A 56,743-nucleotide genomic window follows, 5' to 3' on the forward strand; every position below is an offset into this window, starting at 1 on the left:
CGTCCTTGAACGCCTCGATGTAATGGGCGGCCTTAAGGAAAAACTGTATAATTACTTCAATCAGAATTATCAGAACATGTTCAACCGTTACATGGTAACGAGTGAAGATGAAATGGTAAAGAAGATCCGTAATTATATTGACAAGGAAGAAACCAAGGTCCTTGCCCGGTATACTCCTAAGGAAATTGCGGACCTCCTGGATCAGGTCGGCGGCGCCGATAAGTTCAACACCGGCGAAATCGAAAAATCCATGGTCAATATGTACGGCCACCTGCAGGGACACATCCAGCGGGGCGTCAACGACCTGGAAAACCTGACCAACAGCCTGCTCCGGCAGAAAACCGATACCGGTGCCTTTATCCGCGGCGAAAACGCCTATTCTATTGTTAAATGTTCATTCAAAGACAACCTCAACAAACCCAAGACGGTTACCGATGTTAAGCTTTCTGTGAACATTCTCGATTCCGAACTGATCAGCCCTATTTTCCATTACCAGTCCACCGTTGAATTCCTTATCAAGGATCTCCTTTCCAAATACATCATCGATTCCCTGGACAAGGAAATCGAGAAGATGAAGGATGAACGCATCGACCAGGGGCTGGAAGAGCTGTCGGACAGCGAGATCATCTTCAAGAAGATGAACAAGATTGAGGATTACACCGACGACAAGATCGATGATCCCAAATCCAAGCGCTACGGCATCATCGCCAAAAACCTTATGGAACGGATCGCCGACCTCCGGGCGGAAATTGATCCCGAAACCTTTGATCAGCTGAACATCCGGGAAAATCTTAAAAAGATTATCGATATGGAAAATATCCGCAACCGGGGATTCAACACTGCCATCAACTCCATCACCTCCATCCTGGATACCTCCAAAATGGGGTACCAGTATATCGAAAACCTTAAAAACGCCCGGGAACTCATCATCCGGGAATATGAGGAAACCGATACCGCCCATCTTCCGGACGAACGGTATTCAATCAAAATGCGGTATTACGACAATGCCCAGCTGATTGAGGAACGGAAAGCCTACGATGTGCAGATGAAGAGCTTTGAAACCGAAGTAGGGCACCTCTGGGACATCCTGGAAGTCATCTACGAGGATGATAAGCCCATGTTCGGCGTAACCGATTACAAAGACCTCGCGGCGAAGAAGAAAAAACGGATCCGCAAGCTTATCAAGGAAAAATCCGGCGAACCCATGTACGAGGATATTGCCAAGGTATGGGACGAGATTTCCTTCGTGAAAGCCGCCGAAACCGAAGTTGAACGGATGAACCGGACCTATCTCTACGAAAAAGACCGGCTCCGCCAGCGCATCATCCTGATGCGGAACAAGATGAAGGGTATGTACGATTACCGGTACCCCATCGAACGCCGTGTTATGGAAGACCGGTTAAGCAACCTGGAACGGGATTACTACAAGTTTGACTACATGATCAATCCCTACCACATTCAGCCCGGACTGCTTCTGGATGTGGACATCACCTCCATCAAGCGGAAAAAGGCTACCCTGGACGCGATGGCCAACGTACTCAATGAGTTCCTCCACGGCGTTTCCAAGGGATTCCAGGATGCGGCGTTCGCGTCCTTCAGCCGGCGCCGGTCCACGGTCCGCCAGGACATCAACCAGTCCTTCTCGGAAATGCCCGCGGAAGGCGAAGGGGAGGCCGGCGGTGCCGGACAGGCGTATCTCGATATGCTGAACACCGACAGCTCCGCCAGCATCAGCGCTCCGGCGCTGGCAGCCCCGGCTAAGAAAGGCCGCGCCAAAGGCGGAATGGTAGACGCCAAACCCGCTAAAAAAAGCGCCGCCAAGAAATCCGGAAGCAGCCGCCGGGGGGGCAGCGCTCTTAAGGAAATCTAATACATAATCGGTTTGTAACCGAAACGCCCCCGATTTCGGGGGCGTTTTTTCTAGGAGGCCAAAATAATATGACTAAGGACATGACCAATCTTGAAGTGCTTTCCACCCGGGCGGGATTCAACTCTGCAGTGCGGCATATAAAAAAGACAATCAGCATAATTGAGTCCGTGGGGGTCAATAAGAACCTTGCGGATCTGCTGTTTGAGCTCGGGGATGAGGAAGTCAGCGGCGACCGCATAGCACTCCTGCTGCGGATACTCCTGGTGGATAAACTCGGGTATAAAGCGTTTTCAACTAACCTTTCATCGGTGATTGAAGATCCTACCGCTTTGTCCCAGGAATTCGTCAAATGGAAAGCCGTGGATCTGGTCGTTGCCTATCAGCATCCTGATATGGGCCTTCTTGTGGCAAACCCCAAGATGCCCGAGGAGCTGGCTTCCTTCGGGGCTCTCAGAAAACGGGAGCTCCTGGTTATCTACGCCGGAAAAGCGAACAAGCCCGCTGATGAACTGTGCCAGAAAGCGGCCGAAACGGCGGCGCAGCTGTTCGAAGGGCAGAAACCGAAAATTTCACCGGCCCTGTATAAAGGCAATTTTACGGTAAAAAGTCTGAAAAAGACCCCGGAACCCAAAACAGCAGCTCCCAGGGTAAAAAAAGCGCCCGTCCGGGCGCCGAAACGTCCCGTCCGCAGCGGCAGGTCCGCCGTTCAGGCGGCTAAAATTAAGGAAACTGTCCGGGTGGCGGCACCCGCGGTAACGTCCGCGGCCCCCGCACCGGTTGCGAAAGGACCGGTCAGGATGACTCCCATGTACTCAGTGGTAGTCCAGAATGAACTGTTCCATAACGGAAATGTCGAAGCCTGGAAGAAAATAGTAGCCAGTTACAAAGCAAAATACCCTCAATTGGAAGTATACATCTATTATGACGGAGAACGCATCCTCGATATAAATTCACTCTTTAAATGGGGAAAGGTCAAACACGGCAGTTCTATTCAGTTCGCCGTGGCGGGCACGGATATAAAGGATGTGGCAAAACTGCAGCGTTATCTTATCCAGGGAGCGAGCCATCAATTTGAAGCATTCCTCCATGGCCCTGTTAATAACGTATTGAAACTATTCTGATTCATAAGGAAAGGTACTGCTATGGATAAAAATATTCATTTTTTCAGTCAGATAGATGTGATTCCCAAAAAAATAGACCCCGAATTGCTCGGTATCCGGGGCCGTCAGGCAAATGAATTTGCCGAACTGGGATTTCCTATCCTCCCGGGCTTTATCATTGATTCACAGCTTGCCGCTGATCTCGATGAAACGGATATAAAAAAAGATATCAAGCAGATGCTGGATAAATGCGCCGGTATCGTGGGAAAATCCTACGGGGACCCTGAAAACCCCATGCTCGTCAAAATAGTTATTTCTTCTAATCTGGCGGTTTCGAATTATCCAACTCTGCACAACTTCGGCCTTGTGAAACCGACTATCCCGGGTTTCGCCAAATGGGTCGGAAAAACCTTCGCCGCCAATGAGGTGCTCTTTCTGGTGCGGGGGATGCTCAAAATAGAAGAGCAGATCATGGAATTCAAGGGCCTTACCGCGGAACGAAAGAAAATTCTCGACCAGCTCAAGGCCCTTGGAAAGGAAATCAGTTCCGACCGCCCGTCAAAGGACGCGGAGGCAATCATGGACCGGTACGCTCCGTTCCTTCCCTCGGGGTACTTTGATTCCGCCGACGGCCAGCTTATGCTGACCTTAAAGGAAATCTCAAAGCTTCTCAGTATGGATGACCAGAACGACCGTGATACGGCTCTGATGATTCAGCCCATGGTGTACGGCAACTACGGCAAAGATTCCTGCTCGGGCAATTTCTTCAGCCGCAATGTCGTGACCGGCGAGAAAAAACTACAGGGTGAATTCTACCGGGAGAAATTCAACGAAATCGGCGCCACCGGCCAGGGTATAGAGAAAATCGGACCGAACCATCTCAAGGAACTCCAGCGTATCGCCTGGACCCTGGAGGACAGATTCAAGGAAATACGGCAGGTCCGGTTCACCGTGGAAAACGGAAAACTGTGGCTCATAGAGCAGCGCCTGGTGGACCAGAAATCGACCCAGGCCGATATCCGGCTGCTTCTGGATCTGGCAAAACGTAAAATCGTTGACAACGCCTACGTTGTTAAGGCAATCGAGCCCCTCAGGCTCAATGAGATACTCCATCCGATTATCGATACCCCCAGTATCAAGGGGCTAAAAAACTGGAGCGGCGGCATTGCCGGAGCTCCCGGCGCCGCCATCGGACGGGCGTATTTTACCACCGACGGACTTCTGGAAGCCCGGAAGCTGGCCATGCAGAAAGGGGAGGACGACCGGTTTATCCTGGTTATGCCTTCAACCTTTGCGGAGGATGTTAAGGCTATCGAGGTTTCCACGGGGGTTCTGTCCTGCGAAGGGGGCTTCTCCGCCCACGCCTCGGTGGTTGCACGGCAGTACGGCAAGGTTTCCCTGGTTGCCCCGGCCATGTCGATCAAAGGCAAAAAGGCTACCCTGGGAAACATCAGTTTTTCGGAAGGGGATTATATCACCATAAACGTTCCCTATTACGGGGAGTCCACGGTCTATCTCGGAACCGCAAAGCTGATCGAGCCCAATCCCAGTGAATCGGGACTCCTGGAGTTCATCGGGATAACCAAATCCTTTATCAAGGAATTCCATGTCCGGGCAAACGCGGAAAGCCCCAAGGACGCTCTCCTGGCCCTGTCCTTCGGCGCCGAAGGCATCGGGCTCTGCCGCACCGAGCATATGTTCTTCGGAGCGGAACGGATCAATGTGTTCCGGGAGATGATCCTGTCGAATTCTCCCCAGGAGCGCAAAAAAGCCCTGGATAAGCTCCGGCCCATGCAGCGGAACGACTTCTACGGCATTTTTAAGGCCATGGCCGGCAAAGAGGTTACCATCCGGCTTATGGACGCGCCTCTGCACGAATTCCTTCCCCATAATAACGATGAGCTTACCGCGTTTATCAAATATCTTGAAAAAAGCAAGAAAACGAAGGTTGCCAAGGCGGATATCGTCGCCGCGATTGATTCTCTGGAAGAATTCAATCCGATGCTCGGGCACCGGGGCTGCCGGATCGCCGTATCCTACCCGGAAATTTACGCCATGCAGGTCCAGGCTATTTTTGAGGCGGTCTACAAGCTTAAGAGTGAGAAGGTGGACGTCCGCCCGGAAATCATGGTTCCCATCGTAATGAACTCCTCGGAGCTCAAACTTATCGCCTACGGCAAGAAAATCGAAGGTACGTCGTATACCGGTATTGTGGATGTGGAGGAGAAACTCCGGGCCGAAAAGAAGGCCAAGGCTGTCCCGTATCAGATCGGTACCATGATTGAGCTTCCCGCGGCTGCCCTCGGCGCCGGGGATATTGCCAAATACGGCCAGTTTTTCAGCTTCGGGACCAACGACCTTACCCAGACGACCCTGGGAATCTCCCGGGATGATTTTACCGGGTTTATGCCGGATTATACCCTCTTTGATCTCATCATCGGAAACCCCTTCAGTACCCTTGACCCCCGGGTAAAGGAACTGATTGCCCTGGCGGTTGAACGGGGCCGGCTTACCAGGCCGGATCTCGTCTGCGGTCTCTGCGGTGAGCACGGGGCAAACCCCGGCAATGTCCGGTTCTGTATGGACGCGGGGCTCAATTACGTTTCCTGTTCATCCTATTCAGTTCCCATAGCGCTCCTGGCGGTTGCCCAGGCGGAGCTGGAAAAAGCCGAAGCCGGAAAGTAAACGGCAAACAATAATTCAAAGCCCCGGTCAGCAGGCCGGGGCTTTTTGCTGCCCCTGCGGCTGTTCCGCCGGGATAAAAAAAGACCGGCGTACAAGCCGGTCTCCGTATGCGTTTATCCCGCGCGTGTATCAGCCGGAAACAAAATCCCCTTTAAAATCCATGGTTTTTTTAACCGTGTCTACCAGGTGTTTCGCGCATTTCGTGGCATCCGCCTGGGGTATACCGGCTTCCTTGTTGAAGGTTTTTTCAAAGAACATGGTAAGTGTTTCGAAGAGATCCGGCAGGTGGTAAAACACCAGGGCGAAGTTGATCCCCGTGGGCTTTAAAATCGTAAACGAGGAGAATGATTCTATCGGGTTTTTCGCCATCATCACCCGGGTCTGGTTTTTCGCGGTGACGATATCCAGTTCGCTGAACCGGAGCGGGATCTGGTCCTCGGTGTTTCTGACATAAGGCTCCATGCTCTTGTAGTTATAGGACATGGGTTCCACCAGGACATGAATTTTCTTCCCGTTGGACTGGAAGGTGAGTCCCTCTTCGGTGGGATAAATTGATTTTACCCCTGAATATGATACGATTTCGTATTTGGAATAGGCGGTATTTTCCGCAAAAAATGATGAAACGATGTATCCCTGGTCTTTTGGTAATTTATCCTGGGTATATGCTTCGAACAAATCCATTGCTTTAACGGCCATTTTTTTCCCCCACAGCTTTGTTTATATTGAAATTACTCAGTACTGTCCCTATTATAGACTTTTTATCTTATTTCTCAACCTCTTTTTTACTTTTTTACCGAGTTTTTTCGTCTTTTCGCTTCATATTCATATTGGGCGGCATCTCCGGCGGTACCGTGCTGCCGGGCAATCGCGGCCATCCACTGGTAGGGCCGGGGATCACCGGTATCCCGGCCGGCGGATTCCCGGAGCATATCAAAGGCAGCCTCAATTTTTTTATCCCGGAAGTAGAGCATGCCTAGGGCAAGGGGAATATCCGGGGATTTTTTGAAAAGGGGCATGGCTTTTTCCAGCACCAGAGACGCGTAGTACACAGAACCCGCCCGTTCGAGACATCCGGTAAATTCCAGAAGCAGCCCGGTATCCTTGGGGCGTTCCTTGAGCAGCCCTTTGAGCAGCACCGACGCGTCCCGGAAACGCCCGCTTTTTCTGTACGCATAGGCTAGAACCCGCCGCAGGGTCGGATTGGCAGGCTCCCGGGCCAGGAGTGTTTCCAGTTCCGCCGCCGCTTCCGGGAACTCGCAGACATGGATAAGGAACAGCGCGTATTCCCGGCGGATGGTCCTATTGTCGGGCCATAGAGCAAGGTAGCGCACATAGCTTTTTTTAAGGTTTCCCCGGTCCTTCCGGCTGCCCTCCAGGACGAGGGCTTCGAAAGCCGCGATCTCACCCAAATACGACCGCTGGTGGCTTGTTTCGGTTTCCCGGGTTTTTCTGAACCAGCCCGCGGCTTCATCGATAAAACCCACTTTGAGGTACTGTTCACCCAGGGTGTACATGAGATCGGTATCAGGCCCGAATGCCCGGACACCGTCCTGTAATAGGGTTAGAACCGTGGTGAGATCCTCACTGTTTTTCGATTCATAGAGGATAGAATATTTGGTGATGAGATCCTCGTCGCCGTCCAGACGGACCGCCGCCTGAATGGCCTTCCCAAGGGTTTTACTGTCCCCGGCTTCCCATGATACAGCCATCTGGGCGTAGCGCAGGGACAGGTTTTCCGGAGCCAGTTCCAGGGCCCGGCTGAGATGGTTCTGGGCGGCCTGGAATTCCCCGAGACTGCGGAGCGCTTCGGCGTATATTCCGTGGATCTCCGGGTCCGGTCCGCGGTATTTTATCCACTCACGGCAGGCATCGGCGGCCTTTCTCCACTGGCGGTCCTGCATAAGCGACGTGATGATATACTGGTCGATGAGTTCGCTGTTCCACGGAAGATCGGGAAGGTCGCCGTCCAGGGAACGGATGCGTTCTATTTCTTCCAGAGCGTCGCCGCTGCGGTCCATGGCCATAAGAACCGAAGCCCGGTACCATCGGAGCCGCGGATCCCGGGGTGCGTATTCAACGGCGACGGAAAAATGTTCCAAGGCTTCTTCGGGCATATCCATGTCGCGGTAGGCCCTGCCGAGTTCGATCCGGAGCAGGGGGATATCGACACCGTTGTCCAGAACAAAGGTAAGCATCTGCGCGCCCAGCCCGGGATTGCCCGACCGTATCAGCCTGATGCCCCGTATGAACAGGGCGTTGAGATAGGCCCGGTAAATCCGTTTGTTATCGGGATCCGTCAGGACCGCGGCTTCCAGGCTTTCCACTGCCTGCAATGAATGTTTTGATTTAAGGTAGGCCACCCCGAGGATGGCCATTATCTGAGGGTCTTTCGGTTTTTTGGAGAGTGCTTTCTGAAGCAGCGGAACAGCCTTGCCGGGCATTCCCAAACTTATGTAGGTTCTCCCCGCGAAGAAATATCCGAGATAGGACCGGGGAACTAACCGTATATAGTCCCGGAAGGTGACCGCCGCCCTGGAATATTCTCCCAGGGCATGCAGTGAACGGCCTAAAAAGAGATAGACCTCAGGGGGTGCGTCGGTTTCTGAGATCAGTTGTTCCAGAATAGCCGCCGCCGCGGTATAGTCGCGGCGGACCCCAGCCTGGACCGCTTCCCTGAGCCGTTCCGCACCTCCGGATGCAGCCACGGTCTATTTTGCCCGGGCCAGGGTTACCGCGGAGGTAACAACGATATCCTCCACCGATGCTCCCCGGGAAAGGTCGCTGATTGGTTTCGCAAAACCCTGGAGGAACGGTCCGAAGGCTTCGGCGCTGCCCAGGCGCTGCACCAGCTTGTACCCGATATTGCCGGCGCCGAGATCAGGGAATACCAGGGTGTTTACCAGACCTCTGATGGGGCTGTTGGGGGCTTTTTTGTCGGTAACCGAAGGAACCAGAGCCGCGTCGGCCTGGAGTTCTCCGTCAACCTTGAGAGAGGGTTCTCTGGCTTTTACCGCCGCCAGGGCTTCCTGTACTTTTACCACATCCGGATGGTCTCCTCCGGACCCCTTGGTAGAGAATGAAAGCATGGCCACCGCGGGTTCGGCGTTGAGAAATTCCCGGCAGGACTGCGCCGCCGACAGGGCGATTTCGGCGAGCTGGTCCGCGGTGGGATCGGGCACCACGGCGCAGTCCGAAAAAATCAGCGCTCCGTCAACACCCCATTTTTTATCCTGGGTCTGCATGACAAAACAGGATGATGCCGTCTTTGAGCCCGGGGTGGTCCCGATAATGGCAAGCCCCGCCCGGAGTACATCGGCGGTGGTGCTTTCCGCGCCGGCAACCATGCCGTCGGCGTCGCCGAGACGGACCATCATGGCTCCGAACCGGAGCGGAGCGGTCATGTCGATTTTTGCCTGCTCCGGGGTCATGCCCTTGTGTTTCCGCAGCTCGTAATACTCCTGGGCGTATTTTCCAAGATCCCCCGATGATTCCGGATCGATCAGCTCAATTCCATCCAGCACAACCCCTTCCTGGGAAGCGATGGTTTGGATTTCCGATTCTTTTCCGATAAGGGTCACCGAGGAAGCCAGTTTTTCGTCCACCAGAATCCGGGCGGCCTTTACGGTCCTCGGTTCGGTTCCTTCCGGGAGAACCAGCATTTTCTGCATCGACCGGGCCTTGTCCATCATGTCCTTTACGAAATCCATGTTGTACTCCTTGTCCATGTACCCGGCTGTTACCCCGGATACTGTAAATTTGTTCTTTATTATGCAAATAAAGAATACCCTGTTCTCGGATTAGACGCAAGCTGGGGTACCAGGGCATCTGCGTCAGTAAACCCGGCACCATGCTTCTGTGCCGCTGCTCTGTATACTGCAGGTTCCCTGGCTTTTCGGGGTGCCGGGTGGTGAGACACTGTTCGAGTAAGGTATAGACCTATTACGGGATGTTCCGCTGACCGGGGGACCCGAAGTGGGGGTAGCGGAAAAACTGCGAAGCAGGTTTGAAGCGAGGGGGAGCAGCCCTCCAGCCCGGGGCAGCGCCGAGCCGGTTGAGCCGGAAAGCATCCGGGCCGTGATGGTAACGCCGGGTGGCATAGCGCAATGGGTTTGAGCGACTTTCGAGGCCGAAGGCCGCTGAGGAGCCAAACCCATTGCGCTATGACAGGCCCCGCGGCACCGGTATTCACCGGGTGCTTTCCGGCTTGAGAGACTCGGTGCTCCCCCACCTTGACGCGGACTTGCCGGGGCGGGTACCCTTATGGGGAAGCAGTTTCTGGCCTGCGTTTTTATGGAAAATACCTGCAATGCCGATAATTGATATATTGATTCCGGAGGAATGAGATGACCGATGTAAACAATGATATGCTGGAAGATGAGGATTTTGACACAATTCTCTCTTCTGATATAGATTTTTCCGGAACCTTGAGTTTTGATAAACCCTTCCTTATCAGGGGGCGGGTTTCCGGGGAAATCCGGGCCACAGGGCTGCTGGTGATCGATGAGGAAGCCGTGGTGGATGCTGATATTCATGCGTCAAAAGTGATAATCCGGGGGGCTGTTACGGGAAACGTAACCGCCGCGGATAAGGTCGAGATTGCCATCACGGGAAAACTCGTCGGCAATGTAACGGCGCCGGAGGTATTTATGGAAACGGGCTGTATCTTTAACGGCCAGTGCAATATGACCAGACGGGCGGTTTCGGAATAATTATGAAAATCCGGCGGAGTTGGTTTTTACTGTGCCTCCTTGCCGCGGCGCCCGTGGTATACGCCCAGGTACGGCCCGACGCGCTCCAGGAATACCGGAGCGGGAATTTCCAGAGGGCCGTCGCGATCTGCACCGACGAAATCCGGGAAAACCCGAATAACCTTGATTCCCACGTGGTTATGTGCTGGAGCCTTATCCGGCTGGGCCGCTATGAGGAAGCCGAACGGTACGGCCGGGCCGGCAGAATTATCAGCCGGTACGATCCCCGGATAATCGAAATCCTGGGGGAGGCCAATTACTTCCAGGGGCGCAACAGCGAAGCGCTCCAGCTGTTTCAGGAATACATCAACCTTTCTCCGGAGGGCGGAAGGATCGATACGGTATATTATTATATGGGTGAAATATACATACGCCTCGGCCGTTTCCGCCATGCCGATATATCCCTGTCCACGGCGGTCCATTACCTGCCGGGACAGGCGGATTGGTGGACCAGGCTTGCCTACGCCCGGGAAAACGCCGGGGAACTCGATTCGGCGGTTGCGGCGTATGAACGGGCCTTGTCCCTCAATTCCCAGCTTTCCGATGCCCGCCGCGGACTCGAGCGGACCCGCAGAGCCCTGGCTTCACGCTGAATCCGCGATGATTTCCGTATCCTTTTTTACCCTGGGATGTAAGCTCAACCAGCTTGAAAGCGAATCCATCGCCGCGGCCTGCACCGAGGCCGGCTGTACGCTGCTGCCCTGGGGCTCAGGCGCCCACATCAACATAATCAATACCTGTACGGTCACTTCCAAGGCTGAACAAAAGGCCCGCCGCGTAATCCGGAAAATTCTTAAGGAAAATCCCGCTTCCCGGGTTATCGTAACCGGGTGCTACGCCCAGTTGGATGGAGCGTCGATCAGGAGCCTTGCGGATGAACGGCTTCTGGTAATTCCCGGCGGGCGTAAAAGTATTCTCCTCGATTTGCCGGCATACATCCGGGACTGGGGCAATTCACCGGATAAGCTCTCCCTGATACTAAATGACTGGCTGGCATCTTCCCTGGAACCGCCCCGGGAGGACGCCTTCCGCTTTAACGCTGAGGATTTTTCGTTCCATTCAAGGGCTTCCCTCAAAATACAGGATGGGTGCAGCAATGCCTGCGCCTACTGCCGGGTGCGGCTTGCCCGGGGCGGCAGTATTTCCCTGGACGCCGGAGAAGCGCTCCGGCGGCTCAGGATTCTGGAGGAACGGGGATACGCTGAAGCGGTGTTGACCGGGATAAATATTAACCAGTACCGCAGCGGCGGCCTGCTCCTGCCGGGGCTCATTGAGTACCTGATCGGCAATACGGAACGGATTGCCCTGCGGATTTCCTCCACCGAAATCAACGGGGTAACCCCGGATTTTATCCGGGCCATAGCGCACCCGAGGGTGCAGCCCCATTTCCACCTCTCGGTACAGTCGGGGAACGGCGATGTTCTCCGGCGGATGCGCCGGTCCTACGGCCCGGAAGATATCCGGCGGACCGCGGAACAGATCCGGGCCGTCAAGGATGATCCCTTTATCGCCTGCGATATTATCTGCGGTTTCCCCGGGGAAGGGGAGGCTGAATTCAGGGATACCTATGAACTCTGCGAAGAGCTCGATTTTTCCTGGATCCACGCGTTTCCCTATTCCCCGAGGCCCGGTACCGAAGCGTACGAATTTACCGATTCCGTGCCGGAAAAGACCGCTTCGGAACGAGTTTCCCGGCTCATTGCCCTGGGGTCAAAGGGCCGGAAGGACTATATCCGCCGTTCAGCGGGAAGGGTGACGGGGGCAATCATTGAAAAGGGGGCGTCCCCCGGACCCAATCAGTGTTCAGGCATAACCGATAATTACCTGCGGGTGCTTTTGGCGACAGATGAATCGCCGCCTCCCGGAGGAACCCGGGTATTATGCCGGATCGCCGGGCCCTGGAAGGGGGCTGCCGGCGGTGCGGGGGACCGTATCGACGCCCGGGCTGTTCTGCTGCCCTGATTTCCCGGCGGAATTGACGATTGTCATATACGTGGTATACTGTTGGCTCAGAGGTAACCCATGGGCCGTTGCGCAAAGATCGTGCTTTTTTCAATCGGATCATTTTTTTGCTGCATTTCCCTTTTTGGCCTTGATATCGCGCCCTTTACTATGCCCAGCGCACGGTACGCCGCCATGGGCGGCCAGCACGCCGCGCTGGCGGATGACTTTTACGGGTTATTTCTCAATCCCGCGTCTTTTGTGGGAATTGAAAAGCAGTTCAGCGCCGCGGAAATCAGTGTTTCCGTTTACGGCCCGGTTTTTGAGCTCATTGATCTGGCGCTTCAGTCTCCGGATGATCTTGATATTTCGGGAGTTACGGGATCCAACGGATTTGCCGCGGGACTCGACATCGGCGGCCCTATCGCACTGGGCTGGGTCGGTAAGGGAATCGGGGCGGCGCTTTTCAACCGAACCACGGCGGACGCTACGGTGACGGGCGCGAAAATACGGCCGGTGGTATCAGAGGAAATACTTCTCGTCGCAGGGTATTCATTCAGGGTTGTTGACCGGAATTCCCACGTACTTGACCTCGGCTTTTTAGGGAAAGGCTTTTTCCGCGCCACCTTAAACATGGAGACTTCGATATTCGCGGCGGAATCATTGCTGGAGGACCCCTTTGCCTCGCCGTTCAGTACAACCTTGGGTTTTGGGTTTGATCTGGGAATCCGGTATGTGTTCCGTGAACGTTTCGGAGCGTCCCTGGTGTGCCACGATGTGTACTCTCCGGCGTTTATAAGCACCTACAGCTCTTTCGATGATTTTATTGACGGCGGCAGCCCAACGGAATCCGGAGAATACGGCACGGTCAAACGGATGCTGAATATCGGATTTTCCTACAAAGTGACTTCGGAAACAATGAACCGGTATGTTTCAAATCTGACTTTGCTCCTGGATTACCGGGATATTACCGACCTTTTCTCGGATTTGAGCCGCAACCCGATTCTGAACATTGGGATAGGGGCGGAAATGACGGTCCTGGAAATCCTGAGCCTCCGTTTGGGCGTAACCGATGCTCTGCCTTCGGTGGGTTTTGGGCTGGATCTGAGTTTTATGGAGCTCGATTTCGCTATTAGAGGAAGGGAATTCGGCAAGGAACCGGGGAGCAAACCGGTGTATGCCCTGGATTTTGGCCTGCTTTTCAGATATTAAAAGTCAAAAACTATTGACGTAAAACCCGAATTTCCGGTATTGTGTAGTCAACCCGGGCCGCTAGCTCAGTAGGTAGAGCAACGCCCTTTTAAGGCGTGGGTCGATGGTTCGAATCCATCGCGGCTCAGAAAAAACGATCTTTTATCCCTTTATGGGATAAGACATTATGAAGATGTGTAGGTAAACACCACCACAACAAAAGGCGTGTTTTCCTCCTGTGTACTAATAAGTGTACCAAAGGAGAGGAAATGCGCCTTTATTATTTCCGCCTATCCATCCGGAGCAGCAACACTTCCTTCAGAAATCCATGTCCGGAAACAGCCGGATTCTTATGATGAATATGAGTATTGCCCTCTGTCTTTCCATGACACGTCCCATACCGCTGACCGTCATATATCCCGGATTCAATTTGTGATACTGTATCATTTACGGGGAGGAAATATGGGGCTTAATTCGCATTTTAATATTATCCTACCGGAGGGAAAGCGGGAATTGGTGACCACATATCTGCGTGCCCATTCGGACGATAGACCTATCCAGTTCGGCGATGAGATCGGAATCAACTTTCCAGCGGATTGGGAGACCCTCCGGTACCAGCAGGGGTATTACCGCTTTGGCGTACTTGAGGAGATGTTCGATAAAAAGACCTATATACGGAACAACCGGGATATAAAGATAGGCGGTATCCGTTACCAGGTAGAGCCCGCCGGGGACGGGATGGATCATTTTCGGTTCACCGCCGTAACCGGCAGCATGAGCCTGGTGTTCCGGGATTCCCCTTCGGTCAAGCGGTTTTTTCAGGACATAAGCCATGAACTGGGAGCTGTATATACCTGGCTGTACGCGGAAAATAATTATATCATTGTTCTGTACATGCGGGGCAGAGCTTATCACCATATTATTTCCCAGGACGAGAAGGTCAGTCTGGAAGAACGGATAGAAATAGAACAAACGGGGGCGCGCTACATTGAACACCTCTGGGGATGAATATACACCGCCGGACCTCAGATACGGGTACGGGTACGTTGTGTATATGAAAGAAGCCGGTATTCCCGGTATGATCGACTTTCTTAAATCCCGTTCCTACCGTGAAACGGATTTCTCAAGCCTGGATGGGTATGTTCCCCTGTATCTCCGTTTTGATATCGATGAATGTATATGGCGGGAAATCATTACCCCTTATACACGAGAAAAAACGCCGGAAGAGCGTATCCGGGAAAAAATACAGCCGGACTTCCAGGTGTACCTGGAAGGGATCTATCTGCATATTGGGCCGCAAAATCAAAGCAACGGCTTAATCCCCGTTAAATTCGATTTGGCACGGAAAATTTCCGTTCTCGCGTCTTCGTATTCATTCCGTACCTTCTTTACCGAACTTGCAGAGGCTGCGGCGGCGGATATGGTTTTTATCAATACCTATGAAACAATAATCATTTATTACAAAGGGTTTTACCTGAATACGAAGATGGATGTCTTTACCAACAGCACCCCGGAGTATCTGGATAAGCAGGTTGTGGAGAATCTGTTTTTTGATATCGCCAAGTGCGTAAAGGATCTCCTGTAGTTATGTCCGCTATTTTTTCCGCGTAGTTCAACGCTTCAGCGCCGGTAAAGGTCATGGCGAAATCTTAGGGCTTCATCGCTGTACCGGATTTCCCCGCCCGCGATACGGATTTTCGGCAGTCTGATGACTTTGAATCCGGTATTGTCTCCCGGCGTTGTACTATCAGGATGTGAGTTTTCAATGGCTGATCTTCCGGGACTTTTCCTACATCGTTTTATAGAACGTGCTGGTTTCGTACAGTTCCTCGTGGGTGACGGTTCCGGCGATGGTTTTATTGAACAGATGAGCCGGGATTTACAAAAGACATTTCCTGATATGAAAGGCTTTTCACATAGCAATTTAAAGTACATCCGCCAGTGGTATTTATTCTGGTCAAAGCACATAATTGGTCAGCAGGTTGCTGACCAATTACCAATTGCGCTACAACTTGTAGCGCAAATTCCCTGGGGACATAATATGGTTATTACCAGCAAGATTAAAGACCATAAGGAAGCCCTGTTTTATGTTCAAAAGATAATTGAGAATAACTGGTCCAGAGCCGTCATTGTTCATCATATTGAAGGACAGCTTTTTCAGCGGGAAGGGAAGGCTGCAACGAACTTTAAAACCAGTCTGCCTGAGCCGCAGTCTGATTTAACCCTCCAGACAATTAAAGATCCCTACAATTTTGACTTTCTCAACCTTCGGGAAAAGCATGATGAAAAGGAACTTGAATCCGCCCTTCTTGAACACGTTACCCGCTTTTTATTGAAACTGGGCGCGGGTTTTTCGTTTATAGGTCATCAGCAGAAGATTTCCGTTGAAGGTGATGATTCGCAAGGCGGAAGTCTTTCCGCCATTTAATCCATTCCTAACAGAACCAGCCGCAAAGCGGCTGATTTTTACATTGACCTGCTCTTTTACCATACCAAGCTCCATTGTTATGTTGTGGTTGAATTAAAAGCGACATCATTCAAGCCGGAATATGCCGGAAAGCTCAATTTCTATATAGCCGTTGTTGACTCCTTGATGAAGACTGAGGCGGACAATCCTACCCTTGGGATTCTTATCTGTAAGTCAAAGAAAAAGACTGTGGTTGAATATTCACTCAAAGGTATCAATACGCCAATAGGGGTGAGCGAATACTCTATCACTCAGCACTTGCCGGATGAGTTTAAATCATCGTTACCGACTATCGAGGAAATAGAAGCGGAATTGGATAATCGGAAGTGAATCCTATGAATCCTTCCTTTCCTATGGGGTGGTTCAATAGGGATTTCAATCTATGAATAATTTGTAGAAGGGAATATCCAGAGCTTCCGCAAGTTTAATAAGAGTTTCGATTTTAGGATTATCAATAGACTTCGGGCTGCTCTGGTTCTCAAGATAAAACAGATGGCTTTTGGAAATGTCTGCTTTATTGGCAAGAGCTTCATAGCTCAAGCCAAGTTCATTTTCCCTGCGGCTTATTTTATCAATCGCTTTTTTCGTTAACTTATGCATAATTCTCTCTTGACTCTACTATACAGTGTTTTCGCTTCGCTTTTCATCAGGACTGTATTTCTCCAGACGCCAAAACGATCTTTCCCTATTTTTTCGCGGAACCCGACCATACGAAACCCGCATTTTTCACGCAGCCTGATACTGGCCGGATTGTTCTGCATTATCCCGGATTGTAATGTCCATATACCGTTTTTCTCAGACCAGTCTATTAAGGCTGTCAATAACAAAGCACCAGCGCCTTTTCCGTGAAACTGATTGCCGATATATACACTAACTTCCGCTACTCCTGCATATACACACCGGCTTGAAACCGGAGATAAAGCGGCCCATCCGATAATCTCTCCATCATTGAGGGCCGCAAACCGGCCCCCGGAAATATGCTCTTTGTCCCAGTCAGCATAAGAAGGGGAGTCTATTTGAAATGTTGCAAGGTTTGTCTCAATCCCTTCTTTGTAGATGGCGCTTACCTGAGACCAATCATCTTCCCGCATTTCCCTGATGTGTACTGTCATTTTAGGTTCCTTTTGGCATATTTATATATTGACAACTATCTATTTTAAAGGATATATTGAAATATATCGATGAGTATAAATATGAGGTATAGGGATGTCAATATTCTCCTGGTTAAATGAACAGCTGCTTAAAATGCAATGGCTCTATGATTTAGTCCGGCTCCTGGTTGAGAAAGTCTTTGGTTTAAGCATAGAAAGCCCGCTTGGCGGCAGTATCCATTTTTTTATCTATGATGTGATAAAAATATTCATACTGCTTTCCGTGCTGATATTCGGTATATCGTATATCCAGAGCTTTTTCCCGCCGGAACGCACAAAAAAAATCATGGGCCGGTTTAAAGGCATAACCGCGAACACAATCGCGGCCCTTTTGGGGACGGTTACCCCCTTTTGTTCCTGTTCGTCTATCCCGCTGTTTATCGGGTTTACCAGCGCCGGGCTTCCTATAGGGGTTTCCTTTTCATTCCTCATATCTTCACCCCTGGTAGACCTCGCTTCTATCCTGCTTTTGGCAAGCATATTTAACTGGAAAATCGCCATAGCGTATGTGGTTGTCGGGCTAGTCCTGGCTGTCGCCGGAGGAACCATCATCAGTAAGCTGAAACTGGAAAAGTATGTTGAACCCTTTGTTTATAATAACAAAATCAACGATACCGAGCAGGAAAAGCTAACGGTAAAAGACCGGCTCTCTTTTTCGTGGGACCAGGTTCTGGATATAATAAAAAAGGTCTGGCTCTATATTCTCATTGGTGTAGGTATTGGGGCTGTAATCCATAACTGGATACCGGAATCGGTGATTACCGCCATTCTTGGCAGCGATAAATGGTATTCGGTTCCGTTGGCTACTATTATCGGTATTCCTATCTACGCGGATATTTTTGGCACCCTGCCTATTGCGGAGGCCCTGGTTGCCAAAGGGGCGGGACTGGGAACAGTACTCTCTTTTATGATGGGCGTTACCGCCTTATCGCTCCCGTCCCTTATCATGCTTAAGAGGGTAGTCAAGTCAAAGCTTCTTGTTATCTTTGTGGGTATTGTGGCGGTGGGAATAATTATCATTGGGTATTTATTCAACGCTTTTGCGTATTTACTTTTTTAAGGAGAGAACCATGGTAATAAAAATTTTAGGCTCAGGCTGCCGTAACTGCCTCGCCTTAGGGGACAATGTAAAGAAGGCCCTGAATAATCTTGGCAAAGAGGCGGAGGTGATTAAGGTTACCGATCTGGAAGAGATGATGAAGTACGGTATACTGTCCACCCCCGGCCTGGTTATTGATGAAACGCTGGTATCTTCCGGCAAGCTTTTGAAACCGGCGGAGATTGAAAAGCTGTTATCCAATCCGCCTTCCAAAGATTCTGCACCGGGAAACAGCGGCTGTTCCTGCGGATGTGATAACAAACAATCATAACTACCATATATCGGGTTTTCATAAACTATTAAGTTATGAAAAAAGCCTCCGCATATTGCGGAGGCTTTTTTTTTATTGGGCGGCTTCAATTTTTAAGCTTTTACCGCCTGGGATTCGGGGAACCACTTCTTTGTCCTATTAGCGATATTCACCAGGATAAGCATCACCGGAACCTCGACCAGTACCCCGACAATAGTCGCGAGGGCCACCGGTGAGTTTGCCCCGAAAAGGGCGATAGCCACCGCCACAGCAAGTTCAAAGAAATTGGAAGCCCCAATCATTCCCGCGGGAGCGGCGACATTGTGCGGCAGTTTCAGGGCCTTGCTTGCCAGATAGGCGATGAAGAAAATCAGGAATGTCTGAATAACCAGCGGAACAGCAATCAGGAGAATATGGACCGGATTACCCAGGATAACATCACTCTGAAAAGAAAAAGAAGCACCAGCATTAACAAAAGACCGCGATACCGTACATGGTGAAGGGCTTAATAAGCCAGTTGGTAATCCAGGTAACGAACAAACCTTTCGGGTTTTTCCCCACATTCTTTATGGACTTAAAATCCACCTTCATCATCATGGGAAAAATCATGAGCCACACAAGGATTGCGATAGGAATTGATACGTTGGCATACTCAAACCGGCTTAAAAATGAGGGAATGGCGGGAATAAACTTCCCGATAAACACACCCGCTGCCATGCAGAGCAGTACCCATACTTATATCAGCCTTTTCCTTCATTTTTTCTTTTCCCTGCTTTTCTCAAATTGGGGCAGCTCCTCAAGAAACTCCTCAAGCTGTTTAACCCGCTCCCGGTTGACGGTATATTTAACCCACTGTCCGTCCTTGCGGCTGTTGGCAAGGCCGCAGTCGCAGAGCATTTTCATGTGATAGGACAGGGTGGGCTGGGTAATATTTACCTCTTCCAGGATATCGCAGGCGCAGCGTTCTTCATCCGAGAGCATGGAAAATATCCTTAACCGTGTCTCATCAGAGAGGGCTTTAAAGAGCAGGGCATATTCCGCAAATGAGCTTTTCATTCGGTATCTCCTAACACATTGACAAACATCTATGTATCTAATATATATGTAATATTGATAAGCGTCAATATGTTAGGATTTTTGGCTAAGGAGACAATATGAAAATAAACCATGTGGCCTTATATGTTGAAGACTTGGAAAAAATGAAAACTTTTTATGAAAAATACTTTGGTGCAACGGCCAATACAATGTATCATAACCCCAAAACCACTCTAAGAACCTATTTTCTGGAATTTGCCGATGGCTGCCGTTTGGAAATCATGACAAAGGATACTATAAAGCGTATCCCCAAAGATGGTAATGCCGTGGGGTATATCCATATAGCGATTAGTGTCGGAAGCAGGAAAAATGTGGATGAAATAACGAAACAATTGGAAAAAGACGGATTTACCATAAATAGCCAGCCGAGGACCACCGGAGACGGGTATTATGAAAGCAGTGTACATGATCCGGAAAATAATACAATAGAAATTGTTGAATAATTAATCCTCACCGAGCCTATCGCTATTTTTCCCATGGCCCGCTTTGCGCCGGATTTTGCCTTTGCTTTGCAATCCGGAAAGCCTGTGGTATACTGATTTTATGGAAATGAGCCTCCGCAGAGCAGGAGGCTCGTCCGCAAGGAAATTTATTATACCACCCGGTTTAATACCCCGGAGTTTTGCTCCGGCTCAAACGGTTAAACACTTTCAAAATGCGGTATTAAACCGGGCTTTCGGAATAAAGCTCACCAAGGGCCAGTGGAGTTTCCCCGAAAGGAAAACTCCTAAGCTGAATTGAAATCTCTGATTTCAATTCAGCAATTGAGGGGTTAAGGGAGTAGTAGGAAATCTGTTGGCATAAAAGGAAACGATGAAACCAATAATTGACCATATACATATTACGGTAAAAAATCTCGACGAAGCGGAAAAGTTTTATGATGTATTATTACCATTGTTGGGTTTTGATATAAACCTAAAAGGGATAGATAATGTTCCGGAAAATGATTACAAAATAATTGAATATCATACTAAAGAATTAACCATTGGCATTGTTTCTCCAAGAAAAGAATTTACTGATATAAAAATAAACAGGAGAAGGCCTGGTTCGCTCCATCATTTGGCATTTATGGTTGAAACAAAAAATGAAGTTGATGAATTATATAAAAGTATAAAAGAATTGAATGTTACTATTGTGAATAAACCAAAATATTATAAAGAATATTCAGAAGACTATTACGCTGTATTTTTCAAAGACAATCAAAACATAGAATATGAAATAGTACATTATAACAGGGGAAAATTGTTTGGTGAAATAAATGAAAAGAGAGGAAATAAAGCAGGGCAAAATGTCACATAACAGCGTGTATCCGCGGACGTTTGACTGCAGGTTTCCATGAAATGGATTGGCAATATGATAAACAAAAAAGACTATAACAATTTAATTTTATTAAGCACCAATCTCTATAAAACAGAATTAAAACGTCATAACGACGCTGGCCATCTTTTAAATATTCTCGTATTTCTTGTTGATAATGGTATTACAAAAAATGATGGTTTAGAGGAATTATATCAAGAAATACTAACGAATAATTTCTCCGTGGTTTTGAATATACCGGAACATTTTGGCGGGACCGGAAAACCATGTATCAGCTGGATGAGCTGTGATCATCCATTAATGATATATGCAGCAATAAAACTAAACGAAGGAAAAATAGAAGCAATCCATAAAAAGGCAATTGAGAAAGTATTATCCTTATCAGAAGATAGAAAGTGGAAATGTAAAGGTGACCCGCTATTAGGCGGGTTTCGAGGACCAGGACGTAAAGACGATGAATGTCCCATTACAACACTAAATATTTTAAAAATGTTATCCTTAACAAGAGCAAATTCATATAAAACAGAAAAGTTACAAGCATTAGAAATACTTATGAATCTATGGAATGAACGAAAAACCCGGCGTCCATACTTATTTGCAATGGGAACGGATTTTAAGAAACTAAAGTACCCTCTTATTTGGTATGATATATTAAATCTGGTTTCAGTCTTATCAAGATATCCGGAAGCAATAAAAAGAGCAGAATATAAAGAGATGCTGGAGATTGTTTTTGAAGCAATAAAACAAAATGGATATTGCCCACAATCCGTATATCAATTTTGGAAAGGATGGGATTTTGGTCAGAAGAAAAATGAATCAGCATATATTAAAAAAACGATTGAAGATATAGTAGAAAGGACAAATAAAGAGAAATAAAAGTGGCAAACAAACGTCATCTAACATGAGCATAAGCGCAGTTGAATTAGATCAAACTATCATCGCCGGATTTTCTGTGGAAACAACCTTGGAAAATAGCGCCGCTGATGTTGGAGCCTTATACAATGATTTTATCCAGAACGGCAAAATGGAATTGTTGCATACCATCACCGGAAACAAAACGGAATATTATGCTGTCTTATGGTATACGGAGCCGCATGTACGATACAGATATTTAGTGGGGCAAAAAGTTAAAGAAGAATTGGATGAAAAAAATATTGAAATAAAAATAATGGCAAAAGGAACATACTGCCGTAAGCAATGCGCTCCGGAAGATGATGCCATAAAAGCATGGACAGAATTTTATGATAAGGACATCCCGGAAATGGGGTTTAAACCAAAAGAAACAGATGATATTGCTTTTGAATATTATCCGAATGGGTTTGATGGGGAATATGAATTATGGTCCTTAGTGGAATAATATATTGGTATGTATGGGAGCATGCTGAATAAAAATGGTATTCCGGTAGACAGTAACCATTATAATCCCTCCTTGACACCGTATACACAATATGTATACATTATAAACAGAGGTATACCCATGGTAAAAAAACTCATACAGCACGGCAACAGCGCCGCCCTGGTCATAGATAAGCCCATACTGGAAATGCTCAACATTTCCGCGGACACGCCCCTGGAAATAACCACCGACGGAAAAAACATAATTGTATCTCCGCAGAATGAGGCAAAAGAAGAAGGGGACATCCTGCGGTCCCTGGAAAAGATAAACCGGAAATACGGCAAGACCCTGAAAAAGCTGGGTGAATAGATGGTCCGCTTTCTGACCCTCTCGGAGGTGCTGATTATCTATGAAGACCAGGTGCGCCGGTACGGCGGTGAATACGGGGTCAGGGACCTTAATCTGTTAAGCTCCGCCGTCTATGTTCCCCAGTCTAGCTTTAACGGGGAGTATCTGCATACAACCGTCCCGGCGATGGCGGCGGCCTACGGGTTCCACATCTGCCAGAACCATCCGTTTGTGGATGGAAATAAGAGAACCGCCCTGGCAAGCGCTCTGGTATTTCTGGACCTGAATAATTACGATTTCACCTGCCCGGAACCCACTCTGTATAAACAAATGATGGATGTGGCCAAGGGCGAAATCAAGAAAGAATCCCTCATTACATTCTTTGAGAAATACGCGAAAACCGCGGAGTAATTCTTTCCCGCCCGCGTCCAGGGCTCGATAAAGGGTGTATTGCAGGCAGGCGTAATTCCGGAACGCACATCCGCTAAACCGGATTGTACTTTTCTTTGCAATCTCCGGCGGGTGTGATATACTTTTTTTATGGAAATTAAGCTCACCAAAGATCAAAAGAAGATACTCAACAAACCTTCGGATATTTATCCCATCATGCGGGAAATACTCATGAGGGACAATAAGATAGACCGCAACCGGGAGCACTTCTGGGCCGTGGGTCTGGGCCAGAGTCTCCTGCTCCAGTATGTGGAGCTTATCAGCCTGGGAGGAACCAAGCGCACCACGGTGGAACCCATGAACGTGTTCCGGCTGGCGGTGATGAAAGGCTCCGCCCGGATTATCCTGGTGCATAACCATCCGTCGGAGAGTCTTGAGCCGTCCGACCCTGACAAGAATGTCACCGACCGGCTCTACCAGGTTGGGAAGATTCTGGATGTCGAGGTTGACGACCACCTGATTATTACCCCCAAGGCGTTCTACAGTTTCGCCGAGTCGGGCCTGCTGGCGGAGCTTGCCAAGAGCACGGAGTACGTGCCCCAGTATGAGCTTGAGGAACGGTACCGCCGGGAGAAGGAGGCCATCGTCAAGGAGATGCTGGAATTACAGGAAAAGATGCTGAAAGACGCTCTGGAGGAAGGCCGCAAGGTGGGGCTGGAACAGGGAGAGAAGACAGGCGAAAAGAATAAGGCGATTGAGATGGCGAGGGCCGCGCTGGCCGAGGGACTGGATGTTAAGCTGATAATGAAGCTCACGGGGCTGACGAAGAAGGTGATAGAAGGGTTGAGGGAGTAGAACAGTTAAATAAAGCATTATTCAGGGGGGTACATTATGCATGAATATTCAACAGATAATAGAAAACGTGAAAGAGTTATATTCTGGTTGGCAATGGCCTCTATTATTATTACACCGGGCATCAATTGGATAATCAGCAAGTTTACAAATTTATTCAGAAATTATATAGAGATTACTTATACTGTTACTTCGGTTCTCATTTTCACTATACTTTATTTCTTTTTTAATAAAATAGTATGGAGATTTTGTTATAAGTTCTTAAAAATACCTAACTTAAATGGTATATGGAAATGTAAAGGACACTCTTTTAACTATAAAACAGATGAAGAATATGATTGGGATTCTGAAATATGTATTAAACAAGAATGGGATAAAATCGGTATTACTCAAAAGACAGCTGATTCTGATTCGTTTTCAACAAGCATTATTGGCGGTTTGAAGATTGAAGATAATGATGAAATTCTATTAAGCTATGTCTATTCAAATACTCCACGAAGCCATACTCCAAATCTTCTTAGACATGAAGGACTTGTAAAATTAAGATTCAATAAGAATTTATGTACTGCTTCTGGTGACTACTTTAATGACCCATCTCGTAATACTTATGGCACTATGTCTTTGGAGAAAAAAGATGGGAATAAAAAATAAGTTAGAGAAATTAAGGCAAAGACGAACGGATAATGATGTTTTATTTGCCTCTATTGGTGATAGTATATCATATTCTGTAAGAAAATCCTTAAGAGAAAAGTCATATGAATCGGCTGGATTATCAGAAAATGAAATTTATATTATTGAATCAATGCGTGAGGTTGAAAATGAATATACGCAAAAATCATTTTCTGAAGCAGACAGGATATTCAACCAGCTGACTCTAAAAGGTTTAGTTGATGTAGAATTCGAATATCAAGGTTCTGTAACAAATAATACAAATATAAAATATGTAAGTGATATAGATCTTCTTATTATTTGTAAGCGATTTTATAGCTTAGCTCCTCCCTTGAAACCAACAATTCCTTATAAAGGAGACCCTTTACAAGACTTGAAAAAAATAAGATCTATCTGTATTAAAATATTAAAAGAAGCATTCCCAGCAGCAGATATTGATACTACAAAGTCAAAATGTATTTCAATATCCGGCGGATCTTTAAAGAGGAAAGTCGATTTGGTAATGTGCAACTGGTATCATACAAGTAAATATGAAGAGACCCAAGATGAGACTTATCTTGGAGTGAACATTTTAGATTACCATAACAATGAAAGAGTAGATAATTTCCCATTTTTACATAATTATTATTTACATGAAAAAGACGAAAATACAAATGGAAAGTTTAAGCAGTTAATCCGATTAGTAAAATCAATAAAGAATGATAGTGATGAAGAGATTGATATTTCAAGCTATGAAATAACAGCTCTTTTGTATCATATGAGCAATCAGAACATAAATAACTGCCGATCAGCAATAGAAACACTTAAAAATATTTCTTCATATTTTTATTACCTTATAACAAACCAAAATTATCTTGAAAAATTATTTGTACCAAATCAAACTGTAAAAATCAGTGATAGCTTAAATAAAAATGAACTTCTTAAATTGATAAAAGTAATAATTGAACTTGCTGAAGAATTATAGATATTCTCTAAAAAACTAATTTTGTATGACCGTAGATACTTAATTGATTTATTGGCTTGTATTCGTATAGTATCAGCTCAATAACTGCGATGCTGTTGCCCGTGCAGTATCATTAAAACATACCGAAGCTATGTGCCTTTTGGGTGAATCAACGGAGAAATCATTTTTTAGAAAATAATACATATTAGCCCTGATAACGCAATTATTCTCATAGAGACAAATGGAGAAAACAAATTTGTTGATATTAATAGGGACAAATACTTAAACAATAAGATTCCTTGTGTAAGAAATATTTATCTTGATCTGGTATATACCATGATATATATTCTTTCATGAGGATAAAAACCATGCAAACAGCGAAACTATTTACCAATGGGCGGAGCCAGGCCGTACGGCTGCCCAAGGATTACCAGTTTATCGGAGAAGATGTCTACATCCAAAAAGTAGGGGACGCGGTCATCCTCTTTCCCAAGGACAAGGACTGGGAAATCTTTCTCGACGGGTTAAACAGCTTCTCCGACGACTTTCTGGCAGACGGCTGCGACCAGGGGATTAAGGGCGAACGGGAAGCCCTGTAATGTACCTCCTGGATACCAATATCTGCCTATACCTTATCAAGGAGCGTCCCGAAGCGGTCTTAAAAAACCTCAGGAAAAAGCGTTCCAAGGGGATAGCCATTTCCTCAATCACCCTGGCGGAACTGGAATACGGTGTAGAAAACAGCAAGTTTCCGGAGAAGAACAAAATCGCCCTGATTAAGTTTCTTTCTATAATAACCATCCTGCCCTTTGAAGCCAAAGCGGCGGAGGCCTATGGAAAGATTAAGGCCGATTTAAAACGGAGGGGCCGTATCATCGGACCGCTGGATATACTCATAGCCGCCCACGCCAAATCGGAAGATTTGGTCCTGGTAACTAATAATACCAGGGAATTTGAGCGGATAGCGGATGTAAAGATAGAAAACTGGATGTAACAACGCCCCTGTTTATCAGCCGGTTCTCTCTCCCTCATCCTCTTCAACCACAAGAACCTTCCCGGCAGTATGGCGGCAGACCGGCCCGGCCCTCATGGTTCCACAATACCATCCTTTCTCCCGGATTTCCAATAACCGCCATTAAAAAATGTGCCCCTGCAGAATCTAAAACTTTAGATTCTGCTAAGGAGTTTTCTGAAAGAAAACTCCACTCCCGGTCCCCATTTCCGTCCCAACCGCAACGTATCCGAGACGTACCCGAAACGTACCACTTCCCCGTAAACGGCTCCGCGGCGGCCGGATTACGCCTTGCCGGTACGTTTTTAATAATAGCCGTTATACTACAGGACTCCCGGGAATGGGGTAGGATAGGGGCAGAGCATACCGGGGCAAGCTTTGGCGGCCTTGTCCCGGCGGCGGTTTTTTGATTTCTCCTTTTACCTTAATTTGAGGCTAAAAGAAAGGCCCTTTACCCATGGCCCGATCAGGGCAAGATAAAGAAGGTAAAACCAGGAGGGATAATTCTTTATTTATAAAGCAGTCAGGTTTTGTCTGAAAACTAAAATAGCAAGTTTCAACCTATAAATCTTTCATTACTTCGGCAAACTTATCCAGCGTGTATGCACCGTCAAGCCCCAGTTCCTTATCCTTAAACACCATAAAATAGCGGAAATTAGCGCCCGCTTGAGCTTGCCACTGCCGGCCCAGTTTTAGCTTGGTTTTGCTGTCGTCCCCGTCCAAATAATCCCCTTTGGCTTCAATCAGTACAATTTTTCCGGATTTTGTCATCACCATAAAATCAGGGTAGTGGTTGATGAACCCATTGAGGCGCATTCCTTTTCGCTCGATAATTCGATGCCACCATTCAATATTATCATAGCTGACGACAACATCAATCACGCTTTTCTCAAACTTGTTCAGGTCATCTTTTTCTGCTTCATAAAGAGAATAGGGAATTGAATCTATTGTAAGCGCAGGGGTAATGACTTTTGGCAACCCATATGATTCCCGGCACACGATTTTTCCGCTGTCAAGCCATTTGTCAAACTGCTTTTCCCGGTAAACCTCTTCAAGAGTTTCAATCTTCTTTTGAATTTTCAGCGCATATGTTGGAATGGCTGTTTCCATTGCGTATATTTTTTCATCGGTCATGTCAGAAACAATTCGGCGGACATACTCTGTGATTTCAGCCGTTGCATAGCGATTGTTATTATTGATTTGGTCGCAAATTAAATCAATGCATCGTGTTATTTTCTTTTCCTGCGGCAACTTGGCCAGCTGGTTGCGGATATACTCACTCTCTTCTTTGGAGGCGCGTTTGTATTTGGGTATCGCTTCGCCGTGCTCCTGTATATCAACGCGGTACATTTCTCCGGTTGCCAATTCAAGGTTAACTTGCGAATCCTGGCCGCTGAGCGAAAAACCATCTGATAAGTTATCAGGCTCAAGTAGTTCAAACTCATCGCCAAATAGATCCGGCACAGTTTTCAGAAAGAATTGCGGTACCCGCAGTTTGCTTGCTTCTTTGGCAAATTGGTGCTGCATAACATTTTGATTAAGCATATCTCCAAGCTCTCCTCCCACAAACCCAATGTCATCGGTTCCGGAAATAGCCTCATTATATTCTGCCGCTTGCTGTGTCGCCGCCGATACCATCTTTGAGATTTCAGAAGCAGTATCGTCATTTCCGGCTTCCAGCGCTGCTTTCACCTCACTGGGTACAATATCTTCAAACGTATCTTCCATCTCCGATGGCGCTGGTGCTTCAATATCAAGCTGCTGGTCAATGGGTTCATCCGCGGGGGAGGCTTCTTGTAAAGTATCCTCGCCCAAACGAAAATCTTTTCTGGAAAAGCCCGCCTTATTTAACCCGGATACGATATTCTCTAATGTGGCGTGAAAGTCTTTTGAGCAGGTAAACACATACGAAGTGTTCAGCAGAGGGCGTGAATGTTGCTTTGCATAGGGCTGACGCAGTATGCGCCCAAGAATCTGCTCCACATCAACGGTGGAAGTCTTGTTCGCCAGGGATGCCAGAATGTACGCAAAGGGACAGTCCCATCCCTCCTTTAGCGCATTGACCGTAATAATAAAACGAATGGGGCAATCCCGGCTCATAAGATTGGTTTTTCCAATATCATCAATCTTTGAGGTTTTTATCGCGATTTGCTCTTTGGGTATACCCATTTCCACCAATGTGGATTTGATTTTGTCAAAGGTTTCGCTGTCCTCGCTGGTTTTGGGCTGTGCCTGAAACAGTACAATGGGGCGAATGTATTCGCCTCCTGCCTTCTCTTGTTCGATGGCCTGTTTCTCGATACTTCCTTGAAATTGTATTGCGTCCTGAATCACGCTTTGCCGTGTATTGCGGTTGTACACCACCACGGGCAGTTTCACCATGTTCTCTTTTTTCAGTTCCCGGGCATCCACGTACGAGATAATATTGCTGTTTTTTCGTGGAGTGGCGGTCAAATCTAAAACAAGGGAGGGATTCAGGTTATTCAGCATTTCCACGCTCAAATCCGAACCCGCATTGTGGCTTTCATCCACAATAGTAATGGGAGACAAATGACGCAGCACCTGAATCAGCGCAGTGTCCGGCGTATCGGCCAGCAACACGCTGTCATCCTTAAAATACTCCGCGAAGCGCAGTAAATTTCCATTTTCCTGATATACCTTGCGGACATCCTTTTTTTTACTGTCAATCCGCAGAGAGCCATAGCTTAAGACGCATATGGTAAGCATATCCCGTACGGTATCCGGCGAAAAGTTTTGTCCATTCAAGAGCATATCTTTTGTATATACACCAACTCTGCCCGCAAAATACGCATCCAGCTTTTGGCGGTATGGGTGAGCTGCATTGGAAAGGGTTTCAATGGTTTGTGTCAAAATAGAGTCAGACGGCACCAGCCAAACAACAACGCGAGGTTTATCCAGCGGCATTGCGTTGAAAATGGGTTTTACCGCCGCGCAAGCAATAAATGTTTTCCCGCCCCCGGTTGGCACCTTGGTGCAGATATGCGGTACGCCGTCAATAACATTGTTGTATGTAGGAACACCGCCAAAGCCAACATTGATATCCTGTCCGAGCCAATAGCTTTTCCATGCCGCAATAACATTATTTTCGGTATTGACACTGTCCAGGTAGGAGGACAGGTTCCTTATAACAGCCTTTTGATAATTCTTTAGCTCCATCTTCTCCTCCCCCTTCTTTATAATTTGGTAATATCCCGTGGGATTTTTTTAAACGTAATATGGTATTTTTCCAATTCGCTTGCACTCAGAGTACAAAGGTCTGCATACATAACATAGCCGCCTGCTTTTGTTTTAACACTATGTAAAAACCCACGATTCAGGGTGGTTATGCTTTCCCGTTCGTAGTAAAAATAGTAAGCCGTGTCGATGTACTGCCCCAAGAAATAGGGTTCATCCTGTTTGGGTGCGGAAATCCGGCATTTGGTTTCAGTGAAATACACATACTCACGGATTTTGTCTTCGCCGACGGCTTCATTTAAGTTATCGCCGATCAGCAGCGGTTCACCAAGCTCGTAAAAACTAAAACTGCCGCCTGTACCCTTTACTGTGCCGTTTCCCTCGCCGTATCCGTTAATCACACGCTTGACCCGTTCTGCGGTGATGGAATCCGCATAATCCATCATTTCAATAAGGATAAACTTGCGATTGCCCGTATGTTCCTTGTCAGCTTTATTCATCCTGAGTACTGCATGGGCAGTAGTGCCGGAACCTGCAAAGGAATCGAGTACAAACGCAGTTTCACTCCCTGCTATGCGCATGATAAATTCAAGTAAGCGTGTGGGCTTAGGGGTATCAAAAGTGGCCTTGCCATTGAAAATGGCGAGCATTTCTTTTTTCGCTTCATCGGTATGCCCTGTTTCTGAATACGGCCAGAAGTTGGTAGGGAGTCTGCCGCCCACGTTGTCCAGATATGTCTTTCGACGAACGCCGCCTTTCCCGTTTTTGGTAAAATAGAATCGAGGCCATTGGCCACGTTCTAACACTTTTTTGGCGTTAGCGGCTGCAACTTCCAGCGGTTCCGCCAGTACAATACCCATTACACCTGTCCGCACTTCGTTTTCAGCAATACCACAAACATGCGCCCGCTCTTTTGCGTCGCCCAAATCTTTCAGCTCATATTTTGTCCAGCCATTCATAATTTCTAGCATGGTATCTTGCTGATATCGCCAGCATGCACTGTTGCTTGGATAAATCATTTTACCCGTAAAAGGATGTTGTATCGCGTAAACCATCCCTTGGTGTGTTGCAGCCCCTGGCGCAAAGGCATCACTACTTGTCCAGGGTACACTATCATTATCGGGGTTCTTATACTTAGAGTCCATTTCCGCCGTCCGGGGGAGTTTATCGGGGTTCCAATTTGGCTGATTGCTATAAACAAGTATGTGTTCTACTTCGTTTACAATTCCTTTGGAATCGTTTCTTGTAGAGTATGTACGTTGCCAAGAAATGTTGGATACAAAACAATTGCTTCCAAAAATTTCATCACAAATCGTTTTTAGGTTTGCATATTCCGTATCATCAATGCTGATAAAAATCGCCCCATCATCGGAAAGGAGCTTCTGCAATAGTTTAAGCCGCGGATACATCATGCACAGCCATTTATCATGGCGGCTCAAGTCCTCCCCCTCTTTTCCAACCACTTCGCCCAGCCACTTAACAATGCGCGGGTCGTTCACATTGTCGTTATAAACCCAACCCTCATTTCCGGTGTTGTACGGCGGGTCGATATAGATGCATTTTACCTGTCCTTCGTATTGGGGCAACAGGGATTTTAGGGCCGCCAGATTATCGCCGTGGATAATCATGTTTTCACTGCCGTTGTCAGCTTCGTGCCGTCCGGACTCATCATAGCTGTATTGCCGTTCCAACACGCGGTATGGCACATCTAGGTGATGATTTATAACTTTATCTTTTCCAATCCAGTCCAGTGTCGGCATAGTATATCCCCTGACTTCAGTAAGTAGCTATTACTATTCTCAATTATATCAGAGGAAAGTCGGCTATAGCAACGAAGAAATCTACTGTTCATTTATAAAGCAATAAAACCGCCACGCCTGGAAAGAGTGTTTTAACGGAAAGTGAATGGTGCCTATCCACTTCCTATACTGGTTTATACGCCAAAGTAAACATATTGATATGTTCCCGGCTATAGGCTTTTTGGTTCCAGCCGATTGATAATCTTTGCCGGAACCTCCGCGGCGACAGAGTTGTCCGGTACATCCTTTGTTACCACAGCTCCCGCCGCGATAACAACAATATTCCTAATGGCAACTCAGGGCAGGATTGTACAATTGCCGCCGATCCACACATCCTCCCCGGTGGACCCGAAGAGTATCGGGAAAGATACTCATGTCCCACAGGGCAAGATAAAAGATGTAAAACATTGGACGTAATTCCTTACGGTGTAAAGAGATCTTTGTAAAAAATTTTTGTTTTTGTATAACAGTGTTTTGCTAATTCTATACACTGTAAATAAATAATTGTTTTACAATCTAAAGAGTGACTTTTTCCGGCATTTTTTCAATTAGCTTCATTTGAAGCTAATTGAAACCTTTGTCGAAACCAGACCAATTTAAAAAACTCCATGCCCAATAGAAACTATGGAGAACGGATTAATATCATGCTGTTCGCTCTCATAAATATGCTCCTAATTAACCGCCAAAGATACCGCGGACCTTCATTTGAGTTTAAAGGTCAATCTGAAAGCAACCTGGTAAAATTCCAAACGCTGTTTCGCGCCGGATGTGACCAGCCGGCGGTCCTGGTAGAATTCATACTCCCTGGTTTCAGTGGTAAAATTCCGCCGGGTTCTGAACTGGACTATTGCGGCGGCGCTCAGCCGGTCGGTTATTTTAAAATTAAGAAGCCCCGAGAAAACCCAGCGGCCCAGGTCGTCCCCCCACAATTCACGTCCAGGCGTATCGTAGAGATACATATCCACCTCCGCCATGAGTGCGGCCATGTTAAGAAAAACCGGCATCCGGTATCCCAGCATAACATTGGCGTAATAGTTGAAACCGTTCCTGTTTTCCCCATCATCGTTTTCAAAATACCACGAGTCGGTGGCGGACGCGGCGGTATATTCCCGGTAATTGATTTCATGGAAAGTCTGGAATAGTACATGGTTCCAATCCCCGGGAACCAGGGCGGCCAGGTCAAACCGCAGGGTGCCTCCCGCGTGGAGATTCCAGATGAGCCCGTCAAAGGGTTCGCTGATTACTTCGGCGCCGTGCCGGTCCGCCCGTTTCCGAATGCCGATGCCGTATATATCCTTGCCGGCTATGTGTAACGGCCACCCCGAGCTGGCCTTGGCGCTGAGGCCGTCTTCGGAGAGGGCCTTCCGTTTGGGAGTAAAGGCGAGCTCGGTCTTACCCGGCCGGGAGCTGAGGGCCGGATTCATCAGGCCGGGGATGAGGGCAATCCGGTCTTTCAGTTCCTCCGCCAGGTTCTGCAGGGTATCCATATCCGCGCCCCGGAGGTACAGGTCCACCGGCGAGCCCTGGCTGAACTGGAGTTCCGAAACCGGCAGTACCCGGATATCCGCGCCGGGAACGCATCTCCTCCAGGACCGAAAGCCCGTCCCGGCCGGGAAGCATGATGTCCAGGACTATACAGTCATAGGTCCCGGCATTGATATAATCCAGAGCCTCCCGTCCGTCTCCGGCGGCGTCTACGCTGTACTTCTCCTCTTTGAACCGCCGCTCCAGCAGGGACCGGAGGGTTTTCTCATCCTCCACTACCAACACCCGCATTGTCCGGCCCTCCTTATTCCGGGTATTCTAACAGAAACCCCCGGTTTAGTTTATCTGTTTGATTAATGGTATGCTGAGGGGTGAAGATTAAAGGGAGATTAATTTTTGGGGGCTGAATAGAGTTGTTCTATAACTGATACAGGACTATTAACTGGCTAAGTCTGTCTTCATGGTCTTACTCCCGCCTGATTGCCTCATACAGCTCCCGCCGCCTTTTAAGGGAATACCGCGTAAGAACGTAGGTAAGTACAGCGAAAAAACCAAAGAGCGTAAACACCGCGAGCGCGCCGCCCGGATTTGCGGAGCTTCTTCCAAAGAGAATACCCAAAAAGGGCCACAGCCCCAGAGCAAGAAATACAAGGCTGACGCATCTGCACGCTGTCCGCATTCTTTGCGGGTGGGTATCCCGCTTTTCTTCATGCCGGCGTCCCCTGTATTCGTAATCGTAGTCCCGGCCCATGCGGTGCCCCTTGCTGTCGGTAATAGTGATTTTTGCTTTTTCCATACTCTGCTCCGTTATTTTGAATTCGGCCTGATAACAAGGTCAGCGCTCATACCGTACCGCCGGTCCTTGAAAGGAACGGAGACATCCTGCAGCGTGTGTGAGCCGCTTGAATGGTTGTACATGTACCGGCTGAACCGCTGGGGCTCTCCCCCGAACATGGCGTCCGAAAGGTTAAAGCTCCGGGCAATCCCGGGCCTGTCCTTAAGTTTCTCCCAGCCGCCGGGTTTCTTTTCCGCGCTCCTGAGGGCGTAGATAAACTCATCTTCAACTTTTGTTATTTTAAACGCGGTCCGGTACTCGGTGGTCCAGTCATCCGGGTCTTCCCGGTCAAGGGCGATAACAATGTCTCCGGCTTTTGGTTCGGCGAAGTACAGGGTCTGCTGTTCCTCGAGGTTCCGTTTCGAAGCTCCGGACGCAATACCCCAGATAAACAGCGCGGCGAGGAAGACCAGCAGGGAAGGGGCGAGCCATCCGTAGCGCAGCCAGCTTCCCGCGTTCGCGAGGAGACGGTCCCCTTCGTCCTTCATCTTTTCGCTCCAGAGTTCTACGGGTATACTCTGTCCGCTTTCCTGGCTGCAGGCCTCCACCGCCGCCCGCCGGCAGAGTACCGGCAGGATAAAAAAGATGGTCACATACCGCCGCTGGGACCTGAGCCAAACTCCGCTCCCGCCGGTCAGCGGGTCCCGTTCGTTTTCAAGAAACTTTTCTTCATATATCTTTGTTTTTAAACCGTAGGTAATTACCATTTAAACTGCTTCTCCTTTGATGTTTAACTTTAAAACGGCGGCGTTTACACGCCAGTTTTTATCTGTTGGTTTTTCGTGTTATATTCTGTCTTTTCTATGAGCGGCTCCGCGCGGGAGATAACGTCAGCAATCACCAGGCTGTTGTCCCCGGGTTCAACTAAACGCTCTATAAAAGGAAAACGCCCAGATGGAGCTGTGTAAATTCCATTGCCTCAGCCCCGTCCCATTTTGCCCACAAGAAACTGGCCCAGTGTCTCGTTGCCCGCCGCCAGGGCGTAATCCATGGCAGTCTTCTGTTCGCCGTTGGCGTAATCCGGCAGCGGGTCTCCGAAGTCAAAGAGGTTCTGGGCCATCTCAAAGGCGAGGCCAAAGTCCTTGACCGTCGCCGCGTAAATCAGCGGGGTGTTGCCGTTGTTGTCCTTCGCCGAAACATCCGCGCCTTTTTCCAGAAGCAGCATCTGTACCTCCGGGTAGTTGTCCATGAAGCTTCCGCAGGCAAACATGAGCGGCGTCTGGCCGTAACGGTTTGAGCGGTTCGGGTCCGCGCCTTCCTTTAAGAGCGCCTTGATAATAAGCAGCCGCAGGCTGTCGTGGGCGCGGTAGGTTTCAAAACTGCCGGCCCCGCTCATGTTGGGATAGCTGTCGCCGTTGGGCGCCGAGCATGCCCAGGAAAGGGGGGTGTTCTCGTGGCCGTCAATCTTTCCGTTGATATCAAACCCGGCTTCCTTCATGGCCTTTACTATTTTTCCGGGAATGTTCTTTTTAAAGAGCCAGATAGGATAATTGAAACGGTTTTCAGCGGCAAAGAACCACGCGAAGGCGCCCAGGCCGTCCCCGGTTTTGAGGTTGGGATCTATGCCTTTTTTAAGCAGCAGCTCCGCTGCCTCCAGGTCGTAGGCGCGGCAGGCCGCGGCCAGGGCGGTGCCCTGGGCCCCGTTTTCAATCTCATCAAAGCTGTTGATGTCGGCCCCCAGCTCAAGGAGCGCCTCGATGGCGTCGGGCATTCCCCAGAGCGCGGCTTTCTGGAGGGTCATGCCGCCGGCGCGCAGGCGGAGTTTTTCTTCCGGCGTGTCCTCCCCGGTGAGTGTGCCTTTGACCAGGGCGCAGAGCGCCGGGAGCCGGTCCTGTCCGAAGAGTTCAAAGGCGGTTTTACCGTCGCTGTTAAGCTGCTCCGGATCAACGCCGTTTTCCATAAACGCCTTGACCGCTATCATGGCCGCTTCCATGACGGTATTGAGCTTTTCCCGCTGGTTCTCCATAAGGCGGGTCGCTTCTTTCTTCTGGCTTTCGGAGTACTCATCGGGCTCGATGGTTTCTTTATAATACCGCGTCCGTAACTCGTTCATGGACCGGGCGTAGGGGCTGATGACCCGGTGGGCCAGATGGAGCCCGGTGTTGTTCTCGGAATCGCTGCGGTTCATGGTGACGTTACGGGAAGCCATAACCTCAAGGTAGCGGCATTTGAGGATCCTCGCCGCCCGGAGGTACGGGGTAAGTCCCTGCTTGTCCTTGCGCTGGGGGTTGGCCTTATGGTCAAGAAAGGCGTTGATTATCAGGGGTATCTGTTCCAGCGGTTTAAGAAAGCTTTCGATTTCATTATAGTAGACCGGTGTATTGAACGGGTCGGCGTATTCATGCAGGGGAGTGAGGCCGTTGTTGTCCTCCTGGTTCGGGTCGGCCCCTGCCTCAAGCAGATACCGGACAACCGCCGGGTCTTTCCAGATGGCCTTGTGCAGCAGGGTTTCCCCGTGTTCGTTCCGTATTGTTTTATCCGGAAGGGCCTTCAAAGCTTCAATAATTTCGTCTGTACTCTTATCCCATATTTTATCATCAAGTCCCGCGAATCCCATACTGTTTCTCCTTTAGAATGTAACTTTAATGCAGCCGGAAAAATCCCGCTCCCCATTGCCCGGCTCAGGCAGCCAGAGGATGGTCCGTTCGATTTCGTCTTCGTCTAAATCAAGAAACCGGACTCTGTCTCGGTAGGTCTGCGAGAAGTCCCAGAGATGGATGCAGGACTCCGGGAACACGATCTCCTGGTCTTTGGCGAGCGGTGTTTCACCGAGGGCTTTTGCCAGCAGCTTTACGGCGTCTTCCGGCTCCATGTCAAAGAGGTTTTCCCCTTTGCAGGTAAGAGTATCCAGCTCCCATACCGCCATGATCTCAGTGAGGCTGTCGTTAACAAAGGTAAGCTGAAGGCAGCTGCTCTGCCTCGGCTCCATATAGATGACCTCTTTGTTTTTGTAGGTCTCCTCCAGGCCTTTTCTGATGCTCTCCCGGCTCTCCTGGTCCATATCATCCAGAAAGGGGCCCATATTTTCCTCAAAATCCTCATAAGTGGTTGTCCGTTTGATCCGCATTTCCCGCTCGCCGTAGATGCTGTCAAAACCCCTGACCTCATCGCTGGTCATGCCGAAGCGGATTTTTCCCAGTCCCCTGCGGGGAATGATTTCCCAGTCGCCGTATTCTTCCTTCATGTTATTTGTCCCCCGTAACCTTCATCTCAACGTATCCGGTATAATCCTGTTTTTCGTGAGGCTCTGCCCGCCAGGAAACGCTCCGCACATAGGCCGGGTCGCTCTTGCGGAATTTATGGACCCAGGCAAACACGGTAGCCCGTTCGCCGTAATCGTATTCCGTGTAGTTGTACATATAGACGCAGGACCGGGGAAAGATGAGATAGTCGTCTTTGGCCACAGGGGGTTCCTCCATCTTTTTTGATATTCTCCTTACCACTATTTGCGGGTACGCGGGAATTTCCTTTCCGTCAAACCGGAGCTTGTCCCAGAACTTCGGCGCCTTAAAGCGCATGTCCCACAGTATCTGGAGCTCGATAAGTTTGTTGTCCATATAATCCATCCGGAGCATGCTCTCCTGCCGGTACTCGGTAATGATTCCGCGGCGCTCCATGGGCTTGCCGTCGTGTTTGCCGTAGATTTTGTCAAAGCCGCCGACCTCTTCGCTGGTCATGCCGAACCGCAGGTGTCCCAATCCAATCAGGGGAATGATTTCCCAGTCGCTGTATTGTTTGTCCGCCATATCAGTCCTCCAAAAGTTTCAGTTCCGTATATTCATCAAAGTTGTCGCGCTGAATATTCTCCGCCCGGCTGCTCCAGGTGACCGACCTGCCGTCCCTGTCGTCGTAGAGACTCACCTTTGATTTGGGGAACACCGTGTCCGGGCCTTCCCGGAAGGGGTTTTCCCCGAGGTGTTTCGCCAGGGCGCGCAGTATGGTATCGATATGTGTTTTTTTCCTGTGTACGGCAGCGCCGTCGATGTTGAAGTACCTGCAGCCGTCGTCGGTCGTAATCTCAAAGAGGTGTCCCTCGTAATAGCTGAGCTGGAGCGTGCTTGAAAGGTATTCCGTATAGGTCTTTGCGAGAAAGGCTTCTGTCTGCCGTTCCCGCTCAGCCAGCTCATCCCGGTTTGGCCAATTGGCGATGGCTTTTTCCCAGATGGCGATCTCCTCCTCCGAGTGCGCCCAGGAATGTTCCGAGCGTACGGCGCCGTATATATCATCAAACTGCCGTATTTCCTCTGGTGTCATGCCGAAGCGCAAGCTGCCAAGCCCGTCTTTGCGGAATGCCCAGTCTTTTTCTTTTGCGGCCATGGTTTTCTCCGTTTTAGGTTTCATTATTTTCAATAACACTTACGCCGTCCGGGGTGTACCGCAGCAAACTGAGGAAGGAATCAAAGTCATCTGCCATAACCATTACAAGTCCCCATTCTTCGTCTTCTATGGCTTCCGTTATCTTTTCAAGACAGGTCTCATCGTTTAAATCAACGGAGCCGGTGTCCATGCTGATTTTAAGTTCCTCAATCAGGCCATCCATATCGTGGGGGGCGATCTCATGGTCAATCATAACGATCCGGCCCTTGTGTTTTCCCCGGCGGATTTCCGCAAAGGGATTGCCTCCGGGGTCATTTCCGATATAGGTGAAGAAATGTTTTAAGGGATCTTCCGCAAAAGAGTTGTTGGCCTCAAAATCGCTGTAATCATCGCCGCTGTGTACGCCATAGAGGATCTGGATAGTTTCCCGGGGCTCAGTACTCTCCGATTCAGAGAGCTTGAAATATTTCCCCTGCGGGTCTTCAGCCTGAATCGCGTCAATGCCCCGCAGGCCGTTCTGGGTCCGCAGGAAAGAGGCGTACTGGGAGGAAAAGTTGTATTTCTTCTTAAGTATGTTCACTTCGGTTTCTGCGGGAAGCCTGTATCCAAGAGGATTGGGAAACACAATATTGGAAACGGGGCCGGAGCCACGCGCTGGTTCCGGCTTGGGCTCGGCGGAAACTTCCTGCACTTCGGTATAGCCTTTTTTAAGTTTTGACTTAATAAGTTTGTCAGCCTCTTTTTTAGCCGCCTCTTCGGAATCAAAACTCTTTTCCTGACGCTGGCCCTTGGTGCCGGCTTTGCCGAAGGTAACGGTAAGGGAAGTCCCGTTCCGCTGTACGCTTCAGAATTTATGGGAGCTTTCATCGCTGTACGCAAGGTGTTTTGCAGGTCCGGCAGCTTCCGCGTTTTTTTCTGCGGCTTCTCTTTTTTCAAGTTCCGTAATCGTGTTTTTCATCAGAAGGTCGACCCGGCCGTCAGCGCCCAGATGCTCATACTCGGGGTCTTTCATAAAAACCTTGACGGCCTCAAGGTTAGGCAGATCCCCGTTGGTCGCCAGGGTCATGTACGCCCATTTGCCGTGGGCCCGCTCACTGCTGATGCCGAAGGCGCTGGCCTGTTTCATGACCCGGTTAACATAGCGGCGCAGCTGGTCATCCGTCATGGAGGCGGTCTTTTCCTTCGCCACATCCCGCAGGTAGGCGGCGATGTGGAACAGGGCGCAGTCAAGGTAGTTTTCGCAGATGGGCATACAGGAGCCGTAGCAGGTATAGTACACACTGCCTGCGCCGGCCGGCGGGTCGATGAGCGGCATTGCGTCATTATCATCGAGAAAAACGGTAAACAGGGGTTCCCGGGTCGCCGCCTCATAGAAGGGGCGCATCACTTTTTCCGCAATCTCCTCCTCCGGGTAAAAGGGGACTTCGAGGGCGCCGGCAAGACTCTTGAGCTCATCCTCGTTATACCGCTGGAGGTTATCCGCCACCGCTTTTTCCAGGGCCTCATCGCTCTCATACATATCGCTGTCCGTGGGCCACTCAAAAACGGCGAGCAGTTCCGGCACATTGATGATATAGGTCAGGAAGTCCTCCATCGATTCCGCGACCCGTCCGGCGATCCATTCCCGGTCGCTGAAAAAGCCGACGCTGCCGTCCTCCAGGAGGTAACATTTATCCTCGTTTTCTTCGTGCCGGGCAAAGACTTTTCCCTCAAGGCTGTGTTCAAAATGTTCTTCCATCGGCCGGTCAAATTTTTTAAGGATATCAATATTGCAGAGTATCGAAAGCTGTTTGGCAAGCTCCTTGTGGGAACGCATTTTTTTAAGATGATCCATGGTCTTCCCCCGGTTTTGTAAAGCGATAAAATCAAATTATCGTGGATATCCCGAAAACACAAACCGTTTTGGGGCGGAAGTGCAGGAAGGACAAGAGAAAGTTCCTTGATGTATACCGGACGGAGTGAGTTTTTGCCGCTGCTTCGTGTCCGCAGCGGCTGTATCGTGGTGTAAAACCGGAAAAGAACCGTTGATTCCGGCGGGGGATGTATGGTTTCAAAAAAAACAGTGTGCCGTCGGGCACACTGTTTATACAGCAAATTGTCTGTTTACATCAAATGGTTTTCCTCAAACATATCTCCGATGTAGGTATTCTTCCATTTTTTGACAAAGTGTTTTACCACCTCCCGTTCCACAAAGGGCAGATCCATTTCCACCAGTTTCTTTCGGTCGGAAAGGAAGTAGATTGAATTGGCGATGGTACGGAGGTCATAGGCGGAAGCGAAGGTTTCCGGTACGCCCCGTTCCACATCCAGCAGCTGGTATACCGCTTCCATAGCGGTGCGCACGGAGTATTCGGTGGTGAACACCGTATCCCGCACGGTCTCCGCGAAGTTGCCGATAAAGGCCAGGTTCTTTGAACCCTTGGGAATGACCAGGGGCCGGTCGCCGTACTTGCGCAGCATGAAATAGGACGTGATGTAGGGCATGTACACCGGAATCACGGTGCAGGAGTTTTTGGCGAAGCTGTCGATCTCGTTCTCCGGCATACCGAGATGGTAGAGCAGTTCCTTGGCGATTTCCTCGCCGCTGCACTGTTCTATCGGTTTCTTGACGTAATTGCCCGGGGTATTCGACAAGAGGCCGTACACCCAGGTAATGGTCTGCTCATCTTTCTGTTCTTTAAAATGGGGCTGCCGGTGGGTGGCGAAACTCATCAGCCAGTTGGAGTCTTTGATGGTGATGATGCCGCCGGAGACAATCTTCCCGGTGCGCAGCTTCCGTTTGGTCAGCTTCTCGATATACGGTTCAATGTCTTTATTCTGCCAGGTAACGGTGGCCGATATAAACCAGCTTTCCGGCGGCAGGTTGTCGCAGAACACGCCGGGATTACCGAACTCAGGGGACTTTTCCGCCAGCTTCTTCCACAGCTTCCAGCTGCCGCCCAGATCTTTGGTAGGCGGGGCGGGGGTATGGTGGTCACCGTAGGTGGAACTTTCGGTGATGGACCCGTTGGTGACAAAAACCAGGTCGTTTTCCGTAAGAGGAATTTCCTTGCGCGCTCCCTTCAGGGTGTAAATGATTTTTTTAGCGGTTTTGGTCCCGGAGCTGAGGTCCATTTCGATATCCTCAACCATCGCCTCATACTCAAAGTGGACGCCATTGTCTTTCAAAAAGGCGATCATGGGTTTTACCAGGGATTCGTACTGGTTGTACCGGGTGAACTTAAGGACGGTAAAATCCGGCAGTCCTTTAATGTGGTGCACAAAGCGCATAATGTACCGGCGCATCTCAATGGCGGAGTGCCATTTCTCAAAGGCGAACATGGTGCACCAGTACAGCCAGAAGTTGGAATCAAAAAAGTCTTTGGTAAAGACATCCTCAATTTTTTTGCCCTCCAGGGTATTTTCCGAAGCCATCCAGAGCTCCACCAGTTCCTTCTGGGCCTTTTTGTTCAGGGTGAAATGGCCGTCATCGGGTGCCCGCTGGCCCCGGTTTTGGATAATGCGGCAGTTGGAAGAGTTGGGATCGTCCCGGTCCAGCCAGTAGAACTCGTCCAGAACCGAAGCGTCCTTTACTTCCAGGGAAGGCACCGAGCGGAACAGGTCCCACAGGCACTCAAAATGGTTTTCCATTTCCCGGCCGCCCCGGGTTACAAACGCGTCGGGGGGTACCGGTTTGCCGTCAAGGGAGCCCCCCGGCACGGGCAGTTCTTCCAGAACGTGTATCCTGTTTCCTTTCATGTGCCCGTCGCGGATCAGGAAAATCGCCGCCGCCAGGCCCGCCAGGCCCCCGCCCACCAGGTAGGCCGATTTATCATCAACCCCCTTCGGCTTTCTGGGACGGGCAAATGCCTCGTAGTTTCCGTTTGTGTATCGCATTTTTAACTCCTCTCTACAGCCCCATTGCGAGGCCATAATTTTTAATTAATATAAATATAGTATAAATTATATAGAAAGACACGTTAATTTACTTTTTTGTTGTGAAGATCCGGAGGCCGCCCTGGCCGCGGGATTCTATGCTTTTGCGGCGGTTCCTGCCATTGTATAATTGATTACGAAAAAAGGAGCTGAAATGGAAGAAATGGCTGCGAAGGTATTTGATTTTACCCTGTTTGCCTTCGCAGCGCCTCAACGAAATCAAAGAGTTTTATTTTGGCGCTTGATTCTTCCCGCCATTTTTTTCCCTTTAAAAAGGCGAGCCACTCATCCAGCTCCGGTGAACCGGTCATGGCAAGATATCCGGTAACGCACCGGGTAAGATACTCTTGGATGTTGCTGAATCCCGCATTGGAAAATCCCGCGGTGCCGAAGCGTGTTTCAGGGCCGTGTTCCAGCATTACCCGCGCCGTATCCAGCAGGTCAGCACGGCTTGTGAGAAAGCAGAGGATATCCGCGCCGTGGGCCATGGAGAAGGGGGCGTACTCCCTGCAGAACCAGTCCACCACCGGCTGGTAGTTGTTGTAGGAGTAGTAGCCGTAGCGGTTTAGGGTAAACGCCAGAAGTTCCTGAAACTCCGGGTTTGCCCTGCCGAACTCTACGAGTTTCAGCTGCTCTTTGAGGGTGCATTTTTTCGGGGCCAGGGCCATGTCATAGGCGGCTTTGAGGCCGGGGATACGCAGGTGCGACTCGACCCGCTCCCGGATGGCCGGGACGTCGAGACACATGAGCAGCAGGGGAATCTCCCGGGGCAGCCGCGGCAGCAGGTTTAACACATCTTCCATATAGCCGCATTTTTTAAGAATATAGAGCAGGGTGAATATCTCCCGGTTCGCCGGGCAGTTGGCTTCGTGAGGAAAGGGATCGATTTTTGTGTACTTGCCGTCAACGTTAGCCGTCATGTCCCAGTGGATAGCGCCGGCCCGCTGGCAGGCGACGGCGGTGATAAGCTCCGCGATTTCAGAGCGGGTGAGCCTGTGCCCGTCGTACCGTACCAGAAAGCTGTGCAGGGCGGGGGACTCGATTCTGTCGTCGCCCCAGAGGAAGTCGTAGATTAAACAGGTGTCGGTTTCAAAGCGCTTTCTGGCGGTTACCATCCGGGGATCGCTTTCAAACCTTTCCGCCGAAGTGCTGAACCAGTGTTCCTTCTTGTCATGGAAGAGGGAGTACTGACATGCCTCCGTTCCTTTGGGAAGCCATACCCGCTTTTCGCAAAGGGCGTCGGCGGTACGTTTGGCGGCTAACGTTTTATAGCGGAAATCGATGATGGCCGGAACGCTTTCCTTGGGCAGTTCTCTTTTCGGCGGCATATAGGGTTCGATGTGCGCCCGCAGTTCGTGGAGCCTGCCGGAATAGAATTCCCACACGACTGGCGCAAGGGTTTTGAGGAAATCCTGCCGGTCCCTGGCGGCGCTCCAGGTGATGAGCTTTTTCATAAACTGCCAGTGGCCGCAGCAGAGGATAAAATCGCTGTCCGCCAGCAGCGCATCGGCAAAGCGGTCAACCGCCGCCGCCTCCGGCCCTGAGGGGTCCGCGTCGAGGATTTCACCGTACACGGTCCATGTATCGTAAAGTGTTTTATCAAGGGCCAGAAGTCTGGGTATCTCTTCCCGGTTCACGGCGGCGCTCCTTTTCTGGGGATATATAGCAGGGGAACTTGTCAGCTTTTTATCTGCCGGAACATCTCCCGGATATCCCCGGTCAGAGGGTGCCGGATTTCGGATACGGAGTTCCGGGCAAAGGTTTTTTCAACCAGATCGATATACATGGTGTGGGTACCGTCGTCTCCCATGTAGTGGTCCTCCCAGTCTTCCGGGCTTACCCGGTTTTTAAGGCCGAGCTGCTCCAGCGCCAGGTTGTCGAAACTGAGCACGCTGAACCGTCCCATGTAATCAGTGATGGTACCGCTTAAGAATTGCATGTTGCGGTCAAGGGTGTCCCGGTTTTCTTCGGCGTGTTTTATTCCCCTGCGGAAGTCTTTGTAGCCGAGGATAAGGACTTTAAGGTCCTTATCACTGAGGAAGTCAAGCAGTTCTTTGCCGGCCACGCCGTTTATGATATGGATAACGCAGTTGGCATGGCGCCGGGCGAAGTCCCGTATTTCCAAGTCCGGCTTTTGGAGTGAGACCCCAACGCCGCGGACAAGGTTTTTCCGGATGAGTGTTTCTATGAGCCTGCGCGATCGCGGAGCAGTTCCTGTTCGTGGATGGTGATATTGGCGATCACGCCTTTTTCCCCGACTGTTTCCAGAAAGCGGACCAGGTCCGGATGGCCGGTAACCGCGCCGCCGCCTATGGCAAGTTCTGTCCCCGGAGTCAGTGTTTCAAGAAACGGGATATGGATTAAATCAGCGTGGCTTCCGCTTGGACCCGCGTTTTCATGGCAGAAGGGGCAGCCGATAGTACACCGGTTGGTTATCTTGAGGTCGATGCTTTCCGGGAAGGCGGCCTCAAAGAAGTCATCCGGAGCCAAGCGGATTTTTGTGCCGTCATCAAAGAGCTGCACAAAGTAGCTGCCGTTTTTATAGGCGGCTATCTGCCGCAGGGAACGGGTCACGGATACCCCGACCAGCCGAAAAAGACCTTTGGCCTGCCTTTGGCATCGGTGTATTCCTGTTCCACAATACCGTAGACACCGCAGACGCCGTTCACCCCGCCGGGGTCCCGGCGGAACATGCAGCAATACTCATCCCAGGTAAAATAGCGCAGTTTTTTTAGGCTCTCCATGTCCTCCCCGGTGGGACAGGGTACGGTGCCGTCTTCGAGCTTTTTTATATAGTCGGGTGCCTGTTCACGCCGTTCTTTGTAATGTTTTTCCGCTGCCTCCATAATGCCTTTTCCGTTCCAGAAGGCTTTGCCCGCTTTCCAGAGGTCAAAGAGGTGTTTGTCCGCCGTCTCAAAGCAGTGGACCGAACTGGAGTTGGTTTCAAACACGCCCCGGCGTACCTGTATTTTCATGCGTCCTCCTCATCATCGTCCGGCTCGGGCAGCGGCCCGTAGCGGCGGTCGAATTCGCTGTAGTCCCCTTTGTCGAGTCCGTTGAGTACAAAGGCTTCCAGGCCCTTTTCCCCAAGCTGGTCTTCGCCGCCGCCGTCGTCGTCATAGATTCCGCTGTTGGCCAGGTCGTTCCAGTCCTCAAAGGTGAGCAGTACGGGAAAGCCCCGGTCCCGGACGCTTTGGTTCCGGAGGGCAGCATCGGCGGGTACCAGCCGGCGGGTCTCAAGGTCAAACCAGAGTTTTCCGTCCCGCCATTGCCTTATCTTTTTTTGGGTATCGATGAGCGCCAGGAACGTGTACTGTTTTTGGACAAGGTACTGTTCGAGTTTATTAAGAGCGGCTTCTTCCATAGGTTCCTCTCCTTTAACTCCCTACGGGAGGTTTCTTACTTTATAGATGCGGATATCCGGCGTATCGACCCGCCGTTTTTTCGATTTAGTTTTCCGCCCCCGCCATGAGAAGCTGTTCCACAATTTCGGTAAAACCCCGTTCGGTGGCGTAAAACATGGCGCTGTGCTGTTCGTTGTCCACGGCGTTGACGTCCGCCCCGGCCTCGATTAAGAGGGCGGTAAAATCGTTCTGGCCCTGCATGGCCGCCACCAAAAGCGGCGTTTCGCTGGCGGTGTTCTTGGGGTTTACCTCGGCCCCGGCGTCAATCAGGGCCTTGCCGATAAAGCGGTTGCCCCCGGCGGCGGCGAAGTGGAGCGGCGCGTTGCCGTTGAGGTGTTTCAGGTTCGGGTCGGCCTTTGCCGCCAGGAGCATCTCGGTGATGTGGATGTTCTGGCCCCGTACCGCCAGGAAGAGGGGCGTCTCCCCGGCGTCGTTCAGGGAATCCACCGGTATGGCGCCGTCCTTGAGCAGGGCGGCGGCTACCTCGCTCTGGCCGTTGTAGCAGGCCTGGTGGAGCGGGGTGTTGCCGGTGTTGTCCGTGTGGCCTTCCTCGGTGAGCTGTCCCACCACGTCCCGCAGGCCCGCGGATGTGGCGTAGTCCAGGGCGCTGTGGCCGTTCTCGTCTTTTATGGATTTGTCCGCCCCGGCGGTAAGGAATACCTTGACCAGTTCCGTCCGGCCCGCGGCGGCGGCGTAGATAAGCGGGGTCTTGCCGAACTTGTCCGTGGCGTTAACGTCCGCGCCGGCTTCCAGCAGGACGGTGATAATGTCCTTGTTGCCGCTCTGGGTCACCACATGCAGGGGGGTGACGCTCTGGTTGTTCGCCAGGGCCGGGTCGGCGCCGTTTTCCATGAGCAGCTTTACAATGTCCCTGGCCCCCTTCTGGGCGGAATAGATCAAGGGCGTGTTGCCCATGCCGTCCCGCTTGTTTACGTCGATGCCGCCTTTTTTGAGCATCGCCTGGATGACCCCCTTCTGGGCGTTTTTGCAGGCGTTTAGAAACATGTTGTCCATATTGGGATTTGCCATAATTAGTTCTCCTTACATAGTACTGAGCAGGAATTTCACCAGCGCTTCGTTGTTTTTTTCCGTGGCGTAATCCAGGGCTGTTTTGCCGGCGTTGTTCACCGTATCGGGTTTGGGGTCGCCGAAGTCAAAGAGGTTTTCCGCCATGACCTTGGCGGTCTGTTCGTTGCCGTTCCGGGCGGCGTAGTGGAGCGGGGTGTCCCCGTTTTTGTCCCTGGCCGCCACATCCCCGTCGTTTTCCAGAATCAGATACTGGATCTCGTCGGCCATCCGCATGGTGCGGTCCGGATTGCCGATGCTGGCCAGCATGAGCGGTGTCTGCCCCGCGCCGTTGGAACGGTTCACGTCCGCCCCGTGGACAATGGCGCTGTTTACCGCGAGCCACCGGAGTGTTTCTTTCATAAGGAACATTTCCATTTCGGTGCTGTCCCGCAGTGCCCAGGTAAGGAAGGTGTCGGACTTATCGTTTACGCTTGAGTTGATATCCATGCCGCCCTTGACCATGGCGCCGATAAGTTTTGAAGGCCAGTCTTCCTGGAATATTTTCTGGATGTTCCCCGCCTGGGAGACCGACAGCCAGGAGATGGGGGTGGTGCCGTTGCCCGCCTTGAGGTTGGGGTCCGCCCCCAGCTCAAGCAGGAGCCGGACGGTTTCGTAGTCGCAGCTCCGGCAGGCCATGGCCAGCGCCGGTCCTTCGCCGTAACCGTAAATGTCTCCGATTTCGTTGATGCCGGCGCCGAGCTGTACCAGCGCCCGGATGGCGTCGTGGTCTTTTTTTCCCGCCGCCTGTATGATGGTCATGCCCCCGGCGGCGGCCCGAAGCTCAGCTTCAGACGGGCCTCCCGCGTTACCGCCGGAAGGCTCTTCGTCCCCGGTGATTTCCCCGGCCATGAGGGCGGCGATTTTTTTGGTCCCCCGGCGCTGTGCCAGAACATGGGCGGTCTCTCCCATGTTGTTTTTATCCTCCGGGTCAACTCCGGCGTCAAGCAGGGCCTTTGCCCCGGCAAAGGCGGCCTCAAGCCGCGCCTCCATTACGGCTTTGTATTCTTCGTAATTGCGCCGGTCGTTGGCCAGGGTGGCTTCCTGGGCGCCTGATTCTTCATCTTTTTTCAGCCGCTCCTCAGCCTGGCGGCAGTTGTTGATGGGGTTGTAGAGCGATTCAATCAGCAGGTGCAGGCCGTTGTTTCCGGAACCGTCGGCCCGGGTGATCCGCACGCCCTTATCCCCCAGGGCCTGTATGAATTCGCCGCTGCCGTTTTTCGCGGCCGCCAGGTATATCCAATTTCCGTCTTCGTCCTTTTTCATGGCGTTCGCCCCGGCCCCAAGCAGCGCCGATGCGCTGTTGTAGACGCTCTTCGGCGCCAGGTGGGGCCCGATTTCCCGGAACGAGGCCAGCATCCACAGCGGGGTCTTTCCGTCTTCGTTTTCTTTATTGGCGTCCGCCCCCTGTTCAAGCAGGTACTGTACCGCCTCCGCGTCGGCGAACGCCGCGGCGGTGTGGAGCAGGGTGTCTCCCCGGTGATAGGCCGCGGTTTTGTCCGGCATGGCCTTGTACATGGCGTGTATTTCCTCATAGGTCTTTTGTCCCCGCCTCAGACCGTCGTAGGCGAAACGGATTTCATTGAATTCCATAGGTACGCTCCTTAATCATATTCTCTATGAACCAGCCGGAGACGGCTGGTTACGGATTACCGGTTTCCGGCTTTTGCCAGGGCCGCTTCAACATTGGCGTAGTTCTTTCCGGACAGGGCCGACCCGATGGCCCGTACCCGTTCCCAGTCTTCCAGTTCGGCGCAGCAGTCTATGAGCAGCCGCTGCAGGATGTCCCGGGTACAGTCCGGCGCCAGGGTTCCGGCGTTTTCCGCCAGTGGAAGCCGGTACCCAAGGCTGTTCCCGCTTTTTTTCGCCAGGGCGGCGGCCACACTGTCCCCGGGCAGGGCCGCGCCGCCGGGGATCCGCTTGACCCCCGCCAGGGCGTTTTCCAGAAGCGGAACCGCCCCGTCCCAAAGGCCGGCTTCCATGTGGCAGAGCGCCAGGTTGGCCAGGAGGGCGGGAGGGGGGGCGGCATTCATAAGGGACGAGAAAATCCGGTAGGCTTCGTCGAGGAGCCCCGCCCGGAAGAGATCGCAGGCCAGGGTGAATCTGCCCGGAGGGTCGGTTTCGGGTCCGCTGTTTCCCGGCATGGTTCCCGGGGTTCCCATTAACGGCATGGTGCCTCCTATTCCCGGTTAGTCCGGATAAATTTATCCAGCAGATCCGCCAGATGGTGGCGGTCCGGCGAAACCTTTTCCGCAAGTTCCCGCACCAGCCGGTCCGCCGCGGTGAGGGCGCCGGCATCTTCAAGCTCGTCCCGCTTTACCAGGGACCACAGGTGGTCCGAGTATCCGGTAAACTCATCCGGGGTGGCCCCGCGGATTTCCAGGGCCTTAAACCGGTACAGGCCCGAGTTTCTGTCAAAGGAAGTGCGGACCGTTACCGGCGCCTGGGCGTAATTGAGCCGGGTATGGTAATGGCCCCGGCTGTCCCGGATCCACTCAAGCCGGGTTTTTTCATCCGGGTTATGTAAGTTCCGGAGCAGGCTGTTTAAAAACTCGCCGGTTCTGCCTGAATCCAGTTTGACCCTGATAAGCGGCGTCAGGGGTTTTTGGTTTTTCCCATTCATGCTAAGAAAAGTACCCCGGCTTTTTTACCGGGGCAAGGTTTTTGCGGAAAATGGTGCATAAAGGACACCTTTTGGTTCCTGTGTGTATACCCGGAACCGGGTTTTTGATTTCCGCCGGTAAATTCTTCCGCCGGCAGGTATTTTTTTAACGGGAGTGTGTGGTATACTGGGCCGATACTAATCGCTTATGCAGACGGATTTTATATGGTAATACGCAGTGTCGGGGATATCCTGGTTTTTATGGAAGAGAATATTGGTATGCGCCGGCGGCAGGTGTATCCCTGGGATATTTATACGTTCAGGGAGGGCCGGGGCCAGGGCTCGGTGGAGATCCTGGGCAATACCGAATGGTGGTACTATCTGCTGATGGACTACGAATCGGCGGCCGAATTTGACATGGAATACGATATAACCGAGCCCTTTATGAGCTTCGGTATTACGGATCAAATCGCCGCGGGAATCACCCCTCCCGGGGAGAACCAGAATGTCCGCGCCCTGCCCGAGGCGGAAACCAGCTTCTTCATGAACCTTTCGGGGTTTAAGGGGAAGATGCGCCTGCCCGCGGGAATCAGGCAGCAGCGCCGGAGCCTGGTCATCCGGGGAAACGCCTATCCGGAATTCCTGTTTCCTGCCCTGATGAACCATTCCAGCGGCGATATGCTGACCCTCATCCGGGACGCGGGGCAGCGGTGCAAGCCGTATATAGCCCGGGCGGTCACGGAGCTCCGGGTGTCAAAATATGAGGGCGAGGCGCTGAAGATGCAGCTTAACAGCCTGATCATGGGTTTTTTTACCGAGCTGATTCACCAGGCGGAGCAGATGGACAGCGAGAAGCGGGTGGCCCCGGCGGCGGAAAGTGACCGCCGGGCGGTGGACGAGGCCAGGCGCATCCTTCGGGAAAACCTTACGGAGGCGCCCACCATTGACGAGCTGGCCCGGATGGTGGCCACCAACCGCAAAAAGCTCCAGTTGATTTTTCAGGCCATCGCCGGAATGACCATCGGCGATTACCTCCGGGCGTGCAGAATGAACCGGGCCATGGAACTTCTGCGGACCGACGCCCCGGTTAAGCTTATCGCCCACGAGGTGGGTTACGCCAGTCCCAGCCGGTTTTCCAAAGCCTTTGAGGCCATGTTTAAACTCACCCCCACGGAGTTCCGCCAGAACCTGCCTCCGGATTCGATTGGTCCGTGAGGTATTTTTGCCCGCATCAGCGGCCGGTAAAACCTCTGTCCAGCCGGCAGACAGCCGCCACAAGGATCAGCGCGGCGCCGGAGGCGATCATGATCCATGGCAGGGGCAGCGCGTCCGCCATGGAGCCGAATACCGCCATTCCCACCGGCAGGAAGCCCGATACCGAGTGCTGCCGTCACAACATCAATGTTCCGGCGGGTAATTTCCCGTTACCGCCTGCCGAGGGCCTCCGGCAAAAAACGCATTGACCCCAGACGGGTGGATATGTTATTTTATAAACATCTCTTTGCACTGTATCACGCTTCCGCGATGGAGCGGCATCACCAGTACAAACTGAACAGGCCAAAAGCACACCAGCTTTGGAGCCGGGCCGCAAACGCGGCAGCAGATTTTAGCGTCATGCACATCTGCGGGACAGGAGTAGCCCCGTGGGTGTGCTTTTCTATTTACAGGAAGATACACAGCTGCCAAAGAGCCATCTTACATACTATGTGGAGGGTTCTATTATGGAAAAGGCTAACGAAAAAATCGCTATCCGGGTATCCTGGCATACTGTCATCGGGAATGTGCTGCTGTCCGCCTTCAAGCTGGCGGCGGGCATCATAGGACAATCCGCCGCGATGCTGTCCGACGCGGTGCATTCCCTCTCGGATGTGCTCAGCACGTTTATCGTCATGATCGGCGTAAAAGCGGCGGGCAAGGACGCCGACAAGGAACATCCCTACGGACATGAACGCTTTGAAAGCGTGGCCGCAATCATCCTCGCCGTGTTCCTCTGTGTCACGGGTATCGGTATCGGGTACGGCGGGGTGCAGTCCATCATCGCGGGCCGCTATGAAACCCTGGCCGTCCCCGGCCTTCTGGCGCTGGTCGCCGCCATCGTATCCATCGCCGTAAAAGAGGCCATGTATTGGTACACCCGTGCGGCGGCGAAGAAAATCAATTCCGGAGCCCTCATGGCGGATGCCTGGCATCACCGCAGCGACGCACTGTCCTCGGTGGGCAGCTTCGTTGGGATTCTGGGCGCCCGGATGGGCTTTCCAGTGCTGGATGCGGTTGCGTGTATTGTGATATGCGTATTCATCGTAAAGGCCGCCGGGACTATTTTTATGGACGCCATTAACAAGATGACCGACAAAGCCTGCGATGAAGAAACCGCGGAAGAGATCCGCGGGGTTATCCTGGCCCAGGATAATGTGCGGGGTATCGACCTGCTGCGGACCCGGTTATTCGGGGATAAAATCTATGTGGATGTGGAAATCAGGGTGGACGGCAGTATTCCGCTTGCCGACGGCCACGGTATTGCCCATGCCGTCCACGATGCCATTGAAAGCCGGTTCGGCAATGTGAAGCACTGTATGGTTCACGTAAACCCGCAGTAATCCCGGTGCAATAATGGCCATCTGCGGCTGTATTCTTTCTTGGCCTTTGATTTTCCGGGCCTTATCCTGCTCCGGCCGGCGGTGGAGAAGGCCGGTTCTTTTTTCAAGAATCCACCGCCGTCTCTTTTTATTGACGAAATCCAGTACGCCCCCAATCTGTTGATTTTCTTGGCGGCTTAAACTCATGGATGAGGTTTTCCGGAGAGGGGCCAGAGAATTGCCCTGTGGTTGATACCGGCGAAAAAACAGAAGGGGGCGGAGAGCCCCCGTACAACCGGCGGAAACCGCTTCAGGCCGCTTCCGTAAAACCTCTATCCATCCGGCAGACAACCGCCACAAGGATCAGCGCGGCGCCGGAGGCGATCATAATCCATGGCAGAGGAAGCGCGTCCGCCATGGTGCCGAATACCGCCATTCCCACCGGCAGGAAGCCGGAGTACATGGAGCCCAGGAGTCCAAACACCCGGCCCTGCATGGACGGTTCGGTTTGTTCCTGGATGAGGGTTGTGGCTGCCGTCTGCACCATGGTCAGGGCAATTCCGTACAGCGCCATCAGCGCGAGGTAGAGGATGAAACTCCTGGAAAGCCCCATGCCTACAGCCAGTACGCCAAAGGCGGCAAGCCCCAGTACCAGGGTCGTGACCCGGTTCTTAAACCCGCCCCAGGACCCCATGATAAGTCCCCCGGCCATCATCCCCGCAAAGCCGACCAGCTCCACCGCGGTGAGGTACCAGTAGGTATCGCCGTAGACCCGGACCACCAGCAGCTGGGCAAGGAAGCCCGCGGGAACACACAGGAAGATAAATAGGCCGTAGACAACCAGCAGCCTGCCGATGAACCGGTGGGAAAAGGCGTACCTGACACCGAGCTTCATGTCGGCAAAGACCGAGATACTTTCCCCGGGGGCTTCCTGCCTGGGAATGAGCACGCAGGAGAGAAGCCCGATGCCGAGTACTGCCGTCACAACATCAATCAGCAGCGCTCCCCCCAGGGTGCTGAAGCTGAGGATGACCCCCGCGGCGGCGGGGGCGGCGAACTGGACCAGGGACTGCATCGCCGCGTTGATACCGTTGTAGCGCATGAGCTGCTCCTCCGGTACAAGCCGGGGGATTACCGCGTTGACCGCCGGGGTCTGGACCCCCGCGCCCAGGGAGCGGATGACCGACATGATCAGAAGACCCCCCAGCAGGGCCGGCTCCGCGGTGATGCGGGGTATGGCTATTATCATGGCCAGGGTGGCCAGGGCAATTACCCCGTCCGCGGCGATAATCAGCTTTTTCCGGTTATGCCGGTCCGCCCAGACGCCGCCCACAAAGGAAATCAGAAACTGGGGGAGATACGAGCAGACCGTAAACGCGGCGAGCCACATACCGGAGGCCGTTTCCAGTGTCGCGTACCATACAATGGTCATCTGTACCAGGGTTGAGCCGAACAGTGTAATGCACTGGCTGACCAGGAAGGCTATTGTGTTCCGCCGCCACCCGGCCGGCGGTGTTATGGGTTCTGTGTTTTCCATTATTATACCTCGCTTTCTCTTAGGGAAACGAATTTACCCAAAAAACGCGAAGTGGTGGTGTACTGGAGGGTTATTTTTTCTGTTTCATGCTGCCGAGGATCCGGAGCATTCCGTTGGTGTCCTCCAGCGCGCCGGAAAGGGAGGTGATGTAGCGGTCGGCCACCGAGATGATGTCTTCCGTTTCTTCCGGCGTATTGAGGGCCAGGAGCAGATCGGTTTCCCCCTGTGTGACCTGAACCAGCATACGGCGGATGGCCATCTGGGAATACCCGGCGTTCCGTAGAACCGATATGATCAGCAGCCGGTTTGTTTCTTCGGTGCCGTACTGCCTGCGGTTCCCCTTCCGGAGTACGGAAACAAGGCCGTTGCGCTCCCAGTCCCTCAGGACCTCCATGGTCACGCCGATCAGCGCCGCGGCTTCCCTTCTGCCCAGGGGCGGGGTGTCTTTCCCGCTCCCGTGTTCCCCGGTCAAAAGCTCTCCGGTAATCCGGACCGCCTCCCGGGCATTGGCGATTTCTCCGCGGATATGCGCCTGGTATTGGGTTGTTTTGTGTACCGCGTCGTCGGGGTTCCCCGCGGCCGCCGTCTTTACAATGGCAACGGCCTCGTCCCGCAGATTGCTGTTCAGGATTTCCGCTTTGAACGCCCGCCGGATGAGCCGCAGCTGAAGCAGATGGGTCTCCGAGAAGATTCGATAGCCGTTATCCATCCGGGGGACGGGCGGCAGAAGCCCCTGTTCCTCATAAAACCGGACCGTATTCGGGTGTATGCCGGCCATGGCGGCGATTTCCGCTGTGCGGAATGTTTTCATGTTTTCGCGCTCCTGCGGCGCAAAGCCGTGTATGTTTTTTACATTAATAACTCTGATAGCAGTATACCGCCGGATAGACTTCAGAACAAGCGAACAGCGAGGCCATTTATCCGCCGGTGTCAAACACGTAAATCAGTTCGCCATCCTCTTTTCCCGCAAAGGAAAAACGAAGCTTCTCCAGCAGTTTGATGGATGTGGTGTTTTCCGGCAGTACCCCGGCTTTTATGATCGACCCGACCCGGGCGGCTATCCAAGCCATGATGGCCGTAACCGACTCCGCGGCGTAACCTCTGCGGGCAAATGCCGGATGAATGGTATACCCAATCCAATACAGAGAGTCATCCTGTTTGAGGTATATATCACCGATGAGTAGTCCGGTGGTGGTGTGGATGATGGCGAATTGTGTACCTCGAACAAGTGAGGAGTCTCCCAGTAAATCCTGTTCATACTCCTCTTTTGTTTTTCCTTTATAGCCTTGATACCGCATCCAATGCGCGTCGTTGCGGTACTCCATAAAGCGGGGAATATCGCCAGGTTCAAAATCGCGGATGGTACATCGCTGTGTTTGTATAGTCATGGAATTCCGCTAAAAATAGTTTGAGTTTTGGAGTTCTGCTTTTTTAAGCATGCCGCCTTTCGCGGTACTGCTTGGTTTGACTATAGCATAACCTGGGACAATCCGCTATCGGTAAAATAATCTGGCTGCCGGGAAAATTATCGTTTTTAAGCCCTCCAGAAAAACACAGGGTTTTCCTGGAGGATCCGGATATAGCAGCCCTTGCCCGGATGTGCTGCTTATATGGAGTATCTTACAACCGGCACTGGTGCGCTTTCGGACCATTTAGACCGTACGGTTCATCAATCAGCTTGCGCAACCGCTTTTTCCCGTGTACTATAGAGGCATATTCTGTCTTTATAGTTGAATACCGCCAATATCCTATTTAAAAAGCCATAGTAATTAATAACAGAAATAGTATTAAAGAAAGTGTGTTTATTAACGGCTACAGCACTGTGCATTTCACCAAACGGTGGAGTATGAGTGGGGAGAGTAGTATTGTGGAAGCTCAGGACAAAGTAGCGGACAGGCAAACGCCGTCGCCGGAACCGCGTGCCGCTGTTTCGGAACAGCAGCGGCGGGATAAATACATAGGATATCTGCTGAAAGCCCTGCCGGACATCGCCCTGGTGATGGACGCCGATCTCAATGTGGTCTTATGCACCGAAAGCTACCTCAGGATGATAGGATTACAAGACGCTTCCCCGCTCATCGGGAAATGCCCGTACAGCGATGACGAAAACTATTTCGGCGTAATCTCAGGCCGGGACCTCAAGGGAATGCTCTTTGAGACCATGCGGAAAAATGAGGTCACCACCCTTGAGATGGAATGCGCCTTCCGGGAGGGCGGCGACCTGCGCCGCTACCGGATTGACCACATCCCCCTCTATGACGATACCGGCGTCTGCGACGGGTTAATCATTTCCTTCACCGATATCCACGACCTTTCCTCCGCGATAAAACGGGCGGAGGACGCGGACAAGGCCAAATCGGAATTTCTGGCTACCATGTCCCACGAAATCCGGACCCCCATGAACGCGGTCAAGGGTCTCTCCGAACTGCTTTCCCTAACCGAGCTGGATTCCGTCCAGCGGAACTATGTGGATAATGTCATCAGCGCGTCAAACACCCTCCTGGGAATTGTCAACGATATTCTGGACTTCTCCAAGATCACCGCCAACCGCATTGATTTTATTGAAGAAGCCTACGAGATAAAGGAACTGGTGGCCAGCCTCTGCAATGTTATCAACGTGAAGGCCGAGGACAAGGGGCTCCTGCTCACGGTGGACATCGCGCCCAACCTGCCCAGCGTACTCTACGGGGATGAATTCCGGATTAAACAAATACTGACCAACATCCTGACCAACGCCGTCAAATACACCCACAAGGGATTTGTCCGGCTTTCCTTTGATGTGGAACGCAAGGCCGACAGCGTTGTTCTGATCTGCTCCGTGGCCGACAGCGGCATCGGCATCCAGGCCGAGGATATGCCGTCCCTGTTTGAGGCGTTTTCCCGGGTAAACCTCCAGGCCAACCGCAGCATCCTGGGAACGGGCCTGGGCCTTTCCATCGCCCGGCAGCTGGCGGTTACCATGGGCGGCGAGATTGATGTGCAGAGCGTGTTCGGCGAGGGCAGTATCTTTACCGTCCGGCTTCCCCAGAAAATTGTCAACGGTGAACCCATCGCCTATGTAAACGATCCCTGGGAGAAAAATGTTCTCCTGATTGGGGCCGGGCCGAGAAGCGCCTACATTGTGTCCATGCTGGAGAGTCTGGGCGTCAAGGGCGCCGCCCGGGCAAGCCACGATATTCCCGGCGGACTTGAGGCGTATACCCACTGCATTTTCAGCGACACCGTCCAGGGCGATGTGGTCCGGAGCCTGCGCGGGCAGATGCCGGAGTGCCGCTTCGCCATCCTCAAGGATATCCGCCACGCCATATCCATGCCCGGCACCCATGAGACCGTTCTCTACACGCCGCTGTTCGTATTCAGCCTGGCGTCCTTTCTCAACCAGGCAGGCCGGCAGGCCGAACCGGCGGTCAGCGTAAAATCATCCGCCGACGAGCTGGCCGTGCGGGATACCATCCTCCTGGTGGTGGATGACAATGAGATAAACCGAATCGTCAGCAGTGAAATGCTCGGCAGCTTTCAGGCGCAGGTTATCTGCGCCGAGGACGGCTA

At 51.2% G+C, this 56,743-nt stretch carries 59 protein-coding genes, 1 tRNA gene, 2 pseudogenes and 1 riboswitch (2 of these 63 running past the window's edge); of the genes and pseudogenes, 27 read left to right on the plus strand and 35 right to left on the minus strand.

From position 1 onward, the window contains the following. The 3 genes from cfpA to JFL75_RS01100 form a co-directional block, all read left to right on the plus strand. Window positions 1-1,870, plus strand: the 3' portion of a protein-coding gene (gene cfpA / locus JFL75_RS01090) for a cytoplasmic filament protein CfpA (protein ID WP_215624855.1). It extends 179 nt beyond the left edge of the window; 1,870 of the gene's 2,049 nt are visible here — the last part of the coding sequence; its start codon lies off the left edge, out of view; its stop codon occupies window positions 1,868-1,870. A 68-nt stretch (window positions 1,871-1,938) separates the two neighbouring features. Next, window positions 1,939-2,991: a hypothetical protein gene (locus tag JFL75_RS01095; RefSeq protein ID WP_215624856.1), complete on the plus strand. Its 1,053-nt coding sequence runs from the start codon at window positions 1,939-1,941 to the stop codon at window positions 2,989-2,991. 21 nt (window positions 2,992-3,012) lie between these two features. Then, a complete protein-coding gene (locus tag JFL75_RS01100) occupies window positions 3,013-5,655 on the plus strand; it encodes a putative PEP-binding protein (RefSeq protein ID WP_215624857.1) in 2,643 nt (880 codons plus the stop codon). Window positions 5,656-5,784: 129 nt separating this feature from the next. Here the strand turns inward: JFL75_RS01100 and JFL75_RS01105 are convergent, their stop codons facing one another. From JFL75_RS01105 to pta, 3 genes are all read right to left on the minus strand, one after another. Beyond that, window positions 5,785-6,351 (minus strand): hypothetical protein, encoded by a 567-nt coding sequence (locus JFL75_RS01105; RefSeq protein WP_215624858.1) that lies wholly within the window; start codon window positions 6,349-6,351, stop codon window positions 5,785-5,787. An 86-nt stretch (window positions 6,352-6,437) separates the two neighbouring features. Beyond that, window positions 6,438-8,360 carry a tetratricopeptide repeat protein gene (locus tag JFL75_RS01110; RefSeq protein ID WP_215624859.1) on the minus strand — a complete coding sequence of 641 codons (1,923 nt, stop codon included), beginning with the start codon at window positions 8,358-8,360 and terminating at the stop codon, window positions 6,438-6,440. A gap of 3 nt (window positions 8,361-8,363) precedes the next feature. Next, window positions 8,364-9,362 carry a phosphate acetyltransferase gene (pta, locus tag JFL75_RS01115; protein ID WP_215624860.1) on the minus strand — a complete coding sequence of 333 codons (999 nt, stop codon included), beginning with the start codon at window positions 9,360-9,362 and terminating at the stop codon, window positions 8,364-8,366. A 636-nt stretch (window positions 9,363-9,998) separates the two neighbouring features. Here pta and JFL75_RS01120 point away from each other — a divergent pair. The 8 genes and pseudogenes from JFL75_RS01120 (at window position 9,999) to JFL75_RS01155 (ending at window position 16,332) form a co-directional block, all read left to right on the plus strand. After that, a complete protein-coding gene (locus JFL75_RS01120) occupies window positions 9,999-10,364 on the plus strand; it encodes a bactofilin family protein (protein ID WP_215624861.1) in 366 nt (121 codons plus the stop codon). Window positions 10,365-10,366: 2 nt separating this feature from the next. Continuing rightward, the gene (locus JFL75_RS01125) at window positions 10,367-10,996 is read left to right on the plus strand and encodes a tetratricopeptide repeat protein (RefSeq protein ID WP_215624862.1); all 630 of its coding nucleotides are present in this window, start codon (window positions 10,367-10,369) and stop codon (window positions 10,994-10,996) included. A 7-nt stretch (window positions 10,997-11,003) separates the two neighbouring features. After that, complete coding sequence (mtaB, locus tag JFL75_RS01130; RefSeq protein ID WP_215624863.1) at window positions 11,004-12,365, plus strand: tRNA (N(6)-L-threonylcarbamoyladenosine(37)-C(2))-methylthiotransferase MtaB; 1,362 nt, start codon at window positions 11,004-11,006, stop codon at window positions 12,363-12,365. Window positions 12,366-12,425: 60 nt separating this feature from the next. Then, window positions 12,426-13,556, plus strand: coding sequence for a PorV/PorQ family protein (locus tag JFL75_RS01135; protein ID WP_215624864.1), 1,131 nt, complete (start codon window positions 12,426-12,428; stop codon window positions 13,554-13,556). Window positions 13,557-13,610: 54 nt separating this feature from the next. Further along, window positions 13,611-13,683 (plus strand) — tRNA-Lys (locus tag JFL75_RS01140). A 368-nt stretch (window positions 13,684-14,051) separates the two neighbouring features. Further along, window positions 14,052-14,543, plus strand: coding sequence for a hypothetical protein (locus tag JFL75_RS01145; protein WP_215624865.1), 492 nt, complete (start codon window positions 14,052-14,054; stop codon window positions 14,541-14,543). Window positions 14,544-14,589: 46 nt separating this feature from the next. Further along, window positions 14,590-15,120 (plus strand): hypothetical protein, encoded by a 531-nt coding sequence (locus JFL75_RS01150; protein WP_215624866.1) that lies wholly within the window; start codon window positions 14,590-14,592, stop codon window positions 15,118-15,120. A 315-nt stretch (window positions 15,121-15,435) separates the two neighbouring features. After that, window positions 15,436-16,332 (plus strand): annotated as a pseudogene (locus JFL75_RS01155) (PDDEXK nuclease domain-containing protein). Between the two features lie 45 nt (window positions 16,333-16,377). Here the strand turns inward: JFL75_RS01155 and JFL75_RS01160 are convergent. Both JFL75_RS01160 and JFL75_RS01165 read right to left on the minus strand, forming a co-directional pair. Further along, entirely contained in the window at window positions 16,378-16,602 is a 225-nt protein-coding gene (locus tag JFL75_RS01160) for a helix-turn-helix domain-containing protein (RefSeq protein ID WP_215624868.1), read from the minus strand. Continuing rightward, window positions 16,590-17,114, minus strand: a complete 525-nt coding sequence (locus JFL75_RS01165; protein ID WP_215624869.1) for a GNAT family N-acetyltransferase — start codon at window positions 17,112-17,114, stop codon at window positions 16,590-16,592. Before JFL75_RS01165 ends, JFL75_RS01160 begins: the two co-directional genes overlap by 13 nt. Window positions 17,115-17,208: 94 nt before the next feature. On the opposite strand from JFL75_RS01165, the gene JFL75_RS01170 reads away from it, so the two are divergent. Next, the gene (locus tag JFL75_RS01170) at window positions 17,209-18,213 is read left to right on the plus strand and encodes a permease (protein WP_215624870.1); all 1,005 of its coding nucleotides are present in this window, start codon (window positions 17,209-17,211) and stop codon (window positions 18,211-18,213) included. Between the two features lie 10 nt (window positions 18,214-18,223). Continuing rightward, window positions 18,224-18,523, plus strand: a complete 300-nt coding sequence (locus JFL75_RS01175; RefSeq protein ID WP_215624871.1) for a thioredoxin family protein — start codon at window positions 18,224-18,226, stop codon at window positions 18,521-18,523. A gap of 92 nt (window positions 18,524-18,615) precedes the next feature. Here JFL75_RS01175 and JFL75_RS20930 read toward each other — a convergent pair whose 3' ends face one another. The 3 genes from JFL75_RS20930 to JFL75_RS01185 form a co-directional block, all read right to left on the minus strand. Beyond that, entirely contained in the window at window positions 18,616-18,804 is a 189-nt protein-coding gene (locus JFL75_RS20930; RefSeq protein ID WP_285291954.1) for an arsenic resistance protein, read from the minus strand. 166 nt (window positions 18,805-18,970) lie between these two features. Further along, window positions 18,971-19,219, minus strand: a complete 249-nt coding sequence (locus JFL75_RS20935) for an arsenic resistance protein (RefSeq protein WP_285291955.1) — start codon at window positions 19,217-19,219, stop codon at window positions 18,971-18,973. A gap of 36 nt (window positions 19,220-19,255) precedes the next feature. Further along, window positions 19,256-19,558 (minus strand): ArsR/SmtB family transcription factor, encoded by a 303-nt coding sequence (locus JFL75_RS01185; protein ID WP_215624872.1) that lies wholly within the window; start codon window positions 19,556-19,558, stop codon window positions 19,256-19,258. A 98-nt stretch (window positions 19,559-19,656) separates the two neighbouring features. Between JFL75_RS01185 and JFL75_RS01190 the strand changes: the two genes are divergently transcribed. From JFL75_RS01190 to vapC, 11 genes are all read left to right on the plus strand, one after another. Continuing rightward, on the plus strand, window positions 19,657-20,040 hold the full coding sequence (locus JFL75_RS01190) for a VOC family protein (RefSeq protein WP_215624873.1): 384 nt from the start codon (window positions 19,657-19,659) through the stop codon (window positions 20,038-20,040). Between the two features lie 370 nt (window positions 20,041-20,410). Beyond that, window positions 20,411-20,896 (plus strand): VOC family protein, encoded by a 486-nt coding sequence (locus tag JFL75_RS01195; protein WP_215624874.1) that lies wholly within the window; start codon window positions 20,411-20,413, stop codon window positions 20,894-20,896. A 36-nt stretch (window positions 20,897-20,932) separates the two neighbouring features. Then, the gene (locus JFL75_RS01200; protein ID WP_215624875.1) at window positions 20,933-21,790 is read left to right on the plus strand and encodes a hypothetical protein; all 858 of its coding nucleotides are present in this window, start codon (window positions 20,933-20,935) and stop codon (window positions 21,788-21,790) included. Between the two features lie 25 nt (window positions 21,791-21,815). After that, a complete protein-coding gene (locus tag JFL75_RS01205; RefSeq protein WP_223292740.1) occupies window positions 21,816-22,271 on the plus strand; it encodes a GyrI-like domain-containing protein in 456 nt (151 codons plus the stop codon). Window positions 22,272-22,391: 120 nt separating this feature from the next. After that, on the plus strand, window positions 22,392-22,619 hold the full coding sequence (locus JFL75_RS01210; protein WP_215624877.1) for an AbrB/MazE/SpoVT family DNA-binding domain-containing protein: 228 nt from the start codon (window positions 22,392-22,394) through the stop codon (window positions 22,617-22,619). After that, window positions 22,620-23,009, plus strand: a complete 390-nt coding sequence (locus JFL75_RS01215; RefSeq protein WP_215624878.1) for a type II toxin-antitoxin system death-on-curing family toxin — start codon at window positions 22,620-22,622, stop codon at window positions 23,007-23,009. A 129-nt stretch (window positions 23,010-23,138) separates the two neighbouring features. Then, a complete protein-coding gene (locus JFL75_RS01220) occupies window positions 23,139-23,843 on the plus strand; it encodes a JAB domain-containing protein (RefSeq protein ID WP_215624879.1) in 705 nt (234 codons plus the stop codon). A 36-nt stretch (window positions 23,844-23,879) separates the two neighbouring features. Further along, window positions 23,880-24,491 carry a Cap15 family cyclic dinucleotide receptor domain-containing protein gene (locus JFL75_RS01225; protein WP_215624880.1) on the plus strand — a complete coding sequence of 204 codons (612 nt, stop codon included), beginning with the start codon at window positions 23,880-23,882 and terminating at the stop codon, window positions 24,489-24,491. Beyond that, a complete protein-coding gene (locus tag JFL75_RS01230) occupies window positions 24,475-25,473 on the plus strand; it encodes a nucleotidyltransferase-like protein (protein WP_215624881.1) in 999 nt (332 codons plus the stop codon). Before JFL75_RS01225 ends, JFL75_RS01230 begins: the two co-directional genes overlap by 17 nt. A 347-nt stretch (window positions 25,474-25,820) precedes the next feature. Further along, window positions 25,821-26,051 (plus strand): type II toxin-antitoxin system antitoxin VapB, encoded by a 231-nt coding sequence (vapB, locus tag JFL75_RS01235; RefSeq protein ID WP_215624882.1) that lies wholly within the window; start codon window positions 25,821-25,823, stop codon window positions 26,049-26,051. Then, entirely contained in the window at window positions 26,051-26,446 is a 396-nt protein-coding gene (vapC, locus tag JFL75_RS01240) for a type II toxin-antitoxin system tRNA(fMet)-specific endonuclease VapC (protein ID WP_215624883.1), read from the plus strand. Before vapB ends, vapC begins: the two co-directional genes overlap by 1 nt. A 579-nt stretch (window positions 26,447-27,025) precedes the next feature. On the opposite strand, the gene JFL75_RS01245 is transcribed toward vapC, so the two are convergent. From JFL75_RS01245 to JFL75_RS01355, 23 genes and pseudogenes are all read right to left on the minus strand, one after another. Next, a complete protein-coding gene (locus tag JFL75_RS01245) occupies window positions 27,026-29,641 on the minus strand; it encodes a DEAD/DEAH box helicase (protein ID WP_215624884.1) in 2,616 nt (871 codons plus the stop codon). Between the two features lie 17 nt (window positions 29,642-29,658). Continuing rightward, window positions 29,659-31,419, minus strand: coding sequence for a site-specific DNA-methyltransferase (locus JFL75_RS01250; protein WP_215624885.1), 1,761 nt, complete (start codon window positions 31,417-31,419; stop codon window positions 29,659-29,661). Window positions 31,420-32,159: 740 nt separating this feature from the next. Then, a complete protein-coding gene (locus tag JFL75_RS01255; protein ID WP_215624886.1) occupies window positions 32,160-32,945 on the minus strand; it encodes a hypothetical protein in 786 nt (261 codons plus the stop codon). Continuing rightward, a complete protein-coding gene (locus JFL75_RS20940) occupies window positions 32,851-33,234 on the minus strand; it encodes a response regulator (RefSeq protein WP_215624887.1) in 384 nt (127 codons plus the stop codon). Before JFL75_RS20940 ends, JFL75_RS01255 begins: the two co-directional genes overlap by 95 nt. Before the next feature lie 175 nt (window positions 33,235-33,409). Then, window positions 33,410-33,739, minus strand: coding sequence for a hypothetical protein (locus JFL75_RS01265; protein WP_215624888.1), 330 nt, complete (start codon window positions 33,737-33,739; stop codon window positions 33,410-33,412). Window positions 33,740-33,750: 11 nt separating this feature from the next. Further along, window positions 33,751-34,485: a hypothetical protein gene (locus JFL75_RS01270; protein ID WP_215624889.1), complete on the minus strand. Its 735-nt coding sequence runs from the start codon at window positions 34,483-34,485 to the stop codon at window positions 33,751-33,753. Window positions 34,486-34,697: 212 nt separating this feature from the next. After that, window positions 34,698-36,335 carry an ankyrin repeat domain-containing protein gene (locus tag JFL75_RS01275; RefSeq protein WP_215624890.1) on the minus strand — a complete coding sequence of 546 codons (1,638 nt, stop codon included), beginning with the start codon at window positions 36,333-36,335 and terminating at the stop codon, window positions 34,698-34,700. A 12-nt stretch (window positions 36,336-36,347) separates the two neighbouring features. Next, window positions 36,348-36,962 carry a hypothetical protein gene (locus JFL75_RS01280; RefSeq protein WP_215624891.1) on the minus strand — a complete coding sequence of 205 codons (615 nt, stop codon included), beginning with the start codon at window positions 36,960-36,962 and terminating at the stop codon, window positions 36,348-36,350. 1 nt (window position 36,963) lies between these two features. Next, entirely contained in the window at window positions 36,964-37,524 is a 561-nt protein-coding gene (locus JFL75_RS01285) for a hypothetical protein (RefSeq protein ID WP_215624892.1), read from the minus strand. Window position 37,525: 1 nt separating this feature from the next. Further along, entirely contained in the window at window positions 37,526-38,095 is a 570-nt protein-coding gene (locus JFL75_RS01290; RefSeq protein ID WP_215624893.1) for a hypothetical protein, read from the minus strand. A 13-nt stretch (window positions 38,096-38,108) separates the two neighbouring features. Next, window positions 38,109-38,675, minus strand: a complete 567-nt coding sequence (locus tag JFL75_RS01295) for a hypothetical protein (RefSeq protein ID WP_223292741.1) — start codon at window positions 38,673-38,675, stop codon at window positions 38,109-38,111. A gap of 114 nt (window positions 38,676-38,789) precedes the next feature. Then, a pseudogene (locus JFL75_RS20945) lies at window positions 38,790-38,921 on the minus strand (WGR domain-containing protein); the annotation flags it as partial. An 18-nt stretch (window positions 38,922-38,939) separates the two neighbouring features. Further along, complete coding sequence (locus JFL75_RS01305) at window positions 38,940-39,929, minus strand: hypothetical protein (RefSeq protein WP_215624894.1); 990 nt, start codon at window positions 39,927-39,929, stop codon at window positions 38,940-38,942. Window positions 39,930-40,198: 269 nt separating this feature from the next. Beyond that, a complete protein-coding gene (locus tag JFL75_RS01310; RefSeq protein WP_215624895.1) occupies window positions 40,199-41,971 on the minus strand; it encodes an oleate hydratase in 1,773 nt (590 codons plus the stop codon). Window positions 41,972-42,195: 224 nt separating this feature from the next. Beyond that, window positions 42,196-43,647: a hypothetical protein gene (locus JFL75_RS01315; RefSeq protein WP_215624896.1), complete on the minus strand. Its 1,452-nt coding sequence runs from the start codon at window positions 43,645-43,647 to the stop codon at window positions 42,196-42,198. Between the two features lie 41 nt (window positions 43,648-43,688). Continuing rightward, complete coding sequence (locus tag JFL75_RS01320) at window positions 43,689-44,135, minus strand: hypothetical protein (RefSeq protein ID WP_215624897.1); 447 nt, start codon at window positions 44,133-44,135, stop codon at window positions 43,689-43,691. Between the two features lie 59 nt (window positions 44,136-44,194). Beyond that, on the minus strand, window positions 44,195-44,584 hold the full coding sequence (locus JFL75_RS01325) for a hypothetical protein (RefSeq protein ID WP_215624898.1): 390 nt from the start codon (window positions 44,582-44,584) through the stop codon (window positions 44,195-44,197). Then, window positions 44,581-44,985 carry a hypothetical protein gene (locus JFL75_RS01330; RefSeq protein ID WP_215624899.1) on the minus strand — a complete coding sequence of 135 codons (405 nt, stop codon included), beginning with the start codon at window positions 44,983-44,985 and terminating at the stop codon, window positions 44,581-44,583. The genes JFL75_RS01325 and JFL75_RS01330 overlap by 4 nt, the downstream gene beginning before the upstream one ends. Continuing rightward, window positions 44,982-45,374 (minus strand): hypothetical protein, encoded by a 393-nt coding sequence (locus JFL75_RS01335; protein WP_215624900.1) that lies wholly within the window; start codon window positions 45,372-45,374, stop codon window positions 44,982-44,984. The genes JFL75_RS01330 and JFL75_RS01335 overlap by 4 nt, the downstream gene beginning before the upstream one ends. Before the next feature lie 85 nt (window positions 45,375-45,459). Beyond that, window positions 45,460-46,443 carry an ankyrin repeat domain-containing protein gene (locus JFL75_RS01340; protein ID WP_215624901.1) on the minus strand — a complete coding sequence of 328 codons (984 nt, stop codon included), beginning with the start codon at window positions 46,441-46,443 and terminating at the stop codon, window positions 45,460-45,462. A gap of 12 nt (window positions 46,444-46,455) precedes the next feature. Further along, window positions 46,456-48,072, minus strand: coding sequence for an ankyrin repeat domain-containing protein (locus JFL75_RS01345; protein WP_215624902.1), 1,617 nt, complete (start codon window positions 48,070-48,072; stop codon window positions 46,456-46,458). 56 nt (window positions 48,073-48,128) lie between these two features. After that, window positions 48,129-48,650 (minus strand): tetratricopeptide repeat protein, encoded by a 522-nt coding sequence (locus JFL75_RS01350; RefSeq protein ID WP_215624903.1) that lies wholly within the window; start codon window positions 48,648-48,650, stop codon window positions 48,129-48,131. A gap of 8 nt (window positions 48,651-48,658) precedes the next feature. After that, window positions 48,659-49,102 (minus strand): hypothetical protein, encoded by a 444-nt coding sequence (locus JFL75_RS01355; RefSeq protein WP_215624904.1) that lies wholly within the window; start codon window positions 49,100-49,102, stop codon window positions 48,659-48,661. A gap of 204 nt (window positions 49,103-49,306) precedes the next feature. Between JFL75_RS01355 and JFL75_RS01360 the strand changes: the two genes are divergently transcribed. Next, the gene (locus tag JFL75_RS01360) at window positions 49,307-50,296 is read left to right on the plus strand and encodes a helix-turn-helix domain-containing protein (protein WP_215624905.1); all 990 of its coding nucleotides are present in this window, start codon (window positions 49,307-49,309) and stop codon (window positions 50,294-50,296) included. A gap of 16 nt (window positions 50,297-50,312) precedes the next feature. On the opposite strand, the gene JFL75_RS20845 is transcribed toward JFL75_RS01360, so the two are convergent. Next, the gene (locus tag JFL75_RS20845) at window positions 50,313-50,435 is read right to left on the minus strand and encodes a hypothetical protein (protein WP_285291956.1); all 123 of its coding nucleotides are present in this window, start codon (window positions 50,433-50,435) and stop codon (window positions 50,313-50,315) included. 184 nt (window positions 50,436-50,619) lie between these two features. After that, window positions 50,620-50,716: riboswitch (NiCo riboswitch) on the plus strand. Between the two features lie 86 nt (window positions 50,717-50,802). Between JFL75_RS20845 and JFL75_RS01365 the strand changes: the two genes are divergently transcribed. Further along, window positions 50,803-51,678: a cation diffusion facilitator family transporter gene (locus tag JFL75_RS01365; RefSeq protein WP_215624906.1), complete on the plus strand. Its 876-nt coding sequence runs from the start codon at window positions 50,803-50,805 to the stop codon at window positions 51,676-51,678. 289 nt (window positions 51,679-51,967) lie between these two features. Here the strand turns inward: JFL75_RS01365 and JFL75_RS01370 are convergent, their stop codons facing one another. The 3 genes from JFL75_RS01370 to JFL75_RS01380 all read right to left on the minus strand — a co-directional run bounded on the left by JFL75_RS01370 (window position 51,968) and on the right by JFL75_RS01380 (window position 54,582). Further along, on the minus strand, window positions 51,968-53,194 hold the full coding sequence (locus JFL75_RS01370) for an MFS transporter (RefSeq protein WP_215624907.1): 1,227 nt from the start codon (window positions 53,192-53,194) through the stop codon (window positions 51,968-51,970). Window positions 53,195-53,264: 70 nt separating this feature from the next. Beyond that, complete coding sequence (locus JFL75_RS01375; protein WP_215624908.1) at window positions 53,265-54,005, minus strand: MerR family transcriptional regulator; 741 nt, start codon at window positions 54,003-54,005, stop codon at window positions 53,265-53,267. A gap of 106 nt (window positions 54,006-54,111) precedes the next feature. After that, entirely contained in the window at window positions 54,112-54,582 is a 471-nt protein-coding gene (locus tag JFL75_RS01380) for a GNAT family N-acetyltransferase (RefSeq protein ID WP_215624909.1), read from the minus strand. A gap of 458 nt (window positions 54,583-55,040) precedes the next feature. Between JFL75_RS01380 and JFL75_RS01385 the strand changes: the two genes are divergently transcribed. Next, window positions 55,041-56,743 carry the 5' portion of an ATP-binding protein gene (locus JFL75_RS01385; RefSeq protein WP_215624910.1) on the plus strand. Its footprint extends 982 nt past the window's final position, so 1,703 of the gene's 2,685 nt are visible here — the first part of the coding sequence; its start codon is at window positions 55,041-55,043; its stop codon lies off the right edge, out of view.

It is taken from the genome of Breznakiella homolactica (assembly GCF_016616095.2).
GTDB lineage: Bacteria > Spirochaetota > Spirochaetia > Treponematales > Breznakiellaceae > Breznakiella > Breznakiella homolactica.

Coding starts and splice junctions, on each gene's coding strand:
- JFL75_RS01350 (WP_215624903.1), bottom strand. CDS start 48,650: ATGCCGTTAATGGGAACCCCGGGAACCATGCCGGGAAACAGCGGACCC.
- JFL75_RS01105 (WP_215624858.1), bottom strand. CDS start 6,351: ATGGCCGTTAAAGCAATGGATTTGTTCGAAGCATATACCCAGGATAAA.
- JFL75_RS01340 (WP_215624901.1), bottom strand. CDS start 46,443: ATGGCAAATCCCAATATGGACAACATGTTTCTAAACGCCTGCAAAAAC.
- JFL75_RS01280 (WP_215624891.1), bottom strand. CDS start 36,962: ATGAAGGAAGAATACGGCGACTGGGAAATCATTCCCCGCAGGGGACTG.
- JFL75_RS01380 (WP_215624909.1), bottom strand. CDS start 54,582: ATGACTATACAAACACAGCGATGTACCATCCGCGATTTTGAACCTGGC.
- JFL75_RS01355 (WP_215624904.1), bottom strand. CDS start 49,102: ATGAATGGGAAAAACCAAAAACCCCTGACGCCGCTTATCAGGGTCAAA.
- JFL75_RS01345 (WP_215624902.1), bottom strand. CDS start 48,072: ATGGAATTCAATGAAATCCGTTTCGCCTACGACGGTCTGAGGCGGGGA.
- JFL75_RS01285 (WP_215624892.1), bottom strand. CDS start 37,524: ATGGCGGACAAACAATACAGCGACTGGGAAATCATTCCCCTGATTGGA.
- JFL75_RS01230 (WP_215624881.1), top strand. CDS start 24,475: ATGGGAATAAAAAATAAGTTAGAGAAATTAAGGCAAAGACGAACGGAT.
- JFL75_RS01185 (WP_215624872.1), bottom strand. CDS start 19,558: ATGAAAAGCTCATTTGCGGAATATGCCCTGCTCTTTAAAGCCCTCTCT.
- JFL75_RS01165 (WP_215624869.1), bottom strand. CDS start 17,114: ATGACAGTACACATCAGGGAAATGCGGGAAGATGATTGGTCTCAGGTA.
- JFL75_RS01200 (WP_215624875.1), top strand. CDS start 20,933: ATGAAATGGATTGGCAATATGATAAACAAAAAAGACTATAACAATTTA.
- JFL75_RS01360 (WP_215624905.1), top strand. CDS start 49,307: ATGGTAATACGCAGTGTCGGGGATATCCTGGTTTTTATGGAAGAGAAT.
- JFL75_RS01245 (WP_215624884.1), bottom strand. CDS start 29,641: ATGGAGCTAAAGAATTATCAAAAGGCTGTTATAAGGAACCTGTCCTCC.
- JFL75_RS01190 (WP_215624873.1), top strand. CDS start 19,657: ATGAAAATAAACCATGTGGCCTTATATGTTGAAGACTTGGAAAAAATG.
- JFL75_RS01160 (WP_215624868.1), bottom strand. CDS start 16,602: ATGCATAAGTTAACGAAAAAAGCGATTGATAAAATAAGCCGCAGGGAA.
- JFL75_RS01265 (WP_215624888.1), bottom strand. CDS start 33,739: ATGGAAAAAGCAAAAATCACTATTACCGACAGCAAGGGGCACCGCATG.
- JFL75_RS01220 (WP_215624879.1), top strand. CDS start 23,139: ATGGAAATTAAGCTCACCAAAGATCAAAAGAAGATACTCAACAAACCT.
- JFL75_RS01205 (WP_223292740.1), top strand. CDS start 21,816: ATGAGCATAAGCGCAGTTGAATTAGATCAAACTATCATCGCCGGATTT.
- JFL75_RS01195 (WP_215624874.1), top strand. CDS start 20,411: ATGAAACCAATAATTGACCATATACATATTACGGTAAAAAATCTCGAC.
- JFL75_RS01305 (WP_215624894.1), bottom strand. CDS start 39,929: ATGGATCATCTTAAAAAAATGCGTTCCCACAAGGAGCTTGCCAAACAG.
- vapC (WP_215624883.1), top strand. CDS start 26,051: ATGTACCTCCTGGATACCAATATCTGCCTATACCTTATCAAGGAGCGT.
- JFL75_RS01270 (WP_215624889.1), bottom strand. CDS start 34,485: ATGGTAATTACCTACGGTTTAAAAACAAAGATATATGAAGAAAAGTTT.
- pta (WP_215624860.1), bottom strand. CDS start 9,362: ATGGATTTCGTAAAGGACATGATGGACAAGGCCCGGTCGATGCAGAAA.
- JFL75_RS01120 (WP_215624861.1), top strand. CDS start 9,999: ATGACCGATGTAAACAATGATATGCTGGAAGATGAGGATTTTGACACA.
- JFL75_RS20845 (WP_285291956.1), bottom strand. CDS start 50,435: ATGGCGGTATTCGGCTCCATGGCGGACGCGCTGCCCCTGCCATGGATC.
- JFL75_RS01275 (WP_215624890.1), bottom strand. CDS start 36,335: ATGGGATTCGCGGGACTTGATGATAAAATATGGGATAAGAGTACAGAC.
- JFL75_RS01135 (WP_215624864.1), top strand. CDS start 12,426: ATGGGCCGTTGCGCAAAGATCGTGCTTTTTTCAATCGGATCATTTTTT.
- JFL75_RS01215 (WP_215624878.1), top strand. CDS start 22,620: ATGGTCCGCTTTCTGACCCTCTCGGAGGTGCTGATTATCTATGAAGAC.
- JFL75_RS01095 (WP_215624856.1), top strand. CDS start 1,939: ATGACTAAGGACATGACCAATCTTGAAGTGCTTTCCACCCGGGCGGGA.
- JFL75_RS01100 (WP_215624857.1), top strand. CDS start 3,013: ATGGATAAAAATATTCATTTTTTCAGTCAGATAGATGTGATTCCCAAA.
- JFL75_RS20930 (WP_285291954.1), bottom strand. CDS start 18,804: ATGATTGGGGCTTCCAATTTCTTTGAACTTGCTGTGGCGGTGGCTATC.
- JFL75_RS01255 (WP_215624886.1), bottom strand. CDS start 32,945: ATGGATACCCTGCAGAACCTGGCGGAGGAACTGAAAGACCGGATTGCC.
- JFL75_RS01370 (WP_215624907.1), bottom strand. CDS start 53,194: ATGGAAAACACAGAACCCATAACACCGCCGGCCGGGTGGCGGCGGAAC.
- JFL75_RS20935 (WP_285291955.1), bottom strand. CDS start 19,219: ATGGCAGCGGGTGTGTTTATCGGGAAGTTTATTCCCGCCATTCCCTCA.
- JFL75_RS01330 (WP_215624899.1), bottom strand. CDS start 44,985: ATGAAAATACAGGTACGCCGGGGCGTGTTTGAAACCAACTCCAGTTCG.
- mtaB (WP_215624863.1), top strand. CDS start 11,004: ATGATTTCCGTATCCTTTTTTACCCTGGGATGTAAGCTCAACCAGCTT.
- JFL75_RS01290 (WP_215624893.1), bottom strand. CDS start 38,095: ATGGCCGCAAAAGAAAAAGACTGGGCATTCCGCAAAGACGGGCTTGGC.
- JFL75_RS01170 (WP_215624870.1), top strand. CDS start 17,209: ATGTCAATATTCTCCTGGTTAAATGAACAGCTGCTTAAAATGCAATGG.
- JFL75_RS01310 (WP_215624895.1), bottom strand. CDS start 41,971: ATGCGATACACAAACGGAAACTACGAGGCATTTGCCCGTCCCAGAAAG.
- JFL75_RS01365 (WP_215624906.1), top strand. CDS start 50,803: ATGGAAAAGGCTAACGAAAAAATCGCTATCCGGGTATCCTGGCATACT.
- JFL75_RS01375 (WP_215624908.1), bottom strand. CDS start 54,005: ATGAAAACATTCCGCACAGCGGAAATCGCCGCCATGGCCGGCATACAC.
- JFL75_RS01225 (WP_215624880.1), top strand. CDS start 23,880: ATGCATGAATATTCAACAGATAATAGAAAACGTGAAAGAGTTATATTC.
- vapB (WP_215624882.1), top strand. CDS start 25,821: ATGCAAACAGCGAAACTATTTACCAATGGGCGGAGCCAGGCCGTACGG.
- JFL75_RS01150 (WP_215624866.1), top strand. CDS start 14,590: ATGAAAGAAGCCGGTATTCCCGGTATGATCGACTTTCTTAAATCCCGT.
- JFL75_RS01210 (WP_215624877.1), top strand. CDS start 22,392: ATGGTAAAAAAACTCATACAGCACGGCAACAGCGCCGCCCTGGTCATA.
- JFL75_RS20940 (WP_215624887.1), bottom strand. CDS start 33,234: ATGCGGGTGTTGGTAGTGGAGGATGAGAAAACCCTCCGGTCCCTGCTG.
- JFL75_RS01125 (WP_215624862.1), top strand. CDS start 10,367: ATGAAAATCCGGCGGAGTTGGTTTTTACTGTGCCTCCTTGCCGCGGCG.
- JFL75_RS01175 (WP_215624871.1), top strand. CDS start 18,224: ATGGTAATAAAAATTTTAGGCTCAGGCTGCCGTAACTGCCTCGCCTTA.
- JFL75_RS01335 (WP_215624900.1), bottom strand. CDS start 45,374: ATGGAAGAAGCCGCTCTTAATAAACTCGAACAGTACCTTGTCCAAAAA.
- JFL75_RS01250 (WP_215624885.1), bottom strand. CDS start 31,419: ATGCCGACACTGGACTGGATTGGAAAAGATAAAGTTATAAATCATCAC.